Here is a 56917-nt window from a genome sequence, read left to right as displayed (position 1 = left end):
TGGCGCATGCGGATCTCATTGTGGCTCACGAGCGTTCCGTGCTGGCCCTCAACGAGGCTCACTACGGACTCGCCGAGCGCTGGCGCGGGCGTTCGCAGCTGGAATTCCCGCCCATCCTCCTCGACAATGGCGACCGGTCGGTGACGATCGAGCCTGCCCCCGTCGACTTCATCTTCTCCTCGCGCCTGCAGCCCTGCAAGCGACCGGACCTTTTCATCCGCGCCGCGATCCTCTTCCTCGAACGGCATCCGGACCATCCCGGCTCCTTCCGGCTCGTATCCTATGGCTGGGACGAAGCCTATATCGCGGGCCTGCGCGCGCTCGTTCCGGATGCGCTCAAGGACAGGATCGTGTTCCTCTTCGGCGCCAGTGCCGCCGAGCGTGAGAGCCACCTCGCCCGCTCCATCGTGGTTGTGCCGTCCGACTACGAGAGCCTGTGCCTGTTCGCCTTCGAGGCGAGCACGATGGGCTGCAAGGTCATTCTCAACGGGCGCTGCCCCGCCTTCGGCCCCACCTCGCGCTGGCGCGACGAAGAGAACTGCCTGCTGTTCGACGGCTCCGTCGAGGGCCTCGCCGATGCGATGGAGAAGGCTCTCGAATGGCGCCCCTCCGCCCCCGTCAGCGTGACGCCGGACACACCCTACTGGTTGCGCCCGGAGGCATGGCCTGCCCGCCGAAATCCCGCAACGGCAAAGGAGCGGCCGGGCGTCACGGTCGTCTGCCACGGCATTCGCTCTCCCGCTGAGTTCGAGCGCCATTTTGACACCGTACTCCATCTCGGTGTGGAGCTCGACGTGAAAAGCGGGAAGGACGCCGTGCAGTTCCTCCTGCCGCGGGCGGATTTCTCGCCGGACGGGCCGGAGGCGCGCCGCATCGCGGCCCACGGCTGGCAGGCCGTGTTCACCTCCGGCAAGAACGAGTGTCCCGAGATGCTGTCGCGCCGGCTGGCCGCGACGGAGCGTGAGGTGGTCCTGCTCTATCCCTTCGGCTTCGAGGCTGCACCGGGCTTCGTCACCGCCGCGCTCGCCGCCATGGCGCGCGATCCAAATCTCGCCCTCGTCGGCGGCCATGTCGAACTCGTCGATGCGCGCACCGGGCGAAGCGACTATCTGCGCGGTTACTCGGGCGAGGCGCCTTCGACGGCGCTCCTTTCGAGCCGCATCGTGCCGCCATTCTGCCTGCTGCGACGTGAGCTGCCGGCGCGTGTTCCGTTCGATCCGAAGGCAGGCGACCTGTGGTTCGAGGTCTTCGCGCGCGAATGCGCCCTGAAGGGCGAGAACATCCTGGTCCTGCCCATGGTCGCGGCGACGATGGACGCCTTCATCGCCGGCCGGCGCGAGACGACCAAGAAGATCTCGGCCGGGCTCATGGACGCGGCGGCGATGGCCGCCGGGATGTCGGCCCGCCTCTTGAGCCTCGACCCGGTGCAGCCGCCCGGGGATGGTCCGGACCGGCCGCTGTCATGGCACGGCGAGCATCTGCGGGCGGTTTCGCGCATCCATCCCGGCGGGCGGGTGCGAGACTGGGAACCAGTGCAATGGCACGGCGACGGCGAAGGCATCGTCCTGCGCCCCATCGCGCGGGAGCTGACGATCGGCGAGCTGCGTGGCCCACACCGCCGGCTCGGCCGCATCGCCGCCCATGTGCGCAATCTCGACGAGAACACCGGCGGGGTCGAGGCCGCCATTGCCCTGGCGCGCGGCAACACCGCGACGGAGCGCATCCTCGCCCACCTCAACGGCGACGATGCGGCCGACGACGTCGCCCTGAGCGCCTGGCATACGCTCGGCCCCGGCCGGCAGGTATTGATCGAACTCTCCGCCTACGGTGCGAGCCGGGGCAACGACCGGCTTCTCCTCATCGCAAGGCTGCCGCAGGGCGAGGAGGGTTGCCGGCTCGCCTTCGAACGTGTCGAGCTCTGGTTCAACGAGAACCTCATCTGACAGCTCGAGCCGCAGGGCTTTCGACCAAGCTAAAGGAACAAGTATGGCCCCTCCATTCGGCCTTCTCATCGCCACCCAGCGCTCCGGCACCGGAGCGCTGGGCAGCGTACTGGATCAGAAAAATCACCCGCAATTCTATTATCTCGGCGAGATTTTCCATCCGGGAGGCATTGGCGACCGCCACAATTACTTCACACATCTTCTTGACTATATCCGAGAGGATCCACGCAATGCCCTCGCGGAGGCCGCGCCCCGAAACTTCGAGCGTTTCCTGGCGACACTCTCCGAGGAGGGCCGCACGCTCCTGCCCGACGTCAAGTACAACAGCCTGCACAGCCTCAACCAGCACTGGCACTCGCCCATCGGTCGCCCGTGGCTCCTCGAATACGCACGGGCCGAGGGCGCGCCGATCATTCACCTGACGCGCCGCAACTTTCTGGAGGTGTTCGTCTCCGGCCTCCTCGCCACCGCCAACAAGGTCTGGCACGCGACCGATGCGGCTGCCGTACAGATCCGCTCTGCCGTCGTCGACGTTCCGCGACTGCTGCGTTTCATCGACGATAAGCAGCGTGAGCTGGAAATGATTGAGCAATGGCTCAAGGGCCACCGGCCGCTCGTCACCCTCGACTATGGGGACATGTTCGATGCCGAGGGGCTGCTGGCCCGCGAGCACGCGGACGCGATCGCGCGCGCCTTCGGGACGGACCCGATCACGAAGCGCAAGCCCTCGTTCGTGAAGCAAGCGCCCAGGAGTCTCACCGAATCCATCAAGAATTACCGCGAGGTCGAACAAGCTCTTTCGAACACGCCTCACGCCTGGATGATTGCCGGAAATCGTCTCCGACAGGCCCCGCCTACCTCCACCACAAGCAAGGGATCGGCCATGAAAAAAATTATCTTCCAGAACTCGGCCGTCACCGTCAACGGGCACGGCATCACGATGCACAGCATCACGGCCCCGTGGGGCGAGGATGACAACCTGCTCGGTGCCATGCGACAGGGCTCGTTCGACGAGAAGAAAACGCTTGCCTACTGGCTCTTCCTCGTCGAGAACGCGCCGAAAAATGCGATGGTGCTCGATGTGGGAGCCTACACTGGCCTCTATTCGCTGCTGACAGTGCGAGCCCGTCGCGATCTTCTTTCTCTGGCCTTCGAGCCCTCGTCGGTGACGTTCGGGCGGCTCGTCTACAACATCCAGCTCAACGCCTTCAATCCGCGCATCGTCCCCTGCCACCTGGCGGCATGGAAACGCGAGGAAATCCTGACGCTGCCGCACAGGTACGGCTTCTTCAGCCTCTGCTCGGGCGAGTCGATCGCACAGAAGGGCGCGCCCGACCATACGGAAACGGTCAAGGCCGTGCCGCTCGACCACATTCTGCAGCCGACCCGCCCCGACTTCCTCAATGCGCCGCAGCTCGAGGGGATCAGCAAGCGCCCGATCGCGGCCGTCAAGATCGACGTCGAGGGCGTCGAGCCGGAGGTGCTGGAAGGGGCGCGGACCATCATCTCCACCAGCCGCCCCGCCTTCATCTGCGAGTTTCTCAACCAGCAGGCAGAGGCGCGCCTCGGCGATTTCTTCGCCTCCGTCGGTTATGCGGTGATCCCCATCCCGGAAGAGCGCAACCTGCTCGCCATTCCCCGGGACAGCCACGACCGGTTCGTGAGCGACTTCGCCACCTGGGCCAAGCGGCATGGCACGGCCGTCGCCATCGCGGGGCATGTCATCGAGAACTCGCGCTTCGAGACCGAGCTCTGAGGCCGTCTACCCCTGAACGGCAAGTGCCTCAAAGTTCGGCTTCGGCCACCCAGTGCCAGAAGACGACCTGCGTCGACGCACTCGCCGCGAAGTCGATCATGCAGCCGGCCTCGCCCTGCACGTAGATGCCGCCGATGGAGAGGTCTGCATCAGGGTAGGCACGCACCTGCCCTGCCGCGCCCGTGGTCGGATTGTAAATCGTCACCACGGGCGCCGCGCGCTTGACGACGCGGAAGGGAATGTCGGCCCGGTGCACTGCCGCGATCTGGAAGGTCGTCTGGTTGCGCCGCCCGGCCTGGCTCGGCGTGCCCGGTTTGACGCCGAGATTGTAGGACTTCTCGTAGTAGCGCTGGCACATGGCAAGATCCTGGCCGAACGGCCGCACCTCGAATTCCGTCGGCACCGTGCCGCGCTCCAGCTGCGGCAGTGCGAAGGTTCCGCCGGAGAAGCGCACGGTGGCCTGCGCCCCGCCGGGCAGCACCACTGTGCCTCCGTTTGCCACGGGCGCTCCATTGACGCTGGCGCTCGCCGTGCCGACCCAGGAGAGCACGTAGGTGCCGGCAACGATATTGATGCCTTCGACCACCTGCTCGACGCCACCGGCCGGCGCGGTGAAGGTGCGGAAACCGTCACCTTCGCTCCAGAACAGCGCCTCGCCCGCGGTCACCACCCGCCAACGGTCGACGGTGTACTGGCCATTGGCCGTCGCCGCCGTGCCCGCAACATAGCCGCGCTGGTTCACGAGGCCACGGGCATTGATAAGGAGGTTGCGCAGGCCGCATGCAAGCCGCGTCCGAGGCAGTGTCACCGCACCGCTCGCGGCGTCGATCCGCAGCGCCGTCGTCCAGACAGAGCCGTCGGACGAAACGTTGATCGTGAAGTCGTCGCTGCCGGCAAGGCCCATCTCGGCCCGCCCCGACCAGTCGGTCTGGAAGATGAGCGAGGCGGTGTCGGCGGGATCTTCCTTGTTGAGCACCATGCGCAGCCCGCCGCTGCCGCCCTCGCCCGCGTATCTTGCCGACCACAGGGCATTCTCCAGCTTGGCAGCGAAGGCATTGGCCGCATCGGGCCGCGTGCCGACGCCGAGCCCGACGAGATCGTGCAGCTCGGTCGGCGGGTCACTCTCGACGACGGCCCATTCCGTTCCCGTCCAGACGCACAGGCGGCTTTCGCTGGTCACATAGGCCGTCCAACCCGGTTCCGGCGCAAAGGTGAACCAGCCGCCATCCACGAAGACGGCGACGTGATGATCCTTGCCTTCCCAGGCACCCGTCGCCCCCGCAGCCACGATGTGGCGCGCACCTTCGGCAGGCTCGTCCGGAGGAGCTGTCCGCTCCCTGTCCTTGACCGCGAGCTGCACCAGTGCATCGAGCATGCGCAGCGCCTCGTTGTGCGTCACGTGTTTCTGCGCCTGCCCGGCGGCGATGTACGGCAGTTTCAGATTGGCGGTGGTTTCGGCAACAATGGTCACGGCGACCCCGGCGCTCAGTCCAATATAGGATGTTAGACCTATTCTGGGATAAAATGTCAATCCTTCGCCCTTCCGGCGACACGTTCCCACTGCCGCATCTGAAGGAGCTTGTCTGTGAGCGCACCAGAGGCTACACAATTCGCCAGTTTGTTTGCGTCATTTTCGATTCATTCTTGATCTGATTGCCGGACCATGCACGCTGCGCCCAGCACCCCGTCTTCCCTTCGCCTCGCCGGTCGTCATGGGCTCAGCGCCCACCAGCGCATGCTGGAGGCCGAAGCCATCCATATCCTGCGGGAAACCGAGGCCGTGTTCCGCCGGCCGGTCCTGCTCTACTCTATCGGAAAAGATTCCTCCGTCCTGCTGCACCTGGCGCGGAAGGCCTTTTATCCGGGGCCCATCCCCTTCAAGGTCGTGCATGTCGACACCACCTGGAAGTTCCGGGAGATGATCGCCTTCCGCGACGAGCAGGCGCGCGCGCTCGGTCTCGATCTCGTCGTCCACACTAACGAGGAGGGCCTCGCTGCCGGCCTGTCGCCCGTCACCCATGGCGCGGGCCTCTATACGCACGCCATGAAGACCGTGGCGCTCCGGCAAGTTCTCGATCGTCTCGGCGCTGACGCCGCCATCGGCGGTGCGCGGCGGGACGAGGAGAAGAGCCGCGCCAAGGAGCGCATCTTCTCCGTGCGCGCTCCCGGCCACCGCTGGGACCCCAAGATGCAGCGCCCCGAGCCCTGGGGGCTCGCCAACACGCAGCTCGTCGAGGGCGAGACGATGCGTGTCTTCCCCCTCTCCAACTGGACCGAACACGACGTGTGGGCCTACATCCGCGCCGAGGCGATCCCCGTCGTGCCGCTCTATTTCGCGCGCGAACGGCCCGTGGTGCGCCGCGGCGACAACCTCATCATGGTGGACGACGACCGCCTGCCGCTGGAGCCGGGCGAGGTGCCGCAGATGATGCGCGTGCGCTTTCGCACGCTCGGCTGTTACCCGCTGACGGCCGCAATCCGGTCCGATGCCGAAACCCTCGATGCCGTGATCGCGGAACTTCACGGTACGCGCCGCTCCGAGCGTGCCGGACGCCTCATCGACGGCGAGCGCTCGGAGTCCATCGAGGCCAAGAAGATGGAAGGATATTTCTGAGTGCGTATTGCCGAGCCATCCGTGGCGGCCGTCCCGCCAGTCGAGAAACAAGATCTGCTGAAGGTGCTCGCCTGCGGCGCGGTCGACGACGGCAAGTCGACCCTGCTCGGGCGCTTGATGGCCGACGCCGGCCTCGTCCCGGAGGACCAGATGGAAGCCGTCGCCGCTGCCAGCGGCGAGGGTGGCTTTGACTATGCCCTGCTGCTTGACGGCCTCTCGGCCGAGCGTGAGCAGGGCATCACCATCGACGTGGCCTATCGCTATTTCGCAACCGCGCGACGCAGCTTCATCGTCGTTGACGCGCCCGGCCACGAGCAGTTCACGCGCAACATGGCAACCGGCGCCTCGGCGTGTGACGTGGCCGTGCTGCTGGTGGACGGGCGCAAGGGCCTTCTGCCGCAGACCCGGCGGCACGCGGCCATCGCCACCCTCATGGGCATCCGCGACATCGTACTCGCCGTCAACAAGATGGACCTCGTCGGCCATGACGAGCAGGTGTTCCGCGCCATCGTGGATGCCTTCCGCAGCCACGCGAACAGCCTCGGCCTTGTCGTCCATCCCATTCCGGTCTCGGCGGCCCTCGGCGAAAATGTCGTCCACCCCGCCGCGGCGATGCCGTGGTACGCCGGCCCGCCGCTGCTCAGCCTCCTCGAGACGCTCGCACCCGTGCGACCGAGCTGTGGCAGCCTGCGCTTTCCCGTCCAGCGCGTCTGCCGGCCGAACCTGGACTTCCGCGGCTACCAGGGCACGGTTGCCGGCGGCCGCGTCCGGCGCGGCGACACGGTGGTCGCCCTGCCCGGCGGACAGCCGAGCCGTATCACGCGGATCGTCACTTTCGACGGCGATCTGGAGGAGGCAGGAGTTGGCGAGGCCGTGACGCTGGTGCTCGACCGCGAGATCGAGGCCGGCCGCGGCACGGTCTTCGCCTGCCCGGAGAACCCGCCAGCCGCCGTGGATCACCTCGTCGCGCGCCTCGTCTGGCTTTCGGACATGCCGCTCGCCACGGGCCGGGAGCTGCTCATGCGGCTGGGTAACGATCTCGTGCCGTGCCGCATCACCGCCCTGCGCAACCGGCTCGATATCGTGCGCCTGGTGGAAGACCCGGCGACGATGCTGGAGACGAACGACATCGGCACCGCATCCATCGCCACGGCCCGCCCGGTGGTGGTCGAGCGCTACGACGACAACCGCTCGCTCGGCTCCTTCCTGCTCATCGACCGCCTGACCAACCAGACCCTCGCGGCGGGCATGGTGATGGAGGCGGTCAACGCTGCAGCCAACGTCTACTGGCAGAACTTCGACACGGAAACGGCCGACCGGCCGACCGCCCGCCGCCAGAAGCCGGCCATCCTCTGGCTCACTGGCCCCTCGGGCGCCGGCAAGTCGACAGTGGCGAATGCGCTGGAGCGCCGGCTCACCGCAGCCGGCTGCCACGCCTATGTGCTCGACGGCGATAACGTCCGCCACGGCCTCAATCGCGATCTCGGCTTCTCGCCGCCCGAGCGTGCCGAGAACGTGCGGCGCCTTGCCGAGGTCGCACACATCCTCGCCGATGCGGGCCTCATCGCCATCGTGGCCGCCATCGCGCCCTACGCCAGGGACCGGGCGAATGCCCGCGCGCTCGCCAGGGACGTGCCATTCTACGAGATCTTCGTCGACACGCCGCTCGACGTCTGCGCCGCGCGTGATCCCAAGGGGCTCTACCGGCGGGCACGCCAGGGCCTCGTCGAGAACTTCACAGGCGTCGGCTCTCCCTACGAACCGCCCGAGGCACCTGACCTGCGCCTCGACGGCTCCAGCGAGACGCCCGAGCAGGAGGCGGATCGGATCTTGGCGCTTCTCGTCACAAAGGGGCACATACTCGCCGCCTGACGACCGCTCCGGCGGGCGTCGCGAGCCGGAAAGTGGCCGTCTTTTTCAGACACGCTTGATCCCTGTCAACGACGCGGCCAACCGCGCGCGCAAGCATTCGCAGAGTGACAGGGAGGGAGAGACGATGACCATCGACAGGCAGGCCACGCATCCGCGCCGTCCCGACGCCAACGGCATGCCGTGGCCGTTCGAGGCCTTCCCGCTCTGGCTCAAGGCCTCGACCTTCGATCTGCCCGTAGCCATCGGCACGGAGATGCTGCACTTCATGGCCCGGCGCCTTGAAGCCCAGGCCTCGTTCTGGCACGACATCGGCCGCTGCCACGGCCTGCCCGAGGCGGTGGAACGGCAGACGGCCTTTGCCCAGCAGGCGATCACGGACTATACGGAAGAGTTCGCGACGCTCATGCGCAAGGCCGAGGACAAGGTGGTCCGGACGGAGCACTGAACCTCCAGCCTGATCACTCACCGAGGCAGGATGACACCGCTCTCGCATGTCGCCGAAGCGCAGGACGAGACCCTGCGCTTCCTCGCCTCGCCGGGCGGTCACGGGCTCGACTGGCCCGTCAAGCGCATCGACACGCACGGCGCGATCATCTTTCTCGCGGGCAACGACGCCTACAAGATCAAGCGCGCCGTGCGCTTCCCCTACATGGACTTCTCCACGCTGGAGAAGCGCCGCGTCGCGTGCGAGCGCGAGATCGCCATCAACCGCCCCGGCGCGCCGGACATCTATCTCGGCCTCGTCCCCATCGTCCGTCGCAATGGCACGCTGCAACTCGGCGGCGAAGGCACGGTGGTGGAATGGGCGGTGCATATGCGCCGCTTCGACGAAACCAGGACGCTGGACCGCCTGGCCGCCGGGGGAGAACTGGCGCCGGCCATCGTCGCCGCGATGGCGCGCGCGGTCGCCGAAGCGCATGCGCGCGCATCCGTCCGCCGTGATGTCGATTCCGCCGGCTCGCTCCGGGCCGTTATCGCGGAGAACGGGGCGAGCCTCCTGGAACATCCAACCCTCTTTCCGCCGGAGCGCACTGAGCGTCTGACGCACCAGTCGCTCGACGCGCTGGAGCGCCTGAGGGGGCTTTTGATGCAGCGCGGACGGGAGGGCCATGTGCGTCGCTGCCACGGCGACCTGCATCTCAGGAATATCGTCCTCATCGAGGGCAAGCCGCGCCTCTTCGATGCCCTCGAGTTCGACGAGGCGCTGGCGACGACCGACGTGCTCTACGACCTTGCCTTCCTGCTCATGGACCTGATCGAAAAGGGCCTGCGGCGCGAGGCAAACCTCCTCCTCAACCGCTATCTCGTGGAGAGCCGAGAGCCGGCGCACCTTGCAGGTCTTGCGGCGCTGCCGCTCTTCATCAGCATACGCGCCGCGATCCGGGCGAAGGTGACGGTTGCCGGGCTCGCCTATCTCGAGGCCGACGGGCGCGAGCGGGCGCTGGAGGACTGCCGCCGCTATTTCAGCCTCGCCGAAGCGGTCCTCACGCGTGCGCCGCCGCGGCTCGTCGCCATCGGCGGCCTTTCGGGCAGCGGCAAGAGCACGCTCGCCGCAGCCCTCGCCCCGCTCATCGGCGGCCCGCCGGGCGCCGTGCACCTGCGCAGTGACGTCATCCGCAAGCAGCTCTTCGGGGTTGCGGAAACCGAGCGCCTGCCCAACAGCGCCTATGACGCGGCAGCGTCCGCCGCAGTCTATGAGCGGATGTATCGCGATGCGCGCACGGTGCTCGCCGCAGGCTGGCCGGTCATCGTCGATGCCGTGCATCAGCGCCGGCATGAGCGGGCCACTGCCGCGGCCCTCGCGGCCGAAGCCGGCGTCCCCTTCGCCGGGCTGTGGCTCTCGGCCCCACTCGCGCGGCTCACGGCGCGGGTCGAGGCCCGCCGCGGCGATGCCTCGGATGCGGACGCGCGCGTCGTCGCCATGCAGGCTGCACGCGAGACGGGCGATGTTGGCGCCGAGCCGGGCTGGCATGCCATCGACGCCGACGGCCCGCCGGACGAGATCCTCGCGCGGGCCCGGCAGGTGCTGGGAAGCAGCTGAACGGGCTCACGGCGGCAGGGGGCCGCCCCCCTCCGGCGGGAAGCGCGCGAGGGTCGCGATCACCGCCTCGTCCCCCACCTGGTCGAAGTCGAGATAGGCCGCACCGACGGCCCAGAACGGCTGCGGCGTCTCCAGGCATACGACGGCATCGGCCTCCTCGCTCAAATCGGCGATGACGTCGCGCGGGGCAACCGGCGTGGCCAGCACGAGCTGCGCCGGGCCGCGGCGGCGAATGGCCCGCAGGGCCGCCCTCACGGTCGCACCGGTGGCGATGCCGTCGTCGACCACGATGACGCAGCGGTCCTTGACCGGCACGGGCGGACGGGCCCCGAGATAGAAGCGGCGCCGGCGCTCGATCTCGGCGAGCTCCCGCTGCCGCACCGCCTCGAAGGCCACAGGCGTGACACGGACCGTCGCGATCACGTCCTCGTTGCGCACGGTGATGGGCTCCGCCCCGTCGACGACGGCACCCATGGCGAGTTCCGGCCGCCCCGGCACACCGAGCTTGCGCACCAGCACGAGGTCGAGCGGCGCCGAGAGGCGGGCAGCGATCTCCGCAGCGACCGGCACTCCGCCACGCGGCAGCGCGAGGATGACCGGATGGCGGTCCTTCCATCCCGCCAGGGCATCGGCGAGCCGCCGCCCAGCTTCCACTCGGTTGAGAAAAGGCATGGGGCCCTCCTGTAGGCCCATTTTACAGCCGGAACAGCGGCGCGTCAGGGCAGCGGCCAGCCCTTTCGGGTGGGCGCCGCCGCAGGCTGGGCCGGGGAAGGTGGGCTCGCCGCCGGGGCAATCGGCCCGGCCCCTGTCGATGAAGCGGCCGGGGAAAAAGCGCGTGTGCGGATGCTGCGGATTGGCGAGGACGTCCCCGGTCACCCCTCCTCGACGATGGCGCCACTGTCCCCGACGTCCCCCGCCACCGTCCACTGCAAGACCAGCTCCCCGTCAGCCGGCGTGCCAGCCGCCATCGACGAACAGGCGCACCCCGTTGATGTAGGCCCCGGCATCGGAGGCGAGCAGCAGGCAGGCACCGACGCAGTCCCGCGGCCTGCCGATACGCCGCGATGGGATCTCGTCCTCAACACGGGCCCGGTAGGCGGGATCAGCGAGGACGGCGGCGTTGCGGTCGGTCGCGATGGCGCCGGGCGAGACCGTGTTGAAGGTGACGTTGTGCGACGCGTACTGGCGCGCCAGATTGACCATCATGTTGGTCTGCGCGCTCTTGAGCGCCGCATAGACCATCAGGCGCGGGTTGGGCCGCGTCTCCTGGATGCTGCCCATGGCGATGACGCGGCCGAAGCCGCGGGCCGCCATGGCGGGCACCACGGCCTGCAGGATGAGGAGGCTCGCCGTAAGGTCCACCGCCACCTGCCGGGCGATGTCCTCCTCCGTTACCGCGAGCCAGTCGCGGCGCAGCTCCAGCGAGGCATTGAGCACGAGAATGTCGATGGGCCCGAGAGCCGCGGCCACGGCTTCGGGCAGGCGGCGGCAAGCCTCGGCCTCGGCGAGGTCGGCGACGAAGGCTTCCGCCCGCGCGCCGGCGGCGCGCATCTCATCCACCGCCTCCTCCAGCGCCTTGCTCCCGTGCGCGCCGTGGACGGCGACGGCAGCACCGCTGCGCGCGAGGCCGAGCGCGACGGCCCGCCCGATGCCGCGGCTCGAGCCGGTGACGAGGGCGACGCGCCCTTCGTTGCGGAAACTCTCGTCCACCGCTCAGGCCTTCAGATGCCAGGTGACGAGGACGGTGAGCGCGGCGCCCTCGGGCAGGTCGGCAGCGATGCGCAGCCACGTGCCGAAATGCGAGACGCGGGCGAAGGTGACCTCGCCTGCGCGTACCGGCAGGGGAAACTCGGTGCCCTCCGCCACCCAGTGCATGCCGTCGGGCGACAGCTCGACGCGCGCCCGGCCCGGCGCGCCGACCGCATCCTTAAGGGCGCGGACGAAGACGATGGCCTCGCTCGCCCAGCCGGCCTCGTAAGGCTCGGTGGCGGACGCACCGCGCCACTCCTCGTTGCGGGCGACGACAGCAGCCTGGCTTTCGCGCAGCATCAGAAATCTCCCGACAGGCAGACGGAATCGATGAAGAGGCTGGCGCGCTTGTCCACGTCCGTCTCGACGAAGAAGGCGAGGTTCAGCATGCACCAGAGGTTGCGCATGGCCGGAATGCGCATGCTGTCGAAACCGCCGAGGTCGAGCTCCCGGTCGTTGCAGGCCAGACCCGTGGCCTGCATGGTGGCGAGGTCGAAGTCGAAGCGGCAATAGTGCCAGTTCACCTTGGTCGGAATCTCGTTGTAGCAGAGCTTCTGCCCGCCGCCGGCGATGTCCTCCCACCCTTCGGGCGCCAGGTGATAGTGCGTCACCGTCTTGTTGGCGGAACCGACCGGCGCGAAGGGCTCGGTGCGGCGCTTGAACTGCCACTTCTGCACATGCTCGCCATTGAGCGCGTTGAGGAAGCGCAGATGCGGCATGATGCGCCAGGCGTCGCCATCGCGGTCGCCCGTCTGCAGGTCGTAGAGAAAGCCGACGGAGCGCACGTCCGTCTCCGACAGGCTCAGCTCGTTCGCCTCGGGCTTGAAGGTGAAGTAGAACTCGAGCCGGATGGGCCCGCGCCGGCGGAAGGTGAGCCGCTTGATCGCAACGTTGCGCGCGCCCGCCTGCGGTCGCGTCGCGATCTTCAGCGCATAGCTGCCGTCGATGCCGCCGTGGCTGCCGAAGTCCCACATGGGCAGGGTCGACAGCATGGCCTGCGTGTGCTGGGCGTAGCCCGGATGCATGGCATCAAGCGTGTCCTCGTAATTGCCGACAAGCTGCGTCCAGCCGCAGAAGCCGCGGTCGAAGTCGTCGAAGGCGATGATGCGCGGCAGCGGATCGAAGCGCGACAGGGCGGGGTCGGCAAGGCGCAGGGCCAAGGCGATCTCATGGCGGTCGGGTGTCATCGGATTGGTCCTTCTCAGCCCTTGGTGGCTCCCGCCGTCAGACCCTCGATGAGGTGGCGCTGACACAGGACGACGAAGACGAGGATCGGCAGGAGCTGCATGGTGGTGGCGGCGAAGAGGACGCCCCATTCGACGCCCTCGAGGGAACCGATCATCTCGGAGAGCACGAGGGGTGCGGTCTTGGCGTTCTTCGTTGTGAAGATGAAGGCGAACAGGAATTCATTCCACGCATAGACGATGACGAAGATGGCGACGGCGACCATGCCCTGCGCCGACAGGGGCAGGACGACGCGGCGGAAGATCTGCGCCTGGCTCGCCCCGTCCATCATTGCCGCCTCGTCGAGCTCGCGCGGGATCTGGTCGATGAATGTGCGCATCACCATCGTGCCGAGCGAGACGAAGAAGGCGGCATAGAGGATGATGAGCACCGCGTGCGTGTCATTGAGCCCGAGCGCATTGACGATGGGGAACAGCGGCAGGGTCGTGACGATGGGCGGCAGCAGGCGCAACGCGATCATGGCGAAGACCGAGCCCGAGAGGAACCGGCTGTGCCAGCGCGAATAGCCGAAGCCGGCGAGCGTCGAGGCGAGCACCGCGAGCACCGTCGCCCCCGCCGTGACGATGAAGCTGTTGGCAAGCCCGGAGAAGAAGTCTCCCCAGCGCTGCCACAGGGCGACGAAGTTCTCGAAGGTGGGCCGCCAGCCGACGCCGGTGGCGAAGATGTCGCGCTCTGGGGTGAAGGCGGCCGTCACGATGAGCGCGATGGGCCCGAGCGACCAGGCGAGCACCAGCGCGACCGCAACAGCCTTGCCGAGGAGGCGCAGGAGGCCGGAGAGCGAGCGGGCACGGTCAGTCGGCACGGGCGAACATCTCCCGGTAGAGCCGGCGCAGATAGAAGGCTGCGAGCATGAGCGAGGTCACCACCATCAGCCATCCGGTCGCGCTCGCCGCGCCGAAGTCGTTGTATCGGAAGGCTTCGAGGTAGAGGTAGACGGCGACCACCTCGGTCGAGCGTGCCGGCCCGCCCTGGGTCAGCAGCCACACTTCCGAGAACAGGCGGTAGGCGAAGATGTAGCGGAAGAGCATGGCGACCAGGATGGCCGGCATGAGCAGTGGCAGCGTGATGCGCCGGAAGCTCTGCCACGGGGTTGCCCCGTCGATCTCGGCGGCCTCATAGAGCTCCTTCGGGATCGCGAGCCGCGCGGCATAGAGGATGATGAAGGTGAAGGGCAGGTGCAGCCAGATGCTGAGCAGTGCAACGAGCGCGAGCCCGTGGCTCGGCACCACCGACCATTCGAGCGGCGGCAGGCCGAGGCCCGTCAGCACCCGCGTCATGAAACCGGTGTCGGGGTCGAACAGCGTGCGCCACATCACGACGGCACCGACCTCGCTCACCGCATAGGGCGCGAGAACGGCGGCAATGAGCAGCTTGCGGAAGGGCAGGCCCGCCACGAAGAGCATTGCCATGGCAAGGCCCAGCACGACCTCGACGTGAACCACGACGAGCACCACGACGACCGTGTTGCCCAACGCCCGCCAGAAGTAGGGGTCGGCGAGGATCTTGGCGTAGTTGGCGAAGCCGACGAAGGTGGCCGCGCGGCCGAAGGTCGACTGCTGGAAGGACAGCCACAACACGTAGACCGCCGGGACGAGAATGACCGCGGCGAGCAGCGCGAGCGCGGGGGCGACGTAGGGCAATGCCCGGCGCGGCTCCTGCATCGCAGAGATCGAGACGGCCGCCATGCGCCTTACTCCGCGATGCGATGGGCGGCGAGCGCCGCCCGGTCGACGGTGATGCCGAGACCCGGGCCGGCCGGCACGGGCAGCGCGCCGTCGACCATCGTCGCCGGATCCCCGACGGGCTCCACCAGCAGCGCCTCGCGCAGCGGGTTGCGATAGACCATGCACTCGAAGGTGAGGCAGTTCTCGGCAGCCGCGGCCAGCTGCAGACTGGCGGCGACGCAGATGGCGCCCGACCAGCCGACGTGCGGGGCATAGGCGACGTTGAAGCTCTGGGCGAGCTCGGCGATGCGCCAGGTCTCGGTGATGCCCCCTGCCCGCGCCACATCCGGCTGGATCAGGCCGATGGACCGGTCCTGCAGCATGGGCAGGGCGTCGACGGCAGTGAAGTCGCTCTCGCCGGCGGCGAGGCGCACGTCGAGCCTGTCGCGCAGCAGGCGATAGCCGGCACGGTCCTCCGGCCGCAGCGGCTCCTCGAACCAGTCGTACCCGCATTCCTCGAGCGCGCGGCCAACGCGCACGGCATCGTCGAGATCATAGGCCCAGTTGGCGTCAACGCTGAGGCCAACGGCATCCCCCGCGAGCCGGCGCACGAGGCGGATGCGCGCGATCGAATCCGGCACCGAGCGGCCGGTCTTCACCTTGATCTGGCGGAAGCCTGCCGCGAGCGCGGCAGCGACCTCCTGCTCGACCGTCGCATCGTCGTACCAGTTGATGGACGAGGCATAGGCCGGGACGGCGCTGCGCCCCACACCACCGAGAAGCTTGGCCACCGGCATGCCGGCAGCCTTGCCGGCAATGTCCCACAGGGCGATGTCGACGCCGGCGACGGCCTCGACGAGCATGCCGCCGACGCGGCCGGTGAGCGCACCGCGCATGAGGTTCCACAGCCGGCGCCGGTCGAGCGCATCCTCGCCGGCGATCCGCGGCGCCAGAACGCTCTCGATGAAGCGGGCATAGGCGGCGGCCCCGCGCCGGCCGAGGCATTCGCCGAAGCCGACGAGCCCCTGGTCTGTCTCTACCTCGACGACGACGAGCTCGATCGTCGCCCAGTCGCCCTGCGACGTGCGTTGCGCCGTCGGCAGTGCGACGCGCAGGGGATGCGCAGTGACCTGCGCAATGCGGCCGGCCTGCGGCCCTTCGATATCGGGCATGATCCCGCCTCGGATTTCCTCGCCACTCTACTTAACTGATAAGTTTCTAGGTTGCAACCATGCTGAGTTTATGCGATGAAGATCGGCATGTCTGACCAGCTCGCGACCTTGCCCGACACACGTACCCCTGACTGGGCGAAGCTGCTCGGCGCGGCCGACATCGCGCCCAGCCGGCTCGGCGATGCCGTCATCGAACGATTGACGGAGGCGATCATCGACGGCCGCCTCAAGCCCGGTGATCCACTGCCCTCGGAGGGGCAGATCGCCGCCACCTTCGGCATCTCCAAGCCGATTGCGCGCGAGGCGCTGCGCGAGCTCGCGGCGATGGGCGTCATCCAGGTGCAGCAGGGCAAGGTCAGCCGCGTGCGCGCCATCGACAGCGGGCCGCTGGCCCGCTTCTACCGCTTCGCCGTCGGCAGCACGAAGCAGGGCCTGCGCGAGGCGGTGGAACTGCGCCGCATGCTGGAGCCCCACATCGCCGCCTTCGCCGCCGAGCGGCGCACCGAGGCCGACATCGCTGCCATGCGCGCTATCCTCGTGCGGATGGAGGAGACCCTCGGCGACGTGCCGGCGTGGATCGAGGCGGACCTCGCCTTCCACAACCAGATTGCGGCAATGGCGCACAACCGGCTTGTCGTGCTCCAGCTCAAGGGACTTGAGCCGGTCGTGCGCATCATGATGGTGCGCTTCAACGCGCGCGAGGCGCGCACCATGGATGATTGGCGCGTGACGCTGGGCCGCCACGTCCGCATCGCCGAGGCCATCGAGGCGGGCGATCCTGCCGCAGCGGAGGCGGCCATGCGCAGCCATTTTGCCGCCGCCGACGCCGCCATCCGCGACATCTTCGGGCCCGATCCGTCGCCGGGAGGGACAGGCTAGGCCCGTTTCATCAGCGAGGCCCGCAAAAGAACGGGCCCGGAGGGAGGGAACGACATGGCACCAATCGACAGAAGGACGCTGCTCACCGCGGCGGGCGCCGCGCTGGCAGCCCCGAAACTCGCCTTCGGCCAGGCGGCCAAGGGCCCGCCCCTGCAGGTGTTCGCCCACCGCGTGCACAAGACCGTGGCGACCGGCCAGAGCGGCGACGTCACTGCCCCCTGGACGGCCGAGACCGGTATCGCCGTCGAATGGACGACCTTCGACACCGGCCCCCTGCAGGAGCGGCTGTTCCGCGAGGCCTCGCTGTCGCAGACGAGCGTCGACGTGGGCTTCATCGTCAACACCCAGGCGGTGCCGCGCACAGCGGAGCTGTTCGAGCCGCTCGACGACTACATGCGCAACGATCCGCCCGAGGATGTGGCCGACATCTTCCCCGGGCTCATCGACGGCATGACCGTCGCCGGCAAGCTGATCGCCATCCCCGTCCGGCACGCCTCCTCCGGCCTGCACTGGAACACGGAGATCCTCGCCGAGCGCGGCTTCCCGACGCCCCCGGCGACCATGGAAGAACTCGTCGAGGTGGCGAAGGCCACGACTTACCGGCGCGCCGACGGCACGAACTGCGTCGGCCTGTGCATGCCGGGCGTCACCTATCCCAACGTCATCGACATCGCCCGCACGTGGGATGGCGACTTCATCACCAAGGACTTCAAGGTGGTGGCGGACCAGGAGGGCATGCTCAACGCCATCCGCCTGCTGCGCGGCCTGTTCGAGGCCAGCGCCTTCCCGCGCAACTTCTCCGCCCTGACCACGGAGGAGGTGGCGACCTGGATGCAGCAGGGCCGCGCCGCCATGGCCCTGCAGAGCATGGGCCGCAACCGCATCTTCAACGACCCGCAGAAGAGCAAGTTCGCCGGCAAGATCATGACCGGAGCAGTGCCCATCTCGCAGACGCTGAAGGACCGCTACCCGGTCGCGCCGGCGAAGGTGGAGTTCTGGGGCCTCGCCATTCCGAAGAACAGCACGCGCAAGGACCTCGCCTGGAGCTTCATCAAGGCGATGCTGACCAAGGATGCGACGCTCAAGATGGCGCTGAGCGGCAACGGCCCCGTGCGCGCCTCGACCTACGACGATCCCGGCTTCCGCGCCAGCGTGCCCTATGCCGATGCCGAGCGCGACGTGCTCAAGGTCGCGCGCGTGCCGATGCCGGCCTTCGACGAGGCCGCCCGCGCCGGCGACATCTTCAAGGAGGAGGCCGAGGCCGCGGTCCTCGGCATGAAGACCCCCGAGCAGGCGATGGCCTCGGTGGTCGAACGGGTGAGGCCGTTGCTGCCGTCCTGACCGGGGCGGCGGGCGACCGCAATGGGACAACGTGAACGGAAGGAGATCCGCGATGGCGGAGGATGTCTTCTGCCCAGAAAATGACGGCGGCCGGCTGTCGCGCCGGCGGATGCTGCAGCTCTCGGCCGGGGCGGTGCTCACCGGCCTCCTGCCGCGCACGGCCATGGCCGCCGGCCTTGCGCTCAACGTCTTCGGACACCGCGTGCACCAGGGCGCGGCGACGACCGGACCGGGCGGCGACGCGACGGAGGCCTGGCGCCGGGAGACCGGCAACACCGCCTCGTGGGTGACGCTGGGCGACGTCAACGCCATCCACGAGCGCCTGCTGCGCGAGGCGACGCTGGGCGAGACGACGATCGACGTCGCCTTCCTGCTCAACGGCCGCGCCGTGCCGCGCAACCTCAGGCTCTTCGCGCCGCTAGACAGCTTCCAGAAGGAGGCGCCGATCGCCGAGTTCGACGACATCGCCCCCGGCCTCGTGAAGCCACTGCAACTCGACGGCGCGCTCTACGGCGTGCCGGTGCGCCACGCCACCAACATCATCATCTACAACGAGGCGCTGTTCGAGGAGCGCGGCGTGGCCCTGCCGAAGACCTTCGAGGAGCTGGTCGAGGCCGCGCGCAAGCTCACCTTCAGGCGCGACGACGGCACCCAGGTCTACGGGCTCGCCTTCACGCCGGTCTTCGCCTCCAACTTCCTCACGATCTCCCGCTGCCTCGGCGGCGACTACATGACGGAGGACCGGAAGATCGTGGCGGCCGAGGCGCCGATGGTCGAGGCGCTGGCGGTGCTCGCCGCGCTCTACAAGGACGGCGTCCTGCCGCGGAACACGGCGACCCTCAACAACGAGGAGCTGACCACGTGGATGCAGCAGGGCCGCGCCGCCATGAGCATCCAGCCCTTCGCCCGCCTTGCCTCCTACAACGACCCGCAGAAGTCGCGTTATCCGGGCAAGCTCAAGCCGCTCGTGCCGCCGATGGCGGAGGCGCTCGTCGGCAAGGTCGCCTACGCGCCCACGGTGGAGTTCTGGTCGCTCGTCATCCCTGCCAATTCCAAGAACCAGCGCGCGGCGTGGGATTTTATCCGCCACCTGTCCTCGCCCGCCGCGACGACACAGATGGCGCTCAACGGCAACGGGCCGGTGCGCATCAAGACCTATTCCGACCCGTCCTTCGAAAAGAACTATCCCTATGCCGCAGTGGAAGCCGAGGCGGTGGCCGCCTCGCGCATCCACCTGCCCGCCTTCGACGAGCAGGCCCGCGCCCACGACATCTTCATCGAGGAGACACAGGCTGCCGTCTTCGGCATGAAGACGCCGCAGAACGCGATGGCGGACGCGGTCAAGCGCGTCACGCCCCTGCTCGGCTGAGCCCGCTTCGGCGCCGGATGCTAGGAGCCCGGCCGCGCGACGGACGGCACCGGCCCGACATAGCGGGACTGGGGCCTGATGAGCCGGCCGGTCTTTTCCTGCTCCAGCACATGGGCAGTCCAGCCGGCCATCCGGCCCGCGGCGAAGACATTGGTGAAGCTCTCGCGCGCAAAGCCCACGGCCTCCAGGACGAGGGCCGTGTAGAACTCGACATTGGTCGCGAGCGGCCGCAGCGGCTTTCGCTCGGCCAGCAGGGCGAGAGCTTCCTTCTCCACCGCCTCGGCGAAGCGGATGCGGCCGCCGGCATCGCGCAGGTCAGCCACCGCCTTCTTCAGCACGTCCGCCCGCGGATCGCGCACGCGATAGACGCGGTGGCCGAAGCCCATCAGCCGCTCGCCGCGCGCGAGCGCCTCCGACAGCCAGGGGCGGATGCGGCTCGGCTCGCCGATGGCGTCCAGCATGTCGAGCACCGGCCCCGGCGCGCCGCCATGAAGCGGGCCCTTGAGCGCGCACAGCCCGCCGATGACTAACGAGAAAAGACCGGCCCTCGTCGAGGCGATGACGCGCGCGGTGAAGGTCGAGGCATTGAGACCGTGGTCGGCCACGGTGACGAGATAGGTGTCGAGCGCCCGCACGTGGCCCGCGTCGGCCGGGCGCCCGTGCAGCATCCTCAGAAAGTCCGCCGCCTGACCGAGGCTCGCGTCCGGCGCGACGGGATGCCGGCCGGCCCGCCGGCGCTGGATGGCCGCAGCAAAGACCTGCACCGCCGCAACCGCCAGCACGTGATGCGCTGCCGGCTCCGTATCCGCGAGCGCCGACAGCAGAAGCCGCAGGGCCTCTACCGGCGCGAGCCCGTCCGTCGCCTCCAGAAGCGGCAGCATGACGGCATAGGCGTGCAGGCGTGCACGACCGAGGTCGGCACGGATCGCTGTCTCGTCCGTCGGCCCGGGGGCGAGGTCCTGCCACAGGAGGGAGAGCACGCCCTCGAAGCTCCGACCGGCAAGCTCCTCAAGGTCGTACCCGCGCACGATCAGCCGCCCGGCGGCGCCGTCGACGTGGCTCAGCACCGTTTCGGCAGCGACGACATCGTCGAGGCCCGGCGCCACGTGGTCATTGAGGGGGGCAAGATTGAAGCTCATGGGGATTGTCCTCGCTGAAAGACTTGCCGCGAGGATGGCTGTGCAATAAATATAGTCAATATTGATTCATATAATCAATATGAGGCATCCGTGCCGGACCATGGCGGGTTCATCGATGCGAAGGCCGCGGCGCAGAGCCTCGGCATCAGCCGTGCGACGCTCTATGCCTATGTGAGCCGCGGGCTTATCCGCACCAGCGAGTCAGGGGACGATCCGCGCCGGCACCTTTACAGCGTCCACGACATCGAGGCGCTCAAGCGGCGCAAGGAAACGGGCCGCCGTCCTGCCCGGGTGGCGGAGACGACGCTCCACTGGGGCATGCCGGTCCTCGCCTCCGCCATCACCCTCATCGAGAATGGCCGCCTCTACTACCGCGGCCATGAGGCGACCCAGTGGGCCGAAACGTCGACACTCGAGGAAACCGCGCGGCTCCTCTGGGATTGCGGGGGGCGCGATCCCTTCGCCGAGACGCGTGCAGAGGCGCCCCCGTGGGATGGCGCGCTTCTCGCCCGTCTCGCCCATCTGCCGCTCACGGAGCGCTTGCAGGCGCTGCTGCCGCTGGTGCCCGCCGGTCGCACCATCGCCTGGCAGCGGGACGTGCGCAGCCTCTGGCCCGGCGCCGCGGCCCTCTTGCGCGCCACCGCCGCCGCCGTGTGCGGAACGGAGCCGGACGGCGACGCAGTGCACCGGCACCTCGCCCGTGCATGGCACCTTGATGAGACGGGAGCCGATCTTCTGCGGCGGGCTCTGGTTCTCGTTGCCGACCACGAGCTCAACGCCTCGGCCTTCGCCGTGCGTGTCGTCGCCTCGACGGGCGCCTCGCTCGGCGCCTGCCTCAACGCCGGCCTGTCTGCGCTGGGCGGCCCCCTGCACGGCGGCACGACGAGCCTGGTCGAGATCCTGCTGGACGAGATGGAGCGCGACGGCGATGCCGCTGCGGTCGTCGAGGCACGGCTGAGGCGCGGCGAGGGCATACCGGGCTTCGGCCACCCGCTCTATCCGCAGGGCGACCCACGCGCCGCCGCCCTTCTGGCGCGCATGCCGCCCGAACCCGGGCGCGAGGCACTGATAGAAGTGATGCGGGACAGCGCCGGACGGCTGCCCAACATCGACTTTGCGCTCGTGGCGCTGCGCCGGGCATATCGCCTGCCACCGGGTGCGGCCTTCGCCATCTTCGCCGTGGGGCGCACTGCCGGCTGGATCGCCCACGCGCTGGAGCAGCGGCTGGACGAGCGTCTCATCCGCCCCCGGGCGCGCTACACGGGCCCCGCCGCCGGCAGCGTCTGACACCCCGGCCAGCTCATTCGTGGCGCTCGCCGTAGAGCTCCTCAACCTTGCGATGCTGCCGCCCGCGCTCGCCTGCCCGCAGGCGGCGCCGGGTCAGGCCGTAGATAACGGCCGCGGCAAACAGCAGCGGGCCGACGACGATGGCGAAGAACCAGACATACTCGCCCATGGGCACCTCCGTCCCTCGCCTCCGCAGCCGCCGATGACGGGCAAGCGAGTCTCAGACATGGGAACCGCCATGCTTCCGGCTCCGGCTCACGCCGCCATGTTGCGGCAGTGCTCGGCGCAGGCCCGGCAGGCCGCAACGCAGACCTCCATGTCGCCGATGCGCTCGCAATCGTCGGCGCACTGGCCACAGATCTCCGCGCACTCGGCACAGACATGCCTGTGGTGGTCAGAGCCGATGAGCATGAAATGCGCGGCCGTGCGGCAGATCTCGGCGCAGGCCATCATCAGGGTGAAGTGGCGCTTCTCCGTGTGGGCGCCGCCGAGCTCCAGGCAGTGGCCCATCGCAGTCGACTGGCAGACCCCGTAGCAGTTGAGGCAGGCATCGATGCAGGCCCGGGTCGTCTGGTCGATGTGATGCATCGTCGCTCTCCCGTTTCGAGCTCCCAATCCCGCCCGCGGCCCTTTGTTCCCGTCCGTGAGCGGGGTGCGACCTATCGCCCGATCGGGCATCGCCGCGCTCCCGGCCATGACCGGGGCGATCTAGATTGAAGGAGAGCGGCAGCGGGCCGGGCGCCTCCCGGCGACCAGCCCGCACTGCGGCCGCGAGGCATGGAGGGCCGGATCATGCGCGCGATGGTGCTGCGGGAAACAGGCAAGCCTCTGATGCTTGAGAAGCGCGCGTCGCCCTCGCCCGGCCCCGGCGAGATCCGCGTGGCGGTGGAGGCCTGCGCCGTGTGCCGGACCGACCTGCACGTGGTCGACGGCGAACTGCCGAACCCGCGGCTGCCCGTGATCCCGGGCCACGAGATCGTGGGGCGGGTCGAGGCAATCGGCGCCGGCGTGAGCGGCCGCCGTCTCGGCGAGCGCGTGGGCATCCCTTGGCTCGGCCACACCTGCGGAAGATGCCCCTACTGCGCCTCGGGACACGAGAACCTGTGCGACGAGCCGCTGTTCACCGGCTACACCCGTGACGGCGGCTTTGCCTCGCATGTCGTGGCAGACGCGGACTATGCCTTCGCCCTGCCCGACGACGGCGACCCGGTGGCGCTCGCCCCGCTCCTGTGCGCCGGCCTGATCGGCTGGCGCTCCCTGGCAGCGGCGGGCCCCGGCGAGCGGATCGGCATCTACGGCTTCGGCGCGGCGGCGCACATCATCACCCAGGTCTGCACTTGGCAGGGGCGCCGGGTCTTCGCCTTCACGCGCCCGGGAGATGTCGATGCGCAAGACTTCGCCCGCTCCCTCGGTGCCGTGTGGGCCGGCGCCTCGGACGAGGCGTCGCCCGAGACGCTCGATGCGGCGATCATCTTCGCGCCCGTGGGCGATCTTGTGCCGCTGGCTCTGCGGGCCGTGCGGAAGGGTGGCCGGGTCGTCTGCGGCGGGATCCACATGAGCGACATTCCGGCCTTCCCCTATCGCCTGCTCTGGGAGGAGCGGCAGGTGGTGTCGGTTGCCAACCTGACCCGCCAGGATGCCACGGAATTCCTGGCGATTGTGCCGCAGGCAGGGATCCGGACGCAGACCGTGCGCTATCCCCTGGAAGCCGCCAACGAGGCCCTGGCGGACCTGCGTGCGGGGCGCCTTCAGGGGGCCGCGGTGCTCATCCCCTGAGGCGGCGCGCACCGCGCCCATTTCCGTTCCCGTGAGAGCCTCCGGCCGCGCCCCCTCCGGTGACTGGCGCCGCGGGAACCGGTCCACAGCCAGATATCCTGCCCGCCAGGCCGGCTTCGCAGCCGCCATTGCCTGGGCCTTGCTGCACACCCGGACTTTGCAATGGCGGCGCTTGACCGAGGGAATCGACGCAATTATCCATCAATTACTAACCTGAATTCAGTATCCGGAGCGCAGGGCGTGGCCGATCGTTTCGTCGTTCAGGTAGAACGACCTCACCGCAAGTGTCATGCCCCCAGCCCTCGCGCGGAAAACTGCAATTCTACGAATCGCTTCTGTCGCGACCAGCGGCTGCCCGGTTCCTTTCTCGGGCAGGCGAGCAAGACAGCGCTGGTCGCCGCTGCCGCGTCCCTCGCCTGGACGGGCGATGCATGGGCGAACTGCGTCCTGACGCCTGGAACACCAACGACCCTCGTCTGCGACGACGCCGGAAACAACTACCCTGGCGGCATCGAATACCTCAATTTCTCGACCGGCCTGACTGCGATTGTCGGCGCAGGGGTCGTCATCGATCGTACTCCTGGCGACGGCAATATGGGCGTCAACCTGTCCGGCAACGGGAACCATACCCTCGCGCTGGAACTCGCCCCGGGCACGATCATCCGTACGAATGGATTCATCGCGCAGGGCGTGCAGGTGCACAGCACCAACAACGACAATGTCGTCATCGTCTCCGGTGCCAATGTCACGACACAGGGGCTCGACGTTGCAGGCCCCACCGATGAGATCACCGTCGGTATCCTCGGGCGGGCCAGCTCTTCGACCGGCACTGGCTCGGTGGTCGTCACCCAGCTCGCCGGCAGTTCCATCCACGTGTCCGGCTTCAAGTTTGTGGTCGGACTCCATGCCCAGTCGCTCGGCCTCGGCGACGTTTTCGTCGAAAGCGCCGGCACCGTGACGGCGGTCGGCACGGATCCAGATGCCACTTATGTTTCTGCCATTTCGGCGGCCATAGGAAACCCGGACTCGACCGGGAGAATGGACGTCATCCTCCACGCAGGAGGGGCCGCTTCCACCGACGCACAATTGTCACCCGCACTGATAGCAGAGAATTCCGGCTACGGCGCCACGAACGTCATCGTCGATGGAACAGTGGAAGCACTTGGCGATCTCTCCGACGGCGTCTTCGCCTACAGCTCCAATCCGAACTCGACAGCGCTGACCTCGGTTTTCCTGGGCGGAAACGGCAGCATCACGACACACCAGCTAGGCTACGGCATCTGGAGTTTGGCCGGCGGCCTCGGCTCGTCGCTTGTGTCCGTCGCGGGCAGCATTCGCACATTCGGCGACGAGGCCTTCGGCGTCGGCCTCGACGTGCCGTCCGCCACCAACGCCGCATCACATCAGGTGGTCATCAGCGGGCAGGGGAACATCGAAACGTCAGGCAGCGGTTCCCATGGCGTGCGGGCATTGCTCGCCGGTCCCGGATCGCTGACTTTGGATCTGCGCGACAGCGCTCGTGTGACGACCAGCGGTGATCAGGCCGCCGGTGTCTACGGCAAGACCTTGGGAGATGTACTGCTCGTCACCGCTTCCGGCACCGCTGTCACGGCAAGCGGCAGCGAAGCCTTCGGCGCCCAGCTCGATGGCGGCAGCGACGTGCTTGTCCTGCATGCGGGCAGCATCGCGGCTTTGGGACGGTTCGGCGTCGGCCTTTTCGCCTTCTCGGACGCCTCAGCGACTGTCACGCTCGGTGCGGGCGCCTCGGTGATGGGCGGCTGGCAGGATACCGCCAAGGGCGTCGGGCCGAACAGTGCCTCTCCTGCCGCCGGCGTCATTCTGGGCGCGGCCGCGGCGAGTTCCCTCGTCAATGCCGGCAGCATCGGCGCAGGTTCGGACCGCGCCGTCATTGACGCGACGCGCGGGGGCGGAACACCCGCAGGCAATATGACCATCGCCAACAGCGGCACAATCACCGGGTTCGTCGAGCTCGCCGCCGGCGGAACAAATAGGTTCGACAATCTCGCCGGCGGCCTCTTCGACATCCGCCATTTCGCCGACACGGACGGCGACGGCGTGCGCGACACCAAGCGCGTCGCCATCTCCGACTTCGGCGACCCGCTGACGTCCGTCTTCAGCAATTCCGGCCTCACGCGGCTTGCGCCGGCCAGCGACGCGGCAGCCACGGATCCGACCGGCTACTACGTTCCGACGACCGGCTTCGACAGCCGCCCCCTCGAGGCGTCGTACTACAACCTGAACCGTAACGGCGTCGTCCAGGGGCAGCTGGTCAATCTCGGGGAGTTCGACCACAGCGGCATCCTCGACCTGCGCGGACCGGCCATCGGCAATTCGCTGGTCATCACCAGCAATGCAACAGCCGGCGGCGCGCCCGGCTCGTCCGTCTTCGTGGCCAACGGCGGGCAGATCCTCCTCAACGCCGTGCTCAACGACGGCATCCAGCCCGGCGGCGCGACCAACAACTATGCCGACATGCTCATCGTCGACAGCACGCGGCTCGGATCGGCGCCCGCACGCATCCATGTCGGCATCGACCCGAGCCTCTCCGGCACCCTGACGACCGGCAACGGCATCGAGCTTGTGGAGGTGCGCGACAAGACCGCCTCCGCTCCGGGCGTCTTCACCCTCGGCAGCCGCGTCGCCGCCGGCGCCTACGAGTATCTGCTCTACCATAACGGCGTCGGCGCGGACGCCGCCGACGGCAACTGGTATCTGCGCAGCACGCTGATCGTCTCGGCCAGACGGGCGACCCGTCCGAAATTCCGAACTACCGCCCCGAGGTTCCCGTCAACATGGTCGTGCCGGCGCTGGCAGACAGCCTCGGCCTGGCGATGCTCGGCACCTACCATGACCGCAGGGGCGAGCCGTCCACGGATCCCGGTCTGTCTGCACCCGCCGGGCCCGCCGCGTGCGACGACGAGGCGCGGCGCTTCCCGCGCGCTGAAGCCTCGGCAGACCGCGCAGCCTGCACCGGCCGCACCTACGGCTGGGGTCGCATTTTCGGCGAGCGCGGCGCCGCCGGCTATGGCGGCAACGACCTCGCCTCCCGCACCGCCCGCTTCTACCGCCATGGCCCGAGTTACGACTCCAGTCAGGCGGGACTGCAGGCGGGGCTCGACCTGCTCCACCGGGAGCATGCAGACGGCGCGCGCGACAACGCGGGCTTCTATTTCGGCGCCGGGCTCATGCAGAGCCACGTTCGCGGGGTCTACGGCGGCAAGGCCGGCTCGACCGACGTCAGCGGCTATTCGCTGGGCGCCTACTGGACCCGGACGGGCGCATTCGGCTGGTACCTTGATGCCGTCCTTCAGGGCACCTGGTATGCCGACATCAAGGCGAAGTCGCTCTTTGGCGAAACGCTCTCCACCGCCGGATGGGGCCTCGCCGCCTCCCTGGAGGGTGGCCAGCCGATCAGCCTCGGCGGCGGATGGGCGCTGGAGCCGCAGGCGCAGCTCGTCTACCAGCGCGTGTCCATCGACAGCGGCACCGACCGCTTCGGCCTCGTTGCCTATGAAGATACCGACCTCCTCCACGGACGTCTCGGCGCGCGGCTCACAAGAAGCTGGGAGCTGGAGGATGGCCGGCACCTCACCGCCTGGACGCGCGCCAACCTGTGGCACAGCTTCGGAGGCAAGGTGAACACGACCTTCAGCAGCCTCGCCGGCCTCAACGCCGTGAGCCTGCCCGCGGACGTGGGCGGCACCTGGGGGCAGCTCCAAGCGGGCCTGTCCGGCCGCATCACCGACAGCATCAGCGCGTTCGCCTCCGGTGACGTCCGCTTCGCCCTCGGCTCGGCCAGGGGCCACGGCTATGGCGGGCGCGTGGGCATGAGGGTCGTCTGGTAACCCCTCAGCGGCGACCTTCCGGCGCCTGACTGTCGCAGCGCGTTTTCCTCTCCACCGGCCGGTGCTGGCCATGGCCGCCGAGCATCCTTTCGCCTCGGCGAGCAGCCGCGCGTCTCCGGCACCGGCAAACTTGCATCATTTTACGGTGCGGCCGTATTTCACAGAAATACTCTCGCCTTGAGGTGGCTTCGGAGTTCGACATAACGTGTCGCCGTGGTCATTGCGCAGGCAGAGGAGCCGTAATGGGTAACGCCGCTCAACCGAAGCATCCCGGGGCCTCGTTCGTGCTGGCCGGTCTCGAACGGCCCGTCGAAATCGCCATCGACAGGCAAGGCGTTGCCCATATCCGGGCCGAAACAAAGCACGACCTGTTCTTCGCCCAAGGCTGGAACGCGGCGCGCGACCGCCTGTGGCAGATCGACCTCTGGCGCAAGCGCGGCCTCGGCCTTTTGTCGGCCGATTTCGGGCCGGGCTACCTGGAGCAGGACCGGGCGGCGCGGCTCTTCCTCTACTCGGGAGACATGGAGGCGGAGTGGGCCGCCTACGGGCCCGACGCGCGGGACATCTGCACCGCCTTCGTCCGGGGCATCAATGCGCGCATAGCGCAGATAGAGGCCGGCGAAGCGCCGCTGCCGGAAGAATTCACGCTGATGAACACCCGCCCGGCGCGCTGGCAGCCGGAAGATGTCGTCCGCATCCGCAGCCATTGCCTGACCCGCAACGGCATGTCGGAAGTGATCCGCGCCAACGTGATGGCCAAGGGCGGCGAGCGCCTCGATGCGCTGCGCCGCAAGATCGAGCCCAAGGTCTCGCCCACCGTTCCGGAAGGCCTCGACCTTGCCGACATCCCGCTCTCCATTCTCGACACGTTCGCGCTGGCGACGGCGCCGGTGACGTTCACCCCCGAGCGGCTGGCCGCGACGGTGGCCGACGCCCACCTCTGGCGCCGGGTGACGCCCCTCGGCGAGGTTGTGCGCGCCGCGGACTCGGAAGGGTCGAACAACTGGGCGATCTCGGCCTCGCGAACGGCGACGGGCCGCCCAATCATGGCGAGCGATCCGCACCGGACCCATTCCTTGCCGGCCCTCCGGTACATGGTGCACCTCACCATGCCGGGCCTCGACGTCATCGGCATGGGCGAGCCGGCCGTGCCGGGGGTGTCACTCGGCCACAACGAGCATTTCGCCTATTCGCTGACGATCTTCGGCGGCGATCAGGAGGACGTCTATGTCTACGAGACGGACCCGGCCGCGCCCACCCGCTACCGCTACGGCGACGGATGGGAGGAGATGCAGGAACGCGTCGAGCGTTTCGAGGTGCGAGGCTGCGAGCCCGTGGAGCGGGTCCTGCGTTTCACCCGGCACGGCCCGGTCATCGCCGAGGCGCCGGAGAGGGGGCGCGCCTATGCCCTGCGCACGGTGTGGACCGAGCCCGGCATGGCGCCCTACATGGGCAGCCTCAAGGTCATGCAGGCCCGCGACTATGCGGGCTACGTCCAGGCGCTCGCGAACTGGGGCACCCCGTCCGTCAACCACCTCTATGCAGACACCGACGGCACGATTGCCTGGCATCCCTCCGGCGCGGTTCCGGTCCGGCCCAACTGGAACGGCCTGCTGCCCGTTCCCGGTGACGGCCGCTACGAGTGGGCCGGCTTCCTCCAGCCCGGCCAGCAGCCGGTCAAGGTCAATCCGCCGTGCGGGTTCATCGCCACCGCAAATGAGATGAACCTGCCGGAGGGCTGGGAGGAGACCGGCGTGAAAATCGGCTTCGAGTGGCTCGACCGCAGCCGCTCCGAGCGCATTCACGCGGTGCTGGCCGCATCGGACAGGCACGACATCGCCGGATCCTGCCGGCTGCAGAACGACGTGCATTCCGAGATCGGCAGGCGCATCTGCGCCGTTCTTGCCGGTATCGGCGCCTTCGAAGGTCCGGCCGAGAGCGCCCGGGCGCTGCTCGCCGGCTGGGACGGCTGGGCCTCGGAGGACAGTCCGCAGGCGGCCCTGTTCGAGTTCTGGATGACGCGGCACCTGAAGCGGGAGATCGGCCGCGCCTTCGGCGCGGACGACGCCACGCACGCACTGCTGATGCCCTACGACGTGCAGAGCATCGCGGAAGTCATAGAGACGCCCGAAAACTGGTTCGACACGGCGCCGGTGGAGACGCGCGACGCCTTGCTGGCACGCACACTCGCTGCAGCCTGGCAGGACCTCCGCCAGACGCTCGGCCCCGACAGCTCTGCCTGGCGCTGGGGCGACCTGCACGGCCTGAAGCTGGTCCATCCGCTCGCGCCCCTGTTCCCGGACAAGGCCGAACGCCTCTCGGTCCCGCGCCTTCCCGTGGGCGGCAGCAGCTCAAGCCCCAACTACGGGCCCTACCGTGCGAGCGACTTCGGCATCATCACCGGTCCCTCCCTGCGCCTCGTGATGGATGTGGGGGCCTGGGACAACAGCGTCTTCGTGGCGCTGGCAGGACAGTCCGGCGAGCCGGGCTCACCGCATTTCTCCGACATGGCGGAGGACTGGCGGCGGGGCAACTACCACCCGCTACGCTACTCCCGCCAGGCGGTGGACGAAGGCACCGAGGCCGTCCTGCGTCTCATGCCGGCCGCCTGAGCGCTCGGCGCCGGAATGTCAGCCGGAGAGCGCCCGCGTCGCCTCGAGCAGGAGCGGCGAGAACTTGCGCCGGAATCTCTGTTCGTCCCATTCGGACAGGGATCCGGCGATATGGATCGCCCCTGCGGGCCGGCCGTCCTGATCGAGCACGGCGGCGCCGATGACAATCTCGCCGAGGAGGCTTTCCTCCAGGGCGCAGGCATAGCCCAGCTCCCGCGCCTCCAGGACGCGCGCCATGATCTGGTCGGGATCGGTCAGCGTACGGGGCGTGATCGGCTTGCGGTCGGAGGTCTCGATGATGTGGCGGGCCTCCGCCTCTGGCAGATGGCTGAGGCAGGCGCGACCGCCCGAGGAGGCATAGGTGGGAATGCGCCGCCCGATCAGCGTGGCGAAGAACGTCTCCCGCTTGCTCTGCATGCGGAGCGCATAAAGGGTCGTGTAGCGGTCGAACAGGCTGAAATCGACGCGCTCGCCCGTCACCTTGCGCAGGTTCGACAGCACCGGCGCCACCCGCGCCACCAGCGGGTTGCTGCGCAGATAGTCGAAGCTGCGGTCGAGCAGGCGCCGCCCCGGCACAAGGCCGCCGCTCTGGGGGTCGCGCTCCATGTAGCCGAGGCACTGGAGCGTGTAGGCGATGCGCTGCACCGCGCTCTTGTCGAGGCCCGAACGCTGGGCGAGCTCCCGCAGGGACGGCGGCCTCGGCGTCGTGGCAAGTGCCTCCAGCACGCGGAATGTTCTGGCGACAGACTGCAGATAGAGCCGCTCGTCGATTTGCTCGGTCGGGGCGGAGCCTGGCTGGTCGTCGCTCACGGGACGTCCTCGTTGTTGAAGGCGATGCAGGGAACCTGTTGACGCAACCGAGCCGGATGATACCATGCCCGAATTACAACCCAGTCGTATTGAATAGCAATTCGATCGTTCTGGGGCAAGTAGTGGATGGCGTAAGTTGCCGGAGGGGGGCGATGGGCCGGTCTGCCGCATGGAACGCCTGGCGCACCGGGGGCGCGCGCTGGCCATGAAGGTTCTTAGCGTGATCGCGCTGCGCGCGGCCAAGGCCGTTGGCGTCATCCTCGCCATCGTGGCGCTCAATTTCGTCCTGATCCGTCTCGCACCCGGCGACCCCGCGCAGGTCATGGCCGGCCAGGCGGGTGTCGCAGACGAGACCTTCATGAGGCAGCTGCGCGAGCAGTTCGGCCTCGATGAGCCCATCTGGCGCCAGTTCCTCATCTATGCTGCCAACATGCTGCAGGGCGACCTCGGCTATTCCTACCGCCAGGGCGCGCCCGTGGCTGCCCTCATCGCGGAGCGGCTGCCGGCCACGCTGCTGCTGACCGGGACGGCATTCCTCTTCGCGCTCGTGTCGGGCGTCGTGCTGGGCTGCGTCGCCGCGGCCCGCGCCGGCAAGCTGCCAGACCTCGTCGTGTCGGTGGTGGCGCTGCTCTTCTATGCCACGCCGCTGTTCTGGGTCGGGATGATGTCCATCCTGCTCTTCTCCGTCTGGCTCGGATGGTTCCCGCCCTTCGGCATGGTGACGGTCGGCGCCAACCTGACGGGATGGGCCTACGTTGTCGACGTGGCGCACCATCTCGTGCTGCCTGCCTTCACCCTCGGCCTCTTCTACATGACGGTCTACACGCGCATGACGCGCGCCTCGATGCTCGAGGTGCGCGACATGGACTTCGTGCGCACCGCCCGCGCCAAGGGCCTGGCGCCGGGCGTCATCCTCCGGCGGCACATGCTGCGCAATGCCATCCTGCCCGTCGTCACGCTGGCGGGCATCCAGGCGGGCCAGCTCGTCGGCGGCGCCGTTCTGACCGAAACGGTCTTCGGCTGGCCGGGCATCGGGCGCCTCGCCTTCGACGCCCTGGTGCAGCGCGACTACCAGGTGCTGATGGGCGTCTTCCTCATCAGCTCCGTCATGGTCGTCATCTTCAACATCCTGACGGACCTTCTCTACCGCGTCATCGATCCGCGGATCGGAGCCGTTTCATGAATGGCGTGCTGAGACAGTTCCTGACGAATCCCAAGGCTCTGATCGGTCTGACGATCCTCGCGCTCGCCGTTCTCGTTGCCGTTCTCGCGCCTGTTCTGGCGCCGGGAGACCCGTGGAAGATGGCGGGCCGTCCCTTTCTGCCGCCGCTGCAGGACATGCGCTTCCCGTTCGGCACCGACATGATGGGGCGGGACATCATGACCGGCCTGATCCACGGGGCGCGGGTCTCGATCCTCGTCGGGCTCGCCTCGACGCTGGTGGCGCTTGTCTTCGGCCTCCTGTTCGGGACGCTCGCCGGCTTCTACGGCGGCTGGCTCGACGACATGCTCATGCGCATCACAGAGTTCTTCCAGACGATCCCGACCTTCTTCTTCGCGCTGCTGCTCGTCGCCATCCTGTCGCCGTCGATCGTGTCGATCACGCTCGCCATCAGCCTCGTCAGCTGGCCTCCGGTGGCGCGGCTCGTGCGCTCGGAGTTCGCCAGCCTGCGGGGGCGCGAGTTCGTCCGGGCAGCGGAGGTGCTCGGAGAAAGCAACCGGCAGATCATCCTGGGCCAGATCCTGCCCAACACCCTGTCCCCCGTCATCGCGATGGCGTCGCTCATGGTCGCCTCGGCCATCCTCACCGAGGCGGCGATCAGCTTCCTGGGGCTCGGCGATCCGAACCGCATGAGCTGGGGCTTCATGATCGGCGCTGCCCGCACCGTGCTGCGCCAGGCCTGGTGGATGAGCTTCTTCCCGGGCATGGCCATCGTGCTTGTCGTGCTGGCCCTCAATCTCGTGGGCGACACGCTCAACGACGTTCTCAACCCGCGGCTGTCTCGCAGGAGGCGCCAATGAGCGAGCCGCTGCTCGAGATCGACGGCCTGACGGTCGACCTGCCGCTGGCGGGAGACCGCGCCCACGCCGTGCGCGACGTCTCGCTCCGGCTGCATCGCGGCGAGATCCTGTGCATCGTCGGCGAGTCGGGGTCGGGCAAATCCGTCACCGCCAACACGATCATGGGCCTCTTGCCGCCCGACAACCTGAAGGTGCGGTCCGGGCGCATCCTCTTCGACGGGCAGGATCTGCTGACACTTCCCGAGCCGGCACTGTGCAAGCTGCGTGGCGCGCGGATCGCGATGATCTTCCAGGAGCCCATGACTTCCCTCAACCCGGTCATGACCATCGGCCGGCAGATCGAGGAGGTGATGGAAGCCCACGGCGTTCCGGCGGTGGAGCGGCAGGCGCGGGTGCTCTCCCTGCTTGAGGCGGTCGGCCTGCCGGACCCGCCGTCCATCGCCAGGTCCTATCCCTTCCGCCTGTCCGGCGGGCAGCGCCAGCGTGTCATGATCGCGATGGCGCTGGCGCTCGAGCCTGACATCCTCATCGCGGACGAGCCGACGACGGCCCTCGATGTCACAACGCAGGCGCAGATCCTGTCGCTGATCCACTCGCTCCAGCGCAGCCGCCAGATGGGCGTGATGTTCATCACGCACGACTTCGGCGTCGTCGCGGACATCGCCGATACCGTCGTCGTGATGCGCCACGGCGAGATCGTGGAACAGGGGCCGGCGCAGCAGGTACTGGGCGATCCGCAGCATCCCTACACCCGGGCGCTCATCGCCGCCGTGCCGCGCTTCCGCAGCGAGCCCGCCCCTGCCGTCAACGAGGCTCCGGTGCTGCAGGTGGAACGGCTGCGCAAGGTCTACCGCACCTCGGCGAGGTTCTTCGGCTCGGCGCGGGAGGTCGTCGCGGTGGACGACGTGTCCTTCTCCATCGCCCGCGGCGAGACGCTCGGCCTCGTGGGCGAATCCGGCTCGGGCAAGTCCACCATCGGACAGTGCCTCGTGCGGCTGTTCCCCATCGACGGCGGGCGCATCCTCGTCGGCGGCAGGGACGTCACCAGGGTCAGCGGCAAGGACCTGAAGGAATATCGCGCCAAGGTGCAGATCATCTTTCAGGATCCGTTCGCGTCGCTCAATCCGCGCCACACGGTCGGCCGCTCGATCCTGACGGGGCCGCTCGCTCTCGGCGTCGACCGGGCGACGGCCGAGGCGCGCATGAACCGGCTGCTGACCCGGGTCGGGCTCGACCCGTCGGCCGCCTCCCGCTACCCGCACGAGTTCTCCGGCGGCCAGCGCCAGCGCATCGGCATCGCCCGCGCGCTCGCTGTCGAGCCGGATCTGCTCATCGCGGACGAATGCGTTTCGGCGCTCGACGTCTCGGTCCAGGCGCAGGTGCTCGACCTGCTGCGCGAGATCCGGGACGAGATGCATCTGGCGATGCTGTTCATCACGCACGACCTGCGTGTTGCCTCGCAGATCTGCGACCGGGTCATCGTCCTCCACCGCGGCAAGATCGTGGAAGAGGGCGAAGTGTCCACCGTCTTCAGCAATCCGCAGGCGCCCTACACGCGCCGCCTGATCGATTCCGTGCCCGGACGGTCCTGGCACGAACCTGCGTCAGTTCACGAAGTCTAGACGAGGAAACGATGAGCCAGCACTACCTCTCGCGCCGAGACCTGTTGCGGGCAACGACTGCCGCCGGCGTCCTGGCCCCCTTCATGCCGCGCGCCGCCTGGGCGCAGGCGGGCGGACGGGCCGTGATGAACATCATCTGCCACCCCGAGCCCGCCACGCTCTTCATCGGCCTCGAGCAGAACGCCCAGGTCCAGCTCGTCTGCGGCAAGATGTACGAAAGTCTGCTGACCTATGATTTCGACTTCACGCCGCGGCCGAGCCTGGCGAAGAGCTGGGAAATCTCTGACGACGGGCTCGTCTACACCTTCCATCTGGTGGAGAATGCCAAGTGGCACGACGGCAAGTCTTTCACGGCCGAGGACGTCGTCTTCACCTGCAAGGAATTCCTGATGGAGATGCACTCGCGCGCGCGGGTGAACTTCAGCTATTGCCGGGAGATCGAGGCGCTCGACGACCACACCGTGCGCTTCACGCTGCGCGAGCCGTTCGGCCCGTTCATCATGGCCTTCGAGTTCTCCTCGGCGCCGATGATCCCGGCCCACATCTACAAGGGCACGGACTACCGCACGAACCCTGCCAACAACACGCCGATCGGCACCGGCCCCTTCAAGCTCGCCGAATGGCGCCGCGGCTCCTTCATCCGCCTCGAGAAGAATCCCGACTATCACGGCGAGGGCGAGCCGCATCTCGATGAGCTCATCTTCCACATCCTGCCCGACGGCGCGTCGCGGGCCGTCGCGCTTGAGCAGGGCAAGGTCGACCTGTCGAGCTCCTTCGACATCGAGATGTTCGACGTGCAGCGGCTCGCGAGCCTGCCGCACCTCGAGCTGGAGACGCGCGGCTACGAGTTCATGGCGCCCGTCGCGCGGATTGAGTTCAACACGCGCATCCCGCCCTTCAATGACAAGCGCTTCCGGCAAGCCATCTGCCACGCGCTCGACAAGCAGCTCTTCACCGACATGATCTTCTTCGGCCTCGGCAGGCCGGCGACGGGCCCGGTGAGCTACCGGACGCGCTTCTACGAGCCGAATGTGAAGGTCTACGACTACGACCTCGACAAGGCGAAGGCGCTGCTCGACGACATGGGCCTGAAGCCGGGGCCCGACGGCATCCGCCACACGGTCAAGTTCCTGCGCCTGCCCTGGGGCGAGACCTGGGCGCGCTTCGCCGAACTCGTCCAGCAGCAGCTCGCCCTCATCGGCCTGCGCGTCGAGATCGAGCCGTCCGACCCCGGCTCCTGGACACAGCGCTACGGCAACTGGGAGTTCGAGATGACCTCGAACTATCCCTACCAGTTCGGCGATCCGGCGCTGGGCGTCGCGCGCTTCTTCCTCTCGAGCAACATCAAGAAGGGCCTCCCCTACTCGAACTGCACCGGCTACACCAACCCCGAGGTAGACGAGGCCTTCGCGGCCGGCGCCAGCAGCACGGATCCGGCAGTGCGCCAGGCAGCCTATTCCAAGGCCCAGAAGATCCTCGTCGAGGATGCGCCGATGGCCTGGCTTGTCGAGGTCGACTTCCCGACCCTCTACAACCCAGTGTTCCAGAACATCACGACCACGGCCATCGGGGTCAACGAAACCTTCCGCGTGGTGCGCAAGGCGGGCTGAACGGCCCGCCTTGACCACCGCCTGCGTCTGCGCACGGAGGCACCATGAGCGATCCTGCCAAGCTGCTCGACGAGCGAATGGTCAGCTGGCCCGGCGGCGCACGGTGCGCCGTCATGCTGACGTTCGACTTCGACGCCGAAACCCTGTGGCTGGCGCGCGACCCGGAGAACGCGCGCCGCCCGGGGGTGCTGTCCCTCGGCACCTACGGCGCGCTGCGGGGCGTGCCGGCCATCCTCCGGCTTCTCGCCGAGTATGGCGTGCCGGCGACGTTCTTCACGCCCGGCTGGACCATCGAGAAGTATCCGGACCGCATCCACGCCATCCTGGAGGGCGGGCACGAGATTGCCCACCACGGCTACCTGCACGAACGCGTCGATCCGGACAAGCCGGATGCCGAGCGCGAGTCGATCCTGCGCGGGCTCGAGTCCTTCGACAAGGTGATCGGGCAGCGTCCCGTCGGCTACCGTTCGCCCGCCGGCGAGACGACGCCGACGCTCATAGGCCTCCTGCACGAGCACGGCATCCTCTACGACAGCTCCCTGATGGCCGATGTCGTGCCCTACCGCCACCGGCTGGACGACGGCACGCCCGGCCCGGTCGAGCTGCCCTGGCACTGGGGCTGCGATGACGCGCCCTACATGATGTTCGCCCTGCAGGCGTGGCGGCCACAGTTCACGAACCAGCAGGTCTTCGAGAACTGGCGCGACGAGTTCGACACGATCTACGAGTGGGGCGGGCTCTTCAACCTCGTGATGCACCCGCAGTTCATCGGCAGGCCGATGCGTCTGCCGCTGCTGCGCCGCATCATCGAGCATATCCGCTCGAAACCCGGCGTGTGGTTCGCCACCGGGCGCACCGTCGCCGCCGAATGGGCCGCCCGAAATGAGTGAGCCAGTTCTGCACGGCCTGACCGCCGTCGTGACCGGCGCCGGCTCCGGGCTCGGCGCCGCCTCTGCCAGGGCACTCGCCGAAGCCGGCGCGCGACTCGTCCTGCTCGACCGTGATGAGACGGCACTTGCTGCCTGCGCGACCGCGATCGGCGGGGAAATCGCCGCCCGGCACGTGGTCGACGTCACTGACGGCGCCGCGGTCGCGGCCGTCTTCTCCGCCATGGATTGCTGCGACATCCTGGTGAACAGCGCCGGCATCGAGGGGCCGAGGGGCGGCCTTGAGACCTGCGATACGGCCGAGCTGCGCCGCGTCATGGACGTCAACCTGTTCGGCAGCCTGAACTGCATCCAGGCCGCCGTGCCGAAGATGAGGGAACGGGGCTCGGGCGCCATCGTCAACATCGCCTCGACGGCCGGACTCGTCGGCTCCGCGCGCCTCGGGGCCTACGCTGTCTCCAAGGCGGCGGTGGTGTCGATGACGCGCTCCCTCGCGCGCTCGCTCGCGCCTTCCGGCATCCGCGTGAACGCGGTCTGCCCCGGCTCCATCGACAGCCCGATGTTCGACCGCACGCTCGATCCGGCCAACGCCGAGGCGGACCGGGCGGCGATGATTTCCATCCATCCCCTGGGACGCCTCGGCAAGCCGGAGGAGGTGGCGCACGCGGTGGTGTATCTCGCCTCGCCGCGAGCCTCCTACTGCACTGGCGTCCTGCTTCCCGTGGACGGCGGTAGGCTAGCCTGATCATGCGTGTTGCCATCGTCACTGGTGCGGCTGCCGGCATCGGCGCTGCCACGGCCGCCCGGCTGCTCGCCGACGGCTTTCATGTCTGTACCGTCGACCGTGCCGAGGCCGATGCCCCGGCTCATGAGAACCGCCTCGATCTCGTCGAGGATCTCGTCGACCCCGCCGCCCCCGCCCGCATCGTGGGCGCAGTTCTCGAGCGCTTCGGGCGGGTCGATGTTCTCGTCAACAATGCGGGCGTGGGCGGTGCGCGTGCCGTCCACGAGACGGACGATGCCGGCTGGTCGCGGATCATCGAAACCAACCTCACCACCGCCTTCCGCATGTCGCGTGAGGTGCTCCCCGACATGCTGGCACGCGGCGCCGGCTGCATCATCCACGTCGCATCCATCTTCGGGCTCGTCGGCTGGCGCAACAATGCGGCCTATGCGGCGTCGAAGGCCGGCATCGACGGCCTGACCCGCCAGATGACGGCCGACTATGCCCCGCGCGGCATCCGCGTGAACGCCGTCGCGCCGGGGCTGATCCTGACGACCATGACGGAGCGGCTGCTGACGGACGCCGTCTACCGCGAGCTCATCCTGCAGGGCACGCCCGTCGGCCGAGCTGGTGACGTGCGCGACGTGGCCAACGTGATAGCCTTCCTCGCATCCGACGACGCGGCCTTCGTCTGCGGCCAGACCATCGCGGTCGATGGCGGCTGGACGGCCGCGCGCGTGCGCAACAGCGAGTGATCGGGAGCCCACGGGCAAGGAACCCATGACGTCAAACCTCTTCACGCCTCTGCGCCTCGGCAGCCTGGAGCTGCCCAATCGCATCGTCATCTCGCCGATGTGCCAGTACAGCGCGGAAAACGGCCGCGCCACCGACTGGCACCGCCAGCACTGGAGCAGCTACGCCCTCTCCTGCGCCGGCCTGATGATGGTTGAGGCGACCGGCGTCTCCCCGGAAGGCCGCATCACGCCCGCCTGCCTCGGCCTGTGGGACGACGAGACCGAAGAAGCCATGGCTTCGGCGCTGGCCTTCGCGCGGCAGTTCTCAGACATGCCGTTCGGCATCCAGCTCGGCCATGCGGGGCGGAAGGCCTCGACCGCGCGGCCGTGGGACGGCGGACATGTCCCGCCGGAGAAGGGCGGCTGGCGCGTGCTCGGCCCCTCGCCGGTGCCCTTCGCCGAAGGCTGGCAAACGCCCCTCGAGCTGGACGAGGCCGGCATCCAGAAGGTGATCGACGACTTTGCCGCCGCAGCACGGCGCGCGGTGAGAATCGGTTTCGACACCATCGAGATCCACGGCGCGCACGGCTACCTGCTGTCGAGCTTCCTCTCGCCGCTGGCCAACCGGCGGCAGGACAGGTGGGGCGGCTCGCTTGAGAACCGCATGCGCCTGCCGCTGGCGGTGTTCGAGGCCGTCAAGGCCGCCTGTCCGCCGTCCTATCCGGTCGGCATGCGCTTCAACGGCACCGACTGGCTCGAGGGCGGCATCGTGCCGGACGAGGCCGTGGCGCTGGCCAGGGCACTGCACGAACGGGGCTGCGCCTATGTGGACGTCTCCAGCGGCGGCAATGCCCCGGCCCAGATCCCTGTCGGCCCTGCCTACCAGCTCCCCTTCGCCTCCCGCATCAAGCGCGAGGTGGGTATCCCGGTCATCACCGTCGGCATGATCCGCTCGCCCCTGCACGCGGAAGGCATCATCGCGACGGGCGAGGCCGACGCCGTGGCACTTGGCCGGGTGGCCCTCAACAATCCACGCTGGCCGTGGCATGCCGCGGAGGAACTCGGCGTCGAACTCGTCGTCGCGCCGCCCTACCGTTTCGGCGCGACACGGCAGTACCGCCCGACCTTCGGCCGCTGAGGCACCGTCTACCCGGCCACCACCTGGTTCCTGCCGAGGCGCTTGGCCTGGTAGAGCGCACGGTCCGCGCGCTCTACGAGCGTCTGGTAGTCGGGATGGCCGTCGTAGGTGGCGACGCCGATCGAGACGGTGACAGTGAGCTCCTGCGCCCCCTGCACGTCGACGGGCGTCGCCTCCACAGCGGAACGGATCCGCTCCGCCACCTGCATGGCCTCGTGCTCCTCGGCCTCAACCAGCAGCACGAGGAATTCCTCCCCGCCGTAGCGGAAGATGAAATCACTCGGGCGGATGCTGTCCTGGATGCGGCCCGCGATCTGCTTGAGGACCGCGTCGCCCGCGGGATGGCCGAAACGATCGTTGATGTCCTTGAAGTGATCCACGTCGATCATGCAGATCGAGAAGAGCGACTGCGCGGCAGACGCCGTGACGATCTCGCGCGACAGAACCGTCGAGAGGAAGCGCCGGTTCAGCGTGCGCGTGAGCGGGTCGGTGCCCTGGTCGACGCCCGCGATCTGCTGGAACATCTCGCCGAGCAGGAACTTGACCTCGTCGACCTCCTTCTGGAAGCGCGCCGCAAGCTGCGGCATGTCGCCGGCGCTCACCGTCCGGGCCAACGGCAGGATGTTTCTGTCGATCTCGTTCATGGCCGCCTGGATGCGCGGGAACTCCGGCGCCTCGTCGAACAGGATCGATGCGCGGTGCCGGAACCAGAGGCCGAACTCGGAGTCGCTCAGGGGCGGGAAGTCGCGGTCGCCGGCAAGAAGCCCGAAGAGGATGGACTGGCTCCACTCCATCAGCGCAGCGCGCTGCGCCTCGCGCTCGATGGCAACGTCGCGCCCGAGGGAAAACAGCCTGTAGCTTTCGGCGGTGCGCGCCCGCATGCGCGCGCCCGACACATACGCCTCGCTCATCTCGATGATGGCGTTGTCGAAAGCCTGCGAGACGTTGGTGAGCGCCTCGCCGAGCTCCTTCGCGTCATTCATCTGCTCGGCGAGCCTCCTACTCAGACCGCTTCTGAGGCAGGCCGCTCCCCGCAGCACGAGGTCCATCGGGACGCCGAGGCGGGCGTGGGCCTCACCGAGGCTCCGCTGCGATTCACTGTCAATGATGGGCGGATAGTGCTCGAACAGGTCGAAGAGCCACCGCTCCAGCACGTGGCGCAGCCGCTGGTTCACCTGCCGGTGCGTCAGATAGCGCGAACCACGGGGATCGTTCAGGAATATCTCATAGAAGGCATCCACGAGATTCTTCGATTCCTCGGCCAGTGTGGCGAGAATGACCTTGTGAATGCCCTGCACGCCGGCGCGGGCCGGCATTGAACTTGAAGTAGCCATCGCCTTCAACGGAAGAAGGAATACAACTGTCGCGCCGGCACGTGCCGAGACGCCCGAAACTGCCGGAGCGTCGCCGGGCCATAAGAATGCCTTAGCGCGTCCTGCAAGCCGCGTCGAGCGGCTTTTCAGACACAGTGCCGCAGTGCGCGTGCGAGATGGTGCAATCCCCGTCCGGACACTGCACGTCGAAGGCGAGATGGCCCCCGCCTGTCACCGCCGCTGTTCCCTCAGGAAGGAAACGACGATATCGACAAGCGCGTCCGGCTTTTCCATCGGCGCCAGATGGCCCGTCGGCAGCTCTGCATAACGCGCGGACGGGATGGCCTCGGCCAGCGCCCTGGCGTGCGCGGGAGGCACCATGTAATCATGCGTGCAGCCAATGGACAGCGTCGGCGCGGTTATTTTCGCAATGCTGTCGCTCACGTCGATCGCCAGGTCGAGCTCGACCTGTCGGACCATGCCGTCCCAGTTGATTCCCGTCAGCGTGTCTTCCACCGCCTGGGCTACGCCGTCGGCCCCGAAGGCGGCCACCGCATCCGGGCTGAAACCGGTGAGGAGGATGAGGCGTGCCATTGCCCGGCGGTTCGCGGCCATGAGGTCGCGCCACAGCTCGAACTGCATCTTCGACCGGGCATCGCGCGAGGACTGGAAACCCGCAAGCAGGATGAGCGAGCGCACGCGCTCGGGAAAATCGCCGGCGATCTTGGCGGCAAGCGCGGCACCCAGCGAGAAGCCGAGAAGATGATAGCTGCCAAATCCGGCCGCCTCGGCCGCTGCCATGATCTGGGCGGTCAGATAGTCCGCCGTGAGCGGGCGGCCGTCATCCTCGGTAGCGCCGGACCCCGCATAGTCCGGCCGGATCACAGTCCACTCCCGTGCAAGACGCTCGACGACGAGCGCCCAGTTCGACTCCGCATCGCCTCCGGTTCCGTGCACCAGCACCAGCGGTTCGCCGCTTCCATCGACCCTGTAGTGAACCCGGGCACCTCGACATTCCACGTAGGGCATTCGCATCTCCGCTCCTTTCCATGAGGCGACGGCGACGCTACAGTCTGACAGCGCTGTCAGGGTCAAGGACGTGCAATGCAGATTGGAACACTGTCGAAACGTACCGGCGTCAGCGTGCGGATGCTGCGCTATTATGAGCAGGAGGGCCTGCTCCGTCCTCCGCGCAAGGCATCCGGCTATCGCGACTACGGCCCCGCCGAAGAAGAGACGGTGCGGCGCATCCGCATGCTGAGCGAAGCGGGGCTCAAGCTGGATCTCATCCGCCGCTTCCTGCCCTGCGTCGTCACCGACCGGCCCGATTTCGACCCCTGTCCGGAGCTGGTGGCCGCCCTTCGCCACGAGGTCGAGACACTCGACCGCAGGATCGCGACCCTCGAGCAGAGCCGGCGCATCCTGTCGGGCTATCTGGAAAGCCTCGCCTCGACGTCGCCCTGTCGCGTCGGAGCGGCCTAGCGGGCGCCAAGGATCATCTCCCGCACCCAGCGCAGCAGGAGCGCGTCATAGGCCTGCCGGTCACTCTCGCGCGACAGGGCGTGGTCGGCCCCCTCGAGCACGCGGTAGGTCACGGAGCGGGCGTTGATGAAGGCGGACAGGTAGCTCGCCACGGCCGGATGGGGAACGATGTCGTCGTTCTCGGATTCGACGATGAGGACATCACCCTTGAAGCGTTCGCATTCCCGCAGGGCGCGGTTTTCCTCGCGCGGAACGAAGCGCTGGCGATAGCGCGCGAGCTCGGCCCGGTTGAGGCTGAATTTCGGCACGGTCCAGCCATCGTCGCGGTAGAGCGCCGGCACGCGCAACGCCAGCCACCGCACCGGGCGCTGTGCGGTGAGCAGAGCCGCGAGATAGCCCCCGTAGGAACTGCCCACAACGGCAATGGAACCCTTGTCGATGTTCGGCTGCTCCGTCAGCACGTCATAGGCGGCGCACAGGTCCGCCAGGTTGTCCTGTCGCGTCACCATGCGTAGCTGGTCGGCGCGCGCGCCGTGGCCGCGCATGTCGAAGGTCAGGCAGATGCAGCCGAGCCGCGACATGCTCAGGGCGCGGCTGAGATCGCGCTCCTGGCTGCCCGCCCAGCCGTGGACGAAGAGGACGCCGGGCAGACCGGTGCGCGGCTCGATGACGAGGCCGCCGAGCTGTGTCCTGTCGACGTCGATGGTGATCTTCCGGTCGGGCACGCCCTCGCTCCTCGACGGTCCGGTCGCCTTTTCCGGAGACGCCGCCGAAAACATCCTGGCAGGCCGAAGGGGCAAGACCACGGCAACCGCGAGACTGCACCGCCACCTGCCTCTTGACAGGCCCGCCCAACCGCCGCTGGCCGCTATGGTTCCGGATCAGCCCCCGGCCGGCGGAACAGACGGGCATCGAGGCAGTTGGGAGCGTCCGGCAGCCGGCCGGCGAGACGTCCGGCCGCCTGCCCTGCAAACCGACAGGAGGGAACGATGAGAGTGAGCGAAGCGATGACGCGCAATGTCAGCATCGCGAGCCCGGACCACACGATCCAGGAAGCCGCCCGCATGATGGCGGACATCGACGCAGGCGTGCTGCCCGTGGGCGATAACGACCGTCTCGTGGGCATGATCACCGACCGCGACATCGCGGTGCGCGCGGTTGCCGCCGGCCAGGGCCCCGCTGCCCGCGTCGGCGACGTCATGACGCGTGACATCTGCTACTGCTTCGAGGATGAGGATCTCGACGATGTGGCGCACAACCTCGGCGAGCAGCAGATCCGGCGTATCCCGGTCGTCGACCGCAACAAGCGCCTCGTCGGTATCCTCTCGCTGGGCGACGTCGCCATGATGCAGCAGGGCCCAGCGGGGGAGGCGCTCGCCGGCATCTCCCGTCGCGGCGGCATGCATACGCAGACGGGCAACCATTCGCGCGCGGGCAACGCCTGACGTCTGCGGAAGGCGGGCCACGGGCTCAGGCCAGGACGGCGGCGTGCTGCTGCACCTTGTTGCGGCCGGCCTTCTTCGCCGCATAGAGCGCGGCATCGGCCCGGGCCACGACCTCCGCGAGGTTGTCTCCCGCGCGGGCTTCGGCAATGCCGAAGCTCGCGGTGACCTGCCAGCCCTCCGGCAGGGCGTCGAAGCGCGCCGCGCTGACCGACGCCCGCAGCCGCTCGGCGAAGGCGGCGCCACCCGCGGCATCGCAGCCGCACAGGAGCAGCGCGAATTCCTCGCCGCCGAGGCGCGCGCAGAGATCGCTCCATCGTGTCGCCTGCCGCAGCAAGGCTGCGAAGTTGCGCAGCACCTCGTCGCCGACCGGGTGACCGAAACTGTCGTTGATGCTCTTGAAGCGGTCGATGTCAGCAAGGAGGAGGCACAGCGGCTGGCTGCGCGGGTCCGAGAACCGCTGGGCGGCGCCCTCCTCGAAACCCCGGCGGTTGAGGACGCCCGTCAGCGGGTCGAGGTTGCCGGCATGCCGCACCTCATTGATGACGTCGCCAACCGTGACGGCAAGAAGTGCAGTGCAAAGGCCACCAGCGCCCAGAACAACACGCGCTCCGTCAGGCGCCCGCGGCACATGACGCGCAGCCGCCAGGCCGTCACGAGGCAGATCAGCCCGTAACCGAAGTTGAGGATGTAGATGCGGACGAGGAGGCTCCGCTCCACGTAGTAGAAGAAGGCGATGCCGCCCACGATGAGGAGTGTGACGGCGGCTTTCTCGGCGAAGGACGTGCGCTTGCCCGCCCGCCAGAGGAGCCCCTCTGTGAAGCACAGCACGCTCACCGTGTAAATGAAGGCCGACACGATGGCATTCGGCCCCGCGCCGGGCGGAATCTGCAGCATCTGCGATAGGGAGCCGAAGCAGAAGAAGAGGCAGGACAGGCCGAAGAGCAGAAGATGCTTCAGGCGGCGGTCGAGGGTCCACGCCAGCAGGAAGCTCGCCGAGAACACGAGCAGGATGGTCGGACCCAGCAACAGAACCAGCCGCATAGCCCCCCACGATCACCCGCCCGCAAGAGCTGCAAGGCATACCGCCCCTGTGCAGCCGCTGCAAGTTGCGAGGGTCTCGGCCCGCTAGCGCCGCCCCTTCTGGCCGAACGCGACAGCCGCGAGCGCAAACAGCCCGCAAATGAGCGCAACGAAGATCGGCAGGCCGTGGCCGGTGGCCTGCATGGCAACGCCGGCAAGGGCGGGGCCGATGAGCGCGCCGACACCCCAGAACAGGCCCATGCCGGCATAGATGCCGATGAGGTCGCTGCCTGAGAATCGGCTGCCCACAATCGCGAGCATCATCGTGTAGATGCCGACGAAGACGCCACCCCACACGAACAGCAGGGCGTAGGTCATGACCGGGCTGGCGAGGACGAACGGCCAGATGGCCGCGCCGAGCGCCGACACCACGGCGAGCGCCACGATGAGGCGCTCCCGGTCCATGCGGTCGCCCAGCCAGCCGATGGGCACCTGCAGGACGATGGCGCCAAACATCATGCAGGCCATGAGCTGCGTTGCTTCCGCCTCGCCCCAGCCGAGCGACATCGCATAGAGGGTGAGGAACGTCAGCCCCGCCGTCTCGATGGCTGCGTTGAGGGCCGTCGCCCCCATGGCGACGGGCGCGAGGCGCATATAGCGCACGGGATTGCCGTGCTCGGGCTTCTCGAAGTCCGGGGCGGCGATCCGCGCCAGGGCGACGAAGAGCGCCGCCGCCGCGACGAGGGCGGCCCCGACACCGTACGCCGTGAAGCCGTCCGACCCAACGAGCGAGAGGATGACCGGGCCAAGCGCGAAACCGATGGACAGCGCCGCCGTGTAGGCGCCCATGGTGCGCGCCCGCGAGCCCTCGGACGTGAGCGCGTTCAGCCACGTTTCGGAGAGGACGAAGAGCACCTCCGAGGCAGCACCGAGCACCACGCGCAGCGGAAACCACAGCCAGACGAGGGGCATCATCGGAAAAAGGCACAGGAGCAGTGCCGCCAGGGCAAGGGCGCCGGTGATGGAGCGCCGCAGCCCCCAGCGCGCGCCGATCCGCGGCAGGAGGAAGGCCATGACGAGCACGCCGACCGCATGCATCGCCGCGTTGGCACCGATGAGGCTCTCGCTGAGGCCACGCTCGGCCAGATCGAGCGCGATCAGCGCCGCGCTCAGGCTGTAGGTCAGCCCGAAGACCGCCGCCGTGGCAATGATGCCGGCACAGGCGAGGACAGCGCTGCCCCCGAGAATGCTGGTATGCACGCGAACCTCTCAGTCGCCGGAGGGTATACAGGCAGCAGCCGGCGGGACGGGCACCCCGTGGCGGCCGTTGCCGGCCCGCGGTTCAAGATGGGCAAGCAGGGCGCTAATGGCCTTGGCATAGTCGAGGACGAGCCCCGGCGTCCACGCCATCCACGCCGCCCGACGGCGCAGCATGCCGGCGATCCACAATTCCGGCGCGCAGACGAGACGCAGGAGGAAGGCCGGCGAACGCGCCGCGCCGGCAAAGCGACCCTCGATGGCCGCGTCGAGCGCGCTCGCCACCGCGCTCGAGCAGTTGCGATCCGTCAGGTTGTATGTCGTGTCGGTGCGGTAGGCCTCCCAGAAGGCGTGCAGGGCCCGCAGGTTGAGGGCGGGAAGCCGGACCTGTACCGTCGAGGGGCACCATTCCGCGCTCTCCTCGGCATAGCTCGGCTTGAACAGGCCCTCGACATCGTTGTCGGGCGTTGCGCGCAGAACGCGGGCGAACTGCGAAGGCTTCCGGTCGATCTCCACGGCGGGATAGTGACTGATGTAGATGTCCGGCGGCGCCTCGAGCGCGGCGTGTCCGGTCGAGACGATACCCTTCTCGTCGCGGGCCGCGACGTAGCGCTGGACGCCCCTGTGCAGCGGCACCATGCCGCCCGTCGGTGTCCAGACATGCACGATGACTTCGCCCTCGTCCGGCCCCTCGGCGCTGCGGACGGGCAGGAGGCGCCGCGGCGAGCCGGGCTTGAGATCCCGCTCGCGCCCCCTCGCCAGGATCATTGCGACGGAGGTGTCGGGTGGCAGCCGCCGGATGCGCAGCGCCAGCCCGCACATGCCGTAGGCCGAGACGATCATCAGTGTGCCGACGTCCACGCCGACCTCCCCCTGCCAGTGGGTCGGCCAAGGGACGAAGGACCAGGCGCCGATCAGGAATTCAAGGGCCGCCTTGACGATGGAGGACCGCCAGTTGCGGAAGCGCACCACATAGGCGCTGCTCGCCCGCCAGATGGCGTCGACGATGAGGAGCGTACCCACCAGGAAGCCGACGATGACGCCGCTGTGCCAGGACGCCTCGAGGATCAAGAGGACAATGACGATGAGGACAGCCGCCTTGGCGAGACGCAGAAACCGGCGCCCGGAAGGGGCTGACAGACTGCTGACGGCGGAGAAGGCGGCATCGATGAGGAGCGGAATGGCGAAATAGATGGGGGAGAAACGCAGGTCGTCGCTGAGCGCAGTCACGACGAAAAAGATGCCGACGGCCATCCACAGCAGGCCGAGGAGGCCGACGAGCCACCATTTACGACGGACCGCACCGCCGCCAACGAGCAGGAGAAGAAGCTCCACCATGTCTTGCGCCAATTCGGGCAGCCGTGACGCCCGCGTAGCCGGCCCCGTTCGAGCGCGACAGTCTAGCGCAGCGCCCTGCCCCAAAGGTTAACGGGGCCCGGAACCGGTGTTGAAAGGCGGCAGGAATACGACCGACTCTTCCAGGCACCGCCCGAGCGGGACGCACCGCGGGGTTGCTTCCAGGGCACGGCGACACTCTGGCGGGCTTTCATGGCCGCCGCAGGCCACCGTGCTGCAAGTGCCTTCACACTCCGCCAGTTCGGCAGTCTGGTCAGAAACGTAACGTGGCGCCCACCAGTGGCCCCGTCAGGTCGACGTCGAGGCGTTCGCCGCCATCGCGATACGCGAGCGAAAGGTGCCGCCATCCCGCGGAGAGGTAGAACGTGTCCGAAACGCGATAGTTCAGCGTGCCGTAGATCTGCCAGGTTCTGCTCCGGTCGAGATCGAAACCGCCACCGTCGACGTAGCCGATCAGCGACCAGTCGGGCGCGAACTGCCAGCGTATCCGGGCGCCGAGGACCGGCTCCACCCAAGAGTTCGTCTTGCTGCCATGGAGATTCAGCGGCGCACCGACGTCGATCGAGCCCTCGAGCCGCCATGCGCGGGCACCGCCCACGAGATCGACGACGAATTCGGGCTCGGCGATGACGGAATAGCCTGCGAGCGCCGTGATGGAGAGTGTCTCGACCTTGCTTCTGATTCCGAGTCCGCCCAGCCGGGGCGGCAGGGTCACGCCGCGGGAGATGGTGGACCAGGTGAGGTCGCCCATCAGCAGCAACCGGTCCTTACGCAGGGTGCCGTTCAGGAAGATGGCGCCGTCGAGGTTGTTCAGGATGTCGGACCGCTTCATGCGCTTGTGGAAGGCGGGCAGACCGCCGCCCAGCGTCAGGGTGCTGCCGAGATCCGGCAGCCAGGCATAGGCCGTCAGCTGGGCGCGCCAGGCGTATGGCTCGGCAGCTTCCCCGGAGGCCGGAAGCCGCGGCGGTGCGAGGTCCGCAGCCTGTGCCGCTGCCGCGGACACCGTGAACAGCGCGGACAGGGCAAAGGTCTTGAGGCTCATCGCAGGGTGTCCTTGTAGATGCGGCCGTCCTTCATGATGAGCCGCAGGTTCGCTTCGGGATCGGTGAGGAAGTCGAGGCTCCTCGTGGGGTCGCCGTCAGCAACGAGGATGTCAGCCAGCGCTCCCGGGGCGATGATGCCGACCGCGCCGTCATAGGAGTTGCGCGGGCCGCAAAGGCCCACGAGCTCGCCATTTATGCCGGTCGCGATCGACAGGATCTCGAGCGGGTCGTAGAACCGGGGGGCGAGCTTGGCGAGCTGTCGCGCGTGGCCCGGCAGGTTGCGCGGCGAGAACAGGATGTCCGTGCCCCAGGCCGTCTTCACCTTGTACTTCTTTGAGAGTTCGTAAGCGCGGATCGTGCCGGCGGCGACTTCCTGCTGCAGGCCGCGTGCCTGCGGGTCGGCATGCATGTTTGCATCCCCGTCAGCCAGGAAGGGCTGGAGGCTCCACCAGATACCTTCGTCGGCCATCATCTTCGCCGTTTCCTCGTCGGCGAGCTGACCGTGCTCGATCGACTTCACGCCGGCACGGATGGCGCGCTGGATGGCGGCCGGCGTGTAGGTGTGGATCATCACGTAGGTGCCCCAGTCCGCGGCCGCCTGGACCGCGGCCCCCAGCTCGCTCTCGGTGTACTGGATCGAATCCAGCGGATCGTAGGCGGAGGCGACGCCGCCCCCGCCAGCGAGCTTGATCTGGGTGGCGCCGAGCATCAACTGCTCGCGCACGCGCCGCAGGACCTCCGGCACGCCATCGCCAATGACGGCGGCACCGACGATCTCGAAATGGCTCAGGGGCGTCGTTTCGCCCTTCGGGATCTCGTAGCGCATCCGGAAGTCGCCGTGTCCGGACGTCTGCGAGATCATCGCGCCCGAGGGATAGATGCGCGGGCCATTGACAATGCCGCGGTCGATCGCCTGCTTGAGCGCGAAGGCCGGCCCGCTGGCGTCCCGTACCGTGGTGAAGCCGCGCATCAGGGTGTGCTCCGCCACCCGCGCGGCCACCAGATTGACATAGCCAATGTCGGCCGTCATGGCCTCGAGCTGTGTAATGCCGCAAAGGGTCGAGTGCCAGTGTGCGTCAATCAGGCCCGGCATGACGAGGCGCCCGCCGCAGTCGACAACGCGGGCGTCACTCACCGTTTCCCCCGCACGTGGCAGGGCTTCGATCTTGTTGCCGGAGACGAGGATGTTCACGCCTTCCTGCAGGCGGCGGTCGATGCCGTTGAACAGCCTGAGGTTGGCGAGGAGAGTCGGACGGTCCGGGGCCGAGGGCTGCTCGGTGAGGGCTTCGGCTTCGCGTGGGGCCGCGAACGATCCCAAGACGGCTGCCATGCCGCCCAAGAACATGCGGCGGTTGAGAGCGGTGGTGATGCGGGCAAATGCCGCCCGTGCTTCCGGCCGGCAGCAGGAACAAGGCTGGACCGCACCGGATGGTGGCACGTCGCAGGTCAGCCAGCGGCCAGGGCTGCGGCGTCGGAATGAAGGCGATGACGGCATGTCGTTCCCCTGGGCCGCCGGATGATGCGGCCTTTCGTTGGACCATAGGAGCGTTGCTCATGCAGCACTCATCCGTCGGCCGTCCCCAGAAACGTACGGCTCAGGCTCCCTTGCTTCTGCGCAAGCCGGCATCGGCGGTGAGGCCGGCTTCCGGCTGGACTTCAGCAGGTGGCACGACTCCGGCCTGCTTCAGGGTGCGCTCCAACATCTGCTCGTAGATCGGGCGTCCGCCAAGCCACTCGGCCACGAGGCTCGAAGCGAGGCAGGCCGCCAGCATCGGCAGCGTGAGGGCGTAAGCGCCCGTGAGCTCCACCACCAGGACGATGCCGACGGCCGGAGCTCGGACGGAGGCGGAGAACAGGGCCGCCATGGCCACGACGCCGAAGGATACCGGCGTGACCTCGAGACTCCTCAGCAGTCCGGGCACAGCCATGTCGAAGGCCATGCCGAAGGCAAGGCCGATGCAGGTCGCAAGCGTCAGCAGCGGCGCAAAGATGCCGCCCGGCGTGCCCGCTGAGTAGCTCACCACCGAGGTGAAGAAACGGGCTACCGCCAGGAACAGGAGAACCGAGAAGGCGGGCGTGGCGACGACAAGCTCGGCGATGACCCGCTCGCCACCCGTGACCGTCTGCGGTGCGAGCGTCAGCAGCGCGCCAATGGCGAGCCCGACGAGGGCGGGCCACAGGTAGGGCACCCGGCGCTGCATAGCGGCGGCAAGATCCAGCATCCGCAGGATGCCGTGGTTGAACAGCACGCCGACGACCCCGAGAAGGAGCCCGAGCAGCGCGAAGGCCGGAAGGGCGCCGAGTGCGGCGCGCGACGTTTCGATGAACATGAAAGGCCGCAGGCCCGAAATGAGCTCCGTCACCGTCGTGCCCGCGATCGCGGCCGCAAAGACGCCCATGTAGGTGCGGAAGCTGTAGGGAAACTGCCTGCGGGTTTCCTCGATCACGAAAAGCACGGCCGACATCGGAGCGTTGAAGGCGCAGGCGAGGCCCGCGGCGGCGCCGGCCGCCAGCAGGGCCCGTCGGTCGACGCCGTCGACCTTGCAAAGGTCGGCCGCAGCCAGAGCCGCCGAGCCGCCCATGTGGATCGTCGGGCCTTCGCGGCCGAGCACGAGACCGGAGCCGATGGCGGCAACGCCGGCCGTGAACTTCACCGGCAGGACACGCTGCCAGCGAACTTCGCGCAGGCCCTCGATGGAGCCCTCGATTTCGGGAACGCCGCTGCCGCCCGCCTCGGACGCATAGCGCCGGGTGAGCCACGCGGCGAAAAGCGTGGCGGCCATGGTGACGAGGCTGCAGGCGACGACGAGTGCCCAGCCATCAAGGTGCCGGCCGAGCCAGGCCGGCCAGAAGACGAGGCTTTCGGCGGCCACATGGAACAGGCCGCCGAAGATACCGGTGAGCGCACCGGCAAAGAGTGCCACAATGACGAAACGCGCCTGGCGGACAGGCGTATAGGGCTGTTCTCCCTGCATCATTGGTCCCTGTTCACCCGGCAACGCGCAAGGGATCTCAGCCGTGCGACCGTATTGGAAGAGCAGCCGGCCGCCAAGCCTCGACGGGCCTTCTCCGGCAGCATGGCGCGCCGTGGTCGGCCCGCCGTCTGCTGGCGAGGGCTCATCTGCCCGTCGCGGCTTCCACGACGCCCGCGATCCATTCGGCGGGCGTGACGCCGGCCTGCTTCGCGAGCGCACCAATCTTGTCGAGGGTATCCGGCGGCAGCGGAACGCTCACCAGGACGGCCTCCTCGCTGGTGATGTTGTAGACCTGCCGGGAGACCTCCGCCGCCACGCGCTGGATGCGCAGCGTCTTCTGGAGCGGGGTGAGGTTCTTGTTGGCGGCGACCGACGGGCAGTAGGCGGCGATGATCTGGTCGATGATCATGGCACGGCTGACACCGGCCTTGTTCAGCGCGTCGACTGCGGCGTTCAGCTGGTCGGGCCGGTCGAGCGGGTCGACCGAACCGAGCAGGTCCTGAATGGTCTTGGTCTGGGCGGAGCCGGGAAGATCCGGGCAGACGAAATCGGCAGCCCGGGCGGTCATGGTGCCGAACAGCAGGGCAGCGCCGAGGGTCGTGGCCGAAAGAAGGGTGTTGCGCAAGACAGTGGTCCTTGTTCTGGCAGGGTGATCTTCTCCGCCTTCAGGCGGCAAAAACGCTGAGGCCGAGCTGCCTGGCGACCGCGGCAATCGCCGCCTGGCCGGCCACGCTGTTGCCTGCCTCATCCAGCGGCGGCGCGAAGGCCGCGATGGCGAGCTTGCCCGGCGCGATGGCGAGAAGTCCACCGCCGACACCGCTCTTGCCCGGCAACCCGACATTGAAGGCCCATTCGCCCGATGCTTCGTAGAGGCCTTCCATCATCATTTCCGCGAGAATGGGGGACACGTGCTCGCGCGCGATGACGCGCTTGCCCGTCTCAGGATGGATGCCGCCTGCGGCGAGCGTCGCGCCCATGGCGGCGAGATCCCGGCAGGTGACCAGCGTCGAGCATTGGCGGGTGTATACGTCGACGGCCTGCATCGGATCGCAATAGCAGTAGCCGCGGTCGTAGAGCAGCCAGGCGATCGCACGGTTATGGAAATTGGTGGCCTGCTCGGAGGCGTAGACCTCGTCGCCGAGCGCGATGGCGTGCCCGGCAAAGGCACTCTGCATCGCCAGGATGCTCGACCATTGTTCCTCGGCCGTCGCGCCGGGGGCGAGGCTCGTCGTGGCGATGGCGCCTGCGTTGACGAGCGGCGACAGGGGTCTTCCGTCGTGCAGCTCCAGGGCCATCACGGAGTTGAAAGGCATTCCCGTGGCGCTGGCGCCGATCTTGGTGCGCACCTGGTCGATGCCATGCGTTTCCAGGGCCAGAGCGAGCGAAAATACCTTGGAAATGGATTCGATGGCGAAGGCATGGTCGACATCGCCCCGCGCCCAGGTCTGGCCGCCGGCGGTCGTGATGACGAGGCCGAACAGGTCCGAGGGCACTGAGGCGAGATAGGGAATGTAGTCGGCGTTCTTCCCGCCTGACGCCGCCTTGCCGGCCGCATAGCCCGCCTCGAGTGCGGCTTCGATCTGTGAGGGATGCATTGCTGTATTTCCTGCATCGAAGGATTCTTCGGAGCGCTTTCGAGCGGGATCGACTTTCCCACTGTCGGACGCTCGGGTGCTGCAGGGCAGTGCCCCGCAGCACCCTCAACGGCGGGGCGCTTGTCGGCTAAGGCTTCGGGCGCCGGGTGGTTGCAGGCACGAGATGGTGCGTGGCGCGGGCGCGCGGATGGATGAAGAAGTGTCCCTCCGGCGCGTTGTGGGTCCTGATTGGCACCAGATCGTGATCGAGCGACTTTCCGTGCTTGTTGTGCAGCGCGTAGATCACGAACGGGATGGCGAACACGAACAGGAAGCTGACGACAAGAAGCGTCACGTAGCTCTCGTCCGAGGCACCGGGCAGGCTGCTCGGCGGCACGAACGAGATGACGAAGGCGAACACCGACACGAGGAAGCCGACGGACGCCAGCAGGATCTTGAAGCCGTCCCCACCGGGAACCTGGTAGGAGCGCTTCTTGTCCTTGTGCTTCAGTACCAGCACGATGTAGCCGATGAACAGAAGGAAGTAGGTGATCAGGTAAAGGACCACCGTCAGCGCCATGGCGATGAGGAACGACATATTCCCGCCGCTGCCGGTGTTGGTGAACACGATCAGCGCCACCGTGGTGATGAGAAGCTGGAACACCACCATCGAGATCGGCACGCCGTTGCGGTTCACCTTCGCAGCCACCTTCGGCAGGATGCCGCGCTGCGCCGTGACGTACATGCCGCGCGAGGGCCCGACGATCCAGGCGGCGATCTCGGCGAGGACACCGAGCGTCAGCAACGCCGCCACGATGCGGACGGCCCATCCGAGGCCGGCCCCGTAGTGCAGGATCAGCGTCTCGAACGTCTGGATGACGCCGGCGCTGAGGTTGATGTCCTGCAAAGGCACGACGGCCGCGACGGCGAGGCCGCCGATGGAGCTGAGGCCGATGGCCACGATCATGAGGATGAACATGGCAAGCGGATAGTCGCGGCCCGGGTTGGCCATCTCGTTGACGTGGGTGGCCGAGGCCTCGACGCCCATGTAGCTCAGGATGAACGCGACGAAGACGACCATGGTCCCAAGCTTGGTGAAGTCGGGAAAGAACGTCTTTGCGCTCATCTCGATTGCGATGGGCTGGCCGCTCGACAGGTAGAGGATGGCGAGCGCCACCAGGATGAGAGCCGGCACCAGGATGCCGCCGAAGAACCCGAACTTGGCGATCTGCGCCGTGTACTTCGTGCCGCCGAGCTGCGTGACCGCGAGGCCCCAGAGGATGATGAGGCCGGCGATCGTCTTGACCACCGGGTCATGGTTCAGCGCCGGCCAGTCGAGGATGTAGGACAGCGAGCCGAGCACGAAGTAGAGCATCGGCAGGAAGCCAATGGCGATCTCGAGATAGGTGAAGGAGATCGCCGCAAAGCCCCATCGCTCCCCGAGGGTGTTGGACACCCACGCGAAGACGCCGCCTTCCTCCCAGCCCTCGACCGTGGCCATTTCCGCCGCACACAGGGCAACCGGGATGAACCACAGGAGCCCGCCGGCCAGGAGGAAGAAAACGAGGCTGAAACCCGAAGTTGCGAAGGTTGGATATTCGTAGACCGCCATCACCATCGAGGCGGTGATTGCGAAGAAGCCGAGCAGCGAGAGCTGCTTGGCGGGCGCGGTTGCCGGTCTGTCCGCCATAGCCGTCGATCCCTGAAGAAGAGCCCGCTTGAGAAACGGGCTCGCTGCGTCAGTTGTGGTTGAAGCCGGTGGCCTCGGCCGCAGTCATGGGCCGCGTCACCGGATGCTGCTCGAACCAGGCAACGGCCCGGCGGATGTCGTCGAGCAGCAGCTCGGCCAGATCGCGACTGACGCCGTGGCGGACGAGGATGCGCTGGACCACGAGGTCTTCGCGGTTGGCGGGCATCGAATAGGCAGGCACCTGCCAGCCGCGGCTGCGCAGACGGTCGGCGAGGTCGTAGAGGGTGTAGCCCCCGATGGCTGCACCGTCCTTCAACTTCCAAGCGAGCGCGGGAATTCCGGCCTTGCGGTCGCCGTCGAAGAGGATCTCGAACAGTCCCATCTTGCCGATCTCCGCGGCCAGGTATTCGGCCGTGTCGTAGCAGGCGCTATGGATGTGGGTGTAACCCTCGCGGCCCAGACGCAGGAAGTTGTAGTATTGCGAGATGATCTGCCCGCCCGGACGCGAGAAGTTCAGGGCGAAGGTCGGCATGTTGCCGCCCAGGTAGTTGACGTTGAACACCAGCTCGTCCGGCAAGTCGGACTTCTCGCGCCAGACGACCCAGCCCACGCCGAGGGGAGCAAGGCCGAACTTGTGGCCAGAGGTGTTGATGGACTTCACGCGCGGGATGCGGAAATCCCATTCCAGTTCCGGGGCGCAGAACGGGGCGAGGAATGCGCCCGAAGCGCCGTCGACGTGGATCGGAATGTCGAGCCCGGTTTCCTTCTGCAGCCTGTCGAGGGCCTCAGCCACGGCCTTCACGGGCTCGTACTGGCAGGTGAAGGTCACGCCGAGCGTGGGCACGACGCCGATGGTGTTCTCGTCGACGCGTTTCAGCACTTCCTCGACGTTCATGATGAGGCGGTCGCCCTCCAGCGGGATCTCGCGCAGCTCAACGTCGAAGTAGCGAGCGAACTTGTGCCAGCAGATCTGCACCGGGCCGCAGATCATGTTGGGCTTGTCCGTGCTCTTGCCCTCGGCCTGCCGCTTCTTTCGCCAGCGCCACTTCATGGCAAGCCCGCCGAGCATGGCCGCTTCGGACGAGCCGGTGGTGGAGCAGCCCATGGTGTCGCCGGGTGTGGGCGAATTCCACAGGTCGGCCAGCATGCGCACGCAGCGCGCCTCGATTTCGGCCGTCTGCGGGTATTCGTCCTTGTCGATCATGTTCTTGTCGATCGACAGGTCCATGAGCCGGCGGATCTCGTCGTCCACCCAGGTCTGGCAGAACGTGGCCAAGTTCTGGCGCGAATTGCCGTCGAGCATCAGCTCGTCGCGCACGGCGGCAAAGACATTCTCCGGCAGGTTGGAGGAGTCCGGAAAGCGATCCTTCGGCAGGCCTTTCCTCAGGATGGTCGAGGCATAGATGTCATCCAGCACGTCATCGCGATGGGCACGCTCGGAGATCGGCGGCATTGTGTTGTCCTCTGTTCAGCGAAGCCAGTGATGTGGGACAGGTGGAAAGGCGCGCGTGCGATCAAACGGCGGCTCCGGAATCGGAGCAGCCGCTCGTCAGACAGCACCCCACAAGCTGGCGCGCGGGTGGACGCGCCAGCCAGCATCGGAAAGCCGACAACAGCTCGGCTAGAGTATTCTAAAAGGATGCAGGAAGATTTCGTCGCTGCCGACAGGTGGCGAGCACGGAACGCGCTGCACGATCGGCCATTAAATCAAATAGTCCGGCAACGACAACGGCGAGTGTTGCTGCCACGACCCAATTGGTTGCGCCCGCAAACATCATGCCCCCTTGATGCTGCTCCACGGTCATCATGCCCATGAAGTCATCGCTCGGCACAATGCGCATCCGAGCAATGTAAAATAAGCATAGTTCACGCCCGTCATCAAGAAGGATT

The 56917-nt window shown here is 67.9% G+C and carries 50 protein-coding genes and 1 pseudogene (1 of these 51 only partly in view); 24 read left to right on the top strand and 27 right to left on the bottom strand.

The window, feature by feature from the left end; translation table 11 throughout:
* Positions 1-1943, top strand: the 3' portion of a protein-coding gene (locus tag HNQ73_RS12810; RefSeq protein ID WP_183335253.1) for a glycosyltransferase family 4 protein. Its footprint begins 562 nt before the window's first position; only the last 1943 of its 2505 coding nucleotides appear in the window; the start codon falls outside the window, past its left edge; the stop codon is at positions 1941-1943.
* A complete protein-coding gene (locus tag HNQ73_RS18185) occupies positions 1909-3699 on the top strand; it encodes an FkbM family methyltransferase (protein WP_183335252.1) in 1791 nt (596 codons plus the stop codon). The genes HNQ73_RS12810 and HNQ73_RS18185 overlap by 35 nt, the downstream gene beginning before the upstream one ends.
* Before the next feature lie 28 nt (positions 3700-3727).
* On the opposite strand, the gene HNQ73_RS12800 is transcribed toward HNQ73_RS18185, so the two are convergent.
* Positions 3728-5170, bottom strand: coding sequence for a DUF2793 domain-containing protein (locus HNQ73_RS12800; protein ID WP_183335251.1), 1443 nt, complete (start codon positions 5168-5170; stop codon positions 3728-3730).
* A gap of 192 nt (positions 5171-5362) precedes the next feature.
* Between HNQ73_RS12800 and cysD the strand changes: the two genes are divergently transcribed.
* The 4 genes from cysD to HNQ73_RS12780 all read left to right on the top strand — a co-directional run bounded on the left by cysD (position 5363) and on the right by HNQ73_RS12780 (position 10226).
* Entirely contained in the window at positions 5363-6313 is a 951-nt protein-coding gene (gene cysD, locus HNQ73_RS12795; RefSeq protein ID WP_183335250.1) for a sulfate adenylyltransferase subunit CysD, read from the top strand.
* A complete protein-coding gene (gene cysC, locus HNQ73_RS12790) occupies positions 6314-8185 on the top strand; it encodes an adenylyl-sulfate kinase (protein WP_183335249.1) in 1872 nt (623 codons plus the stop codon).
* Positions 8186-8309: 124 nt separating this feature from the next.
* Entirely contained in the window at positions 8310-8630 is a 321-nt protein-coding gene (locus HNQ73_RS12785) for a phasin family protein (RefSeq protein ID WP_183335248.1), read from the top strand.
* Between the two features lie 30 nt (positions 8631-8660).
* Positions 8661-10226: a bifunctional aminoglycoside phosphotransferase/ATP-binding protein gene (locus HNQ73_RS12780; protein ID WP_183335247.1), complete on the top strand. Its 1566-nt coding sequence runs from the start codon at positions 8661-8663 to the stop codon at positions 10224-10226.
* 6 nt (positions 10227-10232) lie between these two features.
* Here the strand turns inward: HNQ73_RS12780 and HNQ73_RS12775 are convergent, their stop codons facing one another.
* The 7 genes from HNQ73_RS12775 to HNQ73_RS12745 form a co-directional block, all read right to left on the bottom strand.
* Positions 10233-10898 (bottom strand): phosphoribosyltransferase, encoded by a 666-nt coding sequence (locus tag HNQ73_RS12775; protein ID WP_183335246.1) that lies wholly within the window; start codon positions 10896-10898, stop codon positions 10233-10235.
* Positions 10899-11171: 273 nt separating this feature from the next.
* Positions 11172-11936 (bottom strand): SDR family NAD(P)-dependent oxidoreductase, encoded by a 765-nt coding sequence (locus tag HNQ73_RS12770; protein WP_183335245.1) that lies wholly within the window; start codon positions 11934-11936, stop codon positions 11172-11174.
* Between the two features lie 3 nt (positions 11937-11939).
* Positions 11940-12275 (bottom strand): hypothetical protein, encoded by a 336-nt coding sequence (locus HNQ73_RS12765; RefSeq protein ID WP_183335244.1) that lies wholly within the window; start codon positions 12273-12275, stop codon positions 11940-11942.
* Positions 12275-13162 carry a DUF6772 family protein gene (locus tag HNQ73_RS12760; protein ID WP_183335243.1) on the bottom strand — a complete coding sequence of 296 codons (888 nt, stop codon included), beginning with the start codon at positions 13160-13162 and terminating at the stop codon, positions 12275-12277. The genes HNQ73_RS12765 and HNQ73_RS12760 overlap by 1 nt, the downstream gene beginning before the upstream one ends.
* A 14-nt stretch (positions 13163-13176) precedes the next feature.
* Positions 13177-14022: a carbohydrate ABC transporter permease gene (locus HNQ73_RS12755; protein ID WP_244650172.1), complete on the bottom strand. Its 846-nt coding sequence runs from the start codon at positions 14020-14022 to the stop codon at positions 13177-13179.
* A complete protein-coding gene (locus HNQ73_RS12750) occupies positions 14012-14905 on the bottom strand; it encodes a carbohydrate ABC transporter permease (protein WP_183335242.1) in 894 nt (297 codons plus the stop codon). Before HNQ73_RS12750 ends, HNQ73_RS12755 begins: the two co-directional genes overlap by 11 nt.
* Positions 14906-14910: 5 nt before the next feature.
* Positions 14911-16056 carry a mandelate racemase/muconate lactonizing enzyme family protein gene (locus HNQ73_RS12745; protein ID WP_183335241.1) on the bottom strand — a complete coding sequence of 382 codons (1146 nt, stop codon included), beginning with the start codon at positions 16054-16056 and terminating at the stop codon, positions 14911-14913.
* 87 nt (positions 16057-16143) lie between these two features.
* Here HNQ73_RS12745 and HNQ73_RS12740 point away from each other — a divergent pair, with 87 nt between their 5' ends.
* From HNQ73_RS12740 to HNQ73_RS12730, 3 genes are read left to right on the top strand one after another with little or no spacing between them, the layout of a single operon-like run.
* On the top strand, positions 16144-16935 hold the full coding sequence (locus tag HNQ73_RS12740) for a FadR/GntR family transcriptional regulator (RefSeq protein WP_183335240.1): 792 nt from the start codon (positions 16144-16146) through the stop codon (positions 16933-16935).
* Between the two features lie 54 nt (positions 16936-16989).
* A complete protein-coding gene (locus HNQ73_RS12735) occupies positions 16990-18276 on the top strand; it encodes an ABC transporter substrate-binding protein (RefSeq protein ID WP_183335239.1) in 1287 nt (428 codons plus the stop codon).
* A gap of 52 nt (positions 18277-18328) precedes the next feature.
* Entirely contained in the window at positions 18329-19645 is a 1317-nt protein-coding gene (locus HNQ73_RS12730; RefSeq protein WP_183335238.1) for an ABC transporter substrate-binding protein, read from the top strand.
* 20 nt (positions 19646-19665) lie between these two features.
* Here HNQ73_RS12730 and HNQ73_RS12725 read toward each other — a convergent pair whose 3' ends face one another.
* Positions 19666-20784, bottom strand: a complete 1119-nt coding sequence (locus HNQ73_RS12725) for a citrate synthase/methylcitrate synthase (RefSeq protein WP_210305196.1) — start codon at positions 20782-20784, stop codon at positions 19666-19668.
* Positions 20785-20874: 90 nt separating this feature from the next.
* Between HNQ73_RS12725 and HNQ73_RS12720 the strand changes: the two genes are divergently transcribed.
* Positions 20875-22071, top strand: a complete 1197-nt coding sequence (locus tag HNQ73_RS12720; RefSeq protein WP_183335237.1) for a citrate synthase family protein — start codon at positions 20875-20877, stop codon at positions 22069-22071.
* A 13-nt stretch (positions 22072-22084) separates the two neighbouring features.
* On the opposite strand, the gene HNQ73_RS12715 is transcribed toward HNQ73_RS12720, so the two are convergent.
* Together HNQ73_RS12715 and HNQ73_RS12710 are read right to left on the bottom strand one after the other, a co-directional pair.
* On the bottom strand, positions 22085-22240 hold the full coding sequence (locus HNQ73_RS12715; protein ID WP_183335236.1) for a hypothetical protein: 156 nt from the start codon (positions 22238-22240) through the stop codon (positions 22085-22087).
* 86 nt (positions 22241-22326) lie between these two features.
* Positions 22327-22659, bottom strand: a complete 333-nt coding sequence (locus HNQ73_RS12710) for a four-helix bundle copper-binding protein (protein WP_183335235.1) — start codon at positions 22657-22659, stop codon at positions 22327-22329.
* A 204-nt stretch (positions 22660-22863) separates the two neighbouring features.
* Here HNQ73_RS12710 and HNQ73_RS12705 point away from each other — a divergent pair, with 204 nt between their 5' ends.
* From HNQ73_RS12705 to HNQ73_RS12695, 4 genes and pseudogenes are all read left to right on the top strand, one after another.
* Entirely contained in the window at positions 22864-23847 is a 984-nt protein-coding gene (locus HNQ73_RS12705) for a zinc-dependent alcohol dehydrogenase family protein (RefSeq protein ID WP_183335234.1), read from the top strand.
* 162 nt (positions 23848-24009) lie between these two features.
* A pseudogene (locus HNQ73_RS18180) lies at positions 24010-26523 on the top strand (beta strand repeat-containing protein); the annotation flags it as partial.
* 137 nt (positions 26524-26660) lie between these two features.
* Positions 26661-27713 (top strand): autotransporter family protein, encoded by a 1053-nt coding sequence (locus HNQ73_RS12700; protein ID WP_183335355.1) that lies wholly within the window; start codon positions 26661-26663, stop codon positions 27711-27713.
* A gap of 242 nt (positions 27714-27955) precedes the next feature.
* On the top strand, positions 27956-30325 hold the full coding sequence (locus HNQ73_RS12695) for a penicillin acylase family protein (RefSeq protein WP_183335233.1): 2370 nt from the start codon (positions 27956-27958) through the stop codon (positions 30323-30325).
* A gap of 18 nt (positions 30326-30343) precedes the next feature.
* Here the strand turns inward: HNQ73_RS12695 and HNQ73_RS12690 are convergent, their stop codons facing one another.
* Positions 30344-31135, bottom strand: coding sequence for an IclR family transcriptional regulator (locus HNQ73_RS12690; protein WP_244650170.1), 792 nt, complete (start codon positions 31133-31135; stop codon positions 30344-30346).
* 205 nt (positions 31136-31340) lie between these two features.
* On the opposite strand from HNQ73_RS12690, the gene HNQ73_RS12685 reads away from it, so the two are divergent.
* Genes HNQ73_RS12685 through HNQ73_RS12650 form a run of 8 tightly spaced genes read left to right on the top strand, consistent with a single transcriptional unit; the run spans position 31341 to position 39872 of the window.
* Positions 31341-32318 carry an ABC transporter permease gene (locus HNQ73_RS12685; protein WP_183335231.1) on the top strand — a complete coding sequence of 326 codons (978 nt, stop codon included), beginning with the start codon at positions 31341-31343 and terminating at the stop codon, positions 32316-32318.
* Positions 32315-33157 (top strand): ABC transporter permease, encoded by an 843-nt coding sequence (locus HNQ73_RS12680; protein WP_183335230.1) that lies wholly within the window; start codon positions 32315-32317, stop codon positions 33155-33157. The genes HNQ73_RS12685 and HNQ73_RS12680 overlap by 4 nt, the downstream gene beginning before the upstream one ends.
* Complete coding sequence (locus HNQ73_RS12675; protein WP_183335229.1) at positions 33154-34779, top strand: ABC transporter ATP-binding protein; 1626 nt, start codon at positions 33154-33156, stop codon at positions 34777-34779. The genes HNQ73_RS12680 and HNQ73_RS12675 overlap by 4 nt, the downstream gene beginning before the upstream one ends.
* A gap of 11 nt (positions 34780-34790) precedes the next feature.
* The gene (locus HNQ73_RS12670; protein WP_183335228.1) at positions 34791-36389 is read left to right on the top strand and encodes an ABC transporter substrate-binding protein; all 1599 of its coding nucleotides are present in this window, start codon (positions 34791-34793) and stop codon (positions 36387-36389) included.
* Positions 36390-36433: 44 nt separating this feature from the next.
* Positions 36434-37279, top strand: coding sequence for a polysaccharide deacetylase family protein (locus HNQ73_RS12665; RefSeq protein WP_244650168.1), 846 nt, complete (start codon positions 36434-36436; stop codon positions 37277-37279).
* Positions 37272-38021: an SDR family NAD(P)-dependent oxidoreductase gene (locus HNQ73_RS12660; RefSeq protein ID WP_183335227.1), complete on the top strand. Its 750-nt coding sequence runs from the start codon at positions 37272-37274 to the stop codon at positions 38019-38021. Before HNQ73_RS12665 ends, HNQ73_RS12660 begins: the two co-directional genes overlap by 8 nt.
* 2 nt (positions 38022-38023) lie before the next feature.
* Complete coding sequence (locus HNQ73_RS12655) at positions 38024-38755, top strand: SDR family NAD(P)-dependent oxidoreductase (RefSeq protein ID WP_244650166.1); 732 nt, start codon at positions 38024-38026, stop codon at positions 38753-38755.
* Between the two features lie 25 nt (positions 38756-38780).
* Entirely contained in the window at positions 38781-39872 is a 1092-nt protein-coding gene (locus HNQ73_RS12650) for an NADH:flavin oxidoreductase/NADH oxidase (protein ID WP_183335226.1), read from the top strand.
* Positions 39873-39880: 8 nt separating this feature from the next.
* Here the strand turns inward: HNQ73_RS12650 and HNQ73_RS12645 are convergent, their stop codons facing one another.
* Together HNQ73_RS12645 and HNQ73_RS12640 are read right to left on the bottom strand one after the other, a co-directional pair.
* Positions 39881-41188 (bottom strand): GGDEF domain-containing protein, encoded by a 1308-nt coding sequence (locus HNQ73_RS12645; RefSeq protein ID WP_183335225.1) that lies wholly within the window; start codon positions 41186-41188, stop codon positions 39881-39883.
* A 228-nt stretch (positions 41189-41416) separates the two neighbouring features.
* Positions 41417-42220 (bottom strand): alpha/beta fold hydrolase, encoded by an 804-nt coding sequence (locus tag HNQ73_RS12640; protein ID WP_210305194.1) that lies wholly within the window; start codon positions 42218-42220, stop codon positions 41417-41419.
* Positions 42221-42289: 69 nt separating this feature from the next.
* On the opposite strand from HNQ73_RS12640, the gene HNQ73_RS12635 reads away from it, so the two are divergent.
* The gene (locus tag HNQ73_RS12635) at positions 42290-42667 is read left to right on the top strand and encodes a MerR family transcriptional regulator (protein ID WP_183335224.1); all 378 of its coding nucleotides are present in this window, start codon (positions 42290-42292) and stop codon (positions 42665-42667) included.
* Here the strand turns inward: HNQ73_RS12635 and HNQ73_RS12630 are convergent.
* Positions 42664-43392, bottom strand: coding sequence for an alpha/beta hydrolase family protein (locus HNQ73_RS12630; protein ID WP_183335223.1), 729 nt, complete (start codon positions 43390-43392; stop codon positions 42664-42666). The genes HNQ73_RS12635 and HNQ73_RS12630 overlap by 4 nt on opposite strands.
* A gap of 264 nt (positions 43393-43656) precedes the next feature.
* On the opposite strand from HNQ73_RS12630, the gene HNQ73_RS12625 reads away from it, so the two are divergent.
* Positions 43657-44112, top strand: coding sequence for a CBS domain-containing protein (locus HNQ73_RS12625; RefSeq protein WP_183335222.1), 456 nt, complete (start codon positions 43657-43659; stop codon positions 44110-44112).
* Between the two features lie 25 nt (positions 44113-44137).
* On the opposite strand, the gene HNQ73_RS17980 is transcribed toward HNQ73_RS12625, so the two are convergent.
* The 12 genes from HNQ73_RS17980 to HNQ73_RS12570 form a co-directional block, all read right to left on the bottom strand.
* Complete coding sequence (locus tag HNQ73_RS17980) at positions 44138-44644, bottom strand: GGDEF domain-containing protein (RefSeq protein ID WP_244650164.1); 507 nt, start codon at positions 44642-44644, stop codon at positions 44138-44140.
* Entirely contained in the window at positions 44614-45138 is a 525-nt protein-coding gene (locus tag HNQ73_RS17975; protein WP_244650162.1) for a hypothetical protein, read from the bottom strand. Before HNQ73_RS17975 ends, HNQ73_RS17980 begins: the two co-directional genes overlap by 31 nt.
* 99 nt (positions 45139-45237) lie before the next feature.
* Positions 45238-46392: an MFS transporter gene (locus tag HNQ73_RS12615; RefSeq protein WP_183335221.1), complete on the bottom strand. Its 1155-nt coding sequence runs from the start codon at positions 46390-46392 to the stop codon at positions 45238-45240.
* Between the two features lie 9 nt (positions 46393-46401).
* Positions 46402-47727, bottom strand: coding sequence for a protease (locus HNQ73_RS12610; protein WP_183335220.1), 1326 nt, complete (start codon positions 47725-47727; stop codon positions 46402-46404).
* A gap of 271 nt (positions 47728-47998) precedes the next feature.
* On the bottom strand, positions 47999-48787 hold the full coding sequence (locus tag HNQ73_RS12605; protein WP_183335219.1) for a porin family protein: 789 nt from the start codon (positions 48785-48787) through the stop codon (positions 47999-48001).
* Complete coding sequence (locus HNQ73_RS12600; protein ID WP_244650160.1) at positions 48784-50118, bottom strand: metal-dependent hydrolase family protein; 1335 nt, start codon at positions 50116-50118, stop codon at positions 48784-48786. The genes HNQ73_RS12605 and HNQ73_RS12600 overlap by 4 nt, the downstream gene beginning before the upstream one ends.
* Before the next feature lie 265 nt (positions 50119-50383).
* Positions 50384-51766, bottom strand: a complete 1383-nt coding sequence (clcA, locus tag HNQ73_RS12595) for a H(+)/Cl(-) exchange transporter ClcA (protein ID WP_183335217.1) — start codon at positions 51764-51766, stop codon at positions 50384-50386.
* 139 nt (positions 51767-51905) lie between these two features.
* The gene (locus HNQ73_RS12590; RefSeq protein WP_183335216.1) at positions 51906-52388 is read right to left on the bottom strand and encodes a hypothetical protein; all 483 of its coding nucleotides are present in this window, start codon (positions 52386-52388) and stop codon (positions 51906-51908) included.
* A gap of 40 nt (positions 52389-52428) precedes the next feature.
* Positions 52429-53358 carry a glutaminase A gene (gene glsA, locus HNQ73_RS12585; RefSeq protein WP_183335215.1) on the bottom strand — a complete coding sequence of 310 codons (930 nt, stop codon included), beginning with the start codon at positions 53356-53358 and terminating at the stop codon, positions 52429-52431.
* A 127-nt stretch (positions 53359-53485) separates the two neighbouring features.
* Entirely contained in the window at positions 53486-55027 is a 1542-nt protein-coding gene (gene gadC, locus HNQ73_RS12580; RefSeq protein ID WP_183335214.1) for a glutamate/gamma-aminobutyrate antiporter, read from the bottom strand.
* Positions 55028-55076: 49 nt separating this feature from the next.
* Positions 55077-56480, bottom strand: coding sequence for a glutamate decarboxylase (gene gad / locus HNQ73_RS12575; RefSeq protein ID WP_183335213.1), 1404 nt, complete (start codon positions 56478-56480; stop codon positions 55077-55079).
* 178 nt (positions 56481-56658) lie between these two features.
* Positions 56659-56841, bottom strand: a complete 183-nt coding sequence (locus HNQ73_RS12570) for a hypothetical protein (protein WP_183335212.1) — start codon at positions 56839-56841, stop codon at positions 56659-56661.
* Positions 56842-56917 lie beyond the last annotated feature (76 nt).

The sequence above is a fragment of the Chelatococcus composti genome (assembly GCF_014201415.1).
GTDB lineage: Bacteria > Pseudomonadota > Alphaproteobacteria > Rhizobiales > Beijerinckiaceae > Chelatococcus_A > Chelatococcus_A composti.
The sequence above is the reverse complement of the archived record's forward strand: the minus strand, read 5'-3'. Positions and strand labels throughout refer to the sequence as shown.

What these genes read in the sequence shown, in the direction of transcription:
- cysD (WP_183335250.1), top strand. Translation starts at nt 5,363, where the DNA reads ATGCACGCTGCGCCCAGCACCCCGTCTTCCCTTCGCCTCGCCGGTCGT.
- HNQ73_RS12785 (WP_183335248.1), top strand. Translation starts at nt 8,310, where the DNA reads ATGACCATCGACAGGCAGGCCACGCATCCGCGCCGTCCCGACGCCAAC.
- HNQ73_RS12780 (WP_183335247.1), top strand. Translation starts at nt 8,661, where the DNA reads ATGACACCGCTCTCGCATGTCGCCGAAGCGCAGGACGAGACCCTGCGC.
- HNQ73_RS12775 (WP_183335246.1), bottom strand. Translation starts at nt 10,898, where the DNA reads ATGCCTTTTCTCAACCGAGTGGAAGCTGGGCGGCGGCTCGCCGATGCC.
- HNQ73_RS12765 (WP_183335244.1), bottom strand. Translation starts at nt 12,275, where the DNA reads ATGCTGCGCGAAAGCCAGGCTGCTGTCGTCGCCCGCAACGAGGAGTGG.
- HNQ73_RS12760 (WP_183335243.1), bottom strand. Translation starts at nt 13,162, where the DNA reads ATGACACCCGACCGCCATGAGATCGCCTTGGCCCTGCGCCTTGCCGAC.
- HNQ73_RS12750 (WP_183335242.1), bottom strand. Translation starts at nt 14,905, where the DNA reads ATGGCGGCCGTCTCGATCTCTGCGATGCAGGAGCCGCGCCGGGCATTG.
- HNQ73_RS12745 (WP_183335241.1), bottom strand. Translation starts at nt 16,056, where the DNA reads ATGCCCGATATCGAAGGGCCGCAGGCCGGCCGCATTGCGCAGGTCACT.
- HNQ73_RS12740 (WP_183335240.1), top strand. Translation starts at nt 16,144, where the DNA reads ATGTCTGACCAGCTCGCGACCTTGCCCGACACACGTACCCCTGACTGG.
- HNQ73_RS12735 (WP_183335239.1), top strand. Translation starts at nt 16,990, where the DNA reads ATGGCACCAATCGACAGAAGGACGCTGCTCACCGCGGCGGGCGCCGCG.
- HNQ73_RS12730 (WP_183335238.1), top strand. Translation starts at nt 18,329, where the DNA reads ATGGCGGAGGATGTCTTCTGCCCAGAAAATGACGGCGGCCGGCTGTCG.
- HNQ73_RS12725 (WP_210305196.1), bottom strand. Translation starts at nt 20,784, where the DNA reads ATGAGCTTCAATCTTGCCCCCCTCAATGACCACGTGGCGCCGGGCCTC.
- HNQ73_RS12715 (WP_183335236.1), bottom strand. Translation starts at nt 22,240, where the DNA reads ATGGGCGAGTATGTCTGGTTCTTCGCCATCGTCGTCGGCCCGCTGCTG.
- HNQ73_RS12710 (WP_183335235.1), bottom strand. Translation starts at nt 22,659, where the DNA reads ATGCATCACATCGACCAGACGACCCGGGCCTGCATCGATGCCTGCCTC.
- HNQ73_RS12705 (WP_183335234.1), top strand. Translation starts at nt 22,864, where the DNA reads ATGCGCGCGATGGTGCTGCGGGAAACAGGCAAGCCTCTGATGCTTGAG.
- HNQ73_RS12700 (WP_183335355.1), top strand. Translation starts at nt 26,661, where the DNA reads ATGGTCGTGCCGGCGCTGGCAGACAGCCTCGGCCTGGCGATGCTCGGC.
- HNQ73_RS12695 (WP_183335233.1), top strand. Translation starts at nt 27,956, where the DNA reads ATGGGTAACGCCGCTCAACCGAAGCATCCCGGGGCCTCGTTCGTGCTG.
- HNQ73_RS12685 (WP_183335231.1), top strand. Translation starts at nt 31,341, where the DNA reads ATGAAGGTTCTTAGCGTGATCGCGCTGCGCGCGGCCAAGGCCGTTGGC.
- HNQ73_RS12680 (WP_183335230.1), top strand. Translation starts at nt 32,315, where the DNA reads ATGAATGGCGTGCTGAGACAGTTCCTGACGAATCCCAAGGCTCTGATC.
- HNQ73_RS12675 (WP_183335229.1), top strand. Translation starts at nt 33,154, where the DNA reads ATGAGCGAGCCGCTGCTCGAGATCGACGGCCTGACGGTCGACCTGCCG.
- HNQ73_RS12670 (WP_183335228.1), top strand. Translation starts at nt 34,791, where the DNA reads ATGAGCCAGCACTACCTCTCGCGCCGAGACCTGTTGCGGGCAACGACT.
- HNQ73_RS12665 (WP_244650168.1), top strand. Translation starts at nt 36,434, where the DNA reads ATGAGCGATCCTGCCAAGCTGCTCGACGAGCGAATGGTCAGCTGGCCC.
- HNQ73_RS12660 (WP_183335227.1), top strand. Translation starts at nt 37,272, where the DNA reads ATGAGTGAGCCAGTTCTGCACGGCCTGACCGCCGTCGTGACCGGCGCC.
- HNQ73_RS12655 (WP_244650166.1), top strand. Translation starts at nt 38,024, where the DNA reads ATGCGTGTTGCCATCGTCACTGGTGCGGCTGCCGGCATCGGCGCTGCC.
- HNQ73_RS12650 (WP_183335226.1), top strand. Translation starts at nt 38,781, where the DNA reads ATGACGTCAAACCTCTTCACGCCTCTGCGCCTCGGCAGCCTGGAGCTG.
- HNQ73_RS12645 (WP_183335225.1), bottom strand. Translation starts at nt 41,188, where the DNA reads ATGCCGGCCCGCGCCGGCGTGCAGGGCATTCACAAGGTCATTCTCGCC.
- HNQ73_RS12640 (WP_210305194.1), bottom strand. Translation starts at nt 42,220, where the DNA reads ATGCGAATGCCCTACGTGGAATGTCGAGGTGCCCGGGTTCACTACAGG.
- HNQ73_RS12635 (WP_183335224.1), top strand. Translation starts at nt 42,290, where the DNA reads ATGCAGATTGGAACACTGTCGAAACGTACCGGCGTCAGCGTGCGGATG.
- HNQ73_RS12625 (WP_183335222.1), top strand. Translation starts at nt 43,657, where the DNA reads ATGAGAGTGAGCGAAGCGATGACGCGCAATGTCAGCATCGCGAGCCCG.
- HNQ73_RS12610 (WP_183335220.1), bottom strand. Translation starts at nt 47,727, where the DNA reads ATGGTGGAGCTTCTTCTCCTGCTCGTTGGCGGCGGTGCGGTCCGTCGT.
- HNQ73_RS12605 (WP_183335219.1), bottom strand. Translation starts at nt 48,787, where the DNA reads ATGAGCCTCAAGACCTTTGCCCTGTCCGCGCTGTTCACGGTGTCCGCG.
- HNQ73_RS12600 (WP_244650160.1), bottom strand. Translation starts at nt 50,118, where the DNA reads ATGGCAGCCGTCTTGGGATCGTTCGCGGCCCCACGCGAAGCCGAAGCC.
- clcA (WP_183335217.1), bottom strand. Translation starts at nt 51,766, where the DNA reads ATGATGCAGGGAGAACAGCCCTATACGCCTGTCCGCCAGGCGCGTTTC.
- glsA (WP_183335215.1), bottom strand. Translation starts at nt 53,358, where the DNA reads ATGCATCCCTCACAGATCGAAGCCGCACTCGAGGCGGGCTATGCGGCC.
- gadC (WP_183335214.1), bottom strand. Translation starts at nt 55,027, where the DNA reads ATGGCGGACAGACCGGCAACCGCGCCCGCCAAGCAGCTCTCGCTGCTC.
- gad (WP_183335213.1), bottom strand. Translation starts at nt 56,480, where the DNA reads ATGCCGCCGATCTCCGAGCGTGCCCATCGCGATGACGTGCTGGATGAC.
- HNQ73_RS12570 (WP_183335212.1), bottom strand. Translation starts at nt 56,841, where the DNA reads ATGGGCATGATGACCGTGGAGCAGCATCAAGGGGGCATGATGTTTGCG.